53 protein-coding genes, 1 tRNA gene, 1 pseudogene and 1 CRISPR repeat array are annotated in these 55,611 nt (G+C 32.2%); of the genes and pseudogenes, 26 read left to right on the top strand and 29 right to left on the bottom strand.

The window, feature by feature from the left end; all coding sequences use genetic code 11:
* Nucleotides 1-42 precede the first annotated feature (42 nt).
* Nucleotides 43-2,230: direct repeats of the CRISPR family, unit length 28 nt; unit sequence GTGAACTGCCGCATAGGCAGCTTGGAAG.
* 368 nt (nucleotides 2,231-2,598) lie between these two features.
* The 5 genes from ACI9TV_RS04110 (at nucleotide 2,599) to ACI9TV_RS04090 (ending at nucleotide 9,158) form a co-directional block, all read left to right on the top strand.
* The gene (locus ACI9TV_RS04110) at nucleotides 2,599-3,423 is read left to right on the top strand and encodes a formate/nitrite transporter family protein (RefSeq protein ID WP_415249485.1); all 825 of its coding nucleotides are present in this window, start codon (nucleotides 2,599-2,601) and stop codon (nucleotides 3,421-3,423) included.
* A 98-nt stretch (nucleotides 3,424-3,521) separates the two neighbouring features.
* A complete protein-coding gene (gene cynS, locus ACI9TV_RS04105; RefSeq protein WP_415249484.1) occupies nucleotides 3,522-3,962 on the top strand; it encodes a cyanase in 441 nt (146 codons plus the stop codon).
* Nucleotides 3,963-3,979: 17 nt separating this feature from the next.
* Entirely contained in the window at nucleotides 3,980-5,698 is a 1,719-nt protein-coding gene (locus ACI9TV_RS04100) for a protein kinase domain-containing protein (RefSeq protein WP_415249483.1), read from the top strand.
* Between the two features lie 71 nt (nucleotides 5,699-5,769).
* Complete coding sequence (locus tag ACI9TV_RS04095) at nucleotides 5,770-7,467, top strand: EAL domain-containing protein (RefSeq protein WP_415249482.1); 1,698 nt, start codon at nucleotides 5,770-5,772, stop codon at nucleotides 7,465-7,467.
* Nucleotides 7,468-7,667: 200 nt separating this feature from the next.
* A complete protein-coding gene (locus ACI9TV_RS04090) occupies nucleotides 7,668-9,158 on the top strand; it encodes a sensor histidine kinase (protein WP_415249481.1) in 1,491 nt (496 codons plus the stop codon).
* Between the two features lie 324 nt (nucleotides 9,159-9,482).
* On the opposite strand, the gene ACI9TV_RS04085 is transcribed toward ACI9TV_RS04090, so the two are convergent.
* Both ACI9TV_RS04085 and ACI9TV_RS04080 read right to left on the bottom strand, forming a co-directional pair.
* Nucleotides 9,483-9,992: a methyl-accepting chemotaxis protein gene (locus ACI9TV_RS04085; RefSeq protein WP_415249488.1), complete on the bottom strand. Its 510-nt coding sequence runs from the start codon at nucleotides 9,990-9,992 to the stop codon at nucleotides 9,483-9,485.
* Nucleotides 9,993-10,700: 708 nt separating this feature from the next.
* Nucleotides 10,701-11,885: an EAL domain-containing protein gene (locus ACI9TV_RS04080; RefSeq protein ID WP_415249480.1), complete on the bottom strand. Its 1,185-nt coding sequence runs from the start codon at nucleotides 11,883-11,885 to the stop codon at nucleotides 10,701-10,703.
* Between the two features lie 246 nt (nucleotides 11,886-12,131).
* Here ACI9TV_RS04080 and ACI9TV_RS04075 point away from each other — a divergent pair, with 246 nt between their 5' ends.
* The 8 genes from ACI9TV_RS04075 to ACI9TV_RS04040 all read left to right on the top strand — a co-directional run bounded on the left by ACI9TV_RS04075 (nucleotide 12,132) and on the right by ACI9TV_RS04040 (nucleotide 22,339).
* On the top strand, nucleotides 12,132-13,514 hold the full coding sequence (locus tag ACI9TV_RS04075; RefSeq protein ID WP_415249479.1) for a CmpA/NrtA family ABC transporter substrate-binding protein: 1,383 nt from the start codon (nucleotides 12,132-12,134) through the stop codon (nucleotides 13,512-13,514).
* A 170-nt stretch (nucleotides 13,515-13,684) separates the two neighbouring features.
* The gene (ntrB, locus tag ACI9TV_RS04070) at nucleotides 13,685-14,500 is read left to right on the top strand and encodes a nitrate ABC transporter permease (RefSeq protein WP_415249478.1); all 816 of its coding nucleotides are present in this window, start codon (nucleotides 13,685-13,687) and stop codon (nucleotides 14,498-14,500) included.
* Nucleotides 14,500-15,294, top strand: coding sequence for an ABC transporter ATP-binding protein (locus ACI9TV_RS04065; protein WP_415249477.1), 795 nt, complete (start codon nucleotides 14,500-14,502; stop codon nucleotides 15,292-15,294). The genes ntrB and ACI9TV_RS04065 overlap by 1 nt, the downstream gene beginning before the upstream one ends.
* A gap of 48 nt (nucleotides 15,295-15,342) precedes the next feature.
* Nucleotides 15,343-16,980 (top strand): protein kinase domain-containing protein, encoded by a 1,638-nt coding sequence (locus ACI9TV_RS04060; protein WP_415249476.1) that lies wholly within the window; start codon nucleotides 15,343-15,345, stop codon nucleotides 16,978-16,980.
* Nucleotides 16,981-16,997: 17 nt separating this feature from the next.
* Nucleotides 16,998-18,314: a hypothetical protein gene (locus ACI9TV_RS04055; RefSeq protein WP_415249475.1), complete on the top strand. Its 1,317-nt coding sequence runs from the start codon at nucleotides 16,998-17,000 to the stop codon at nucleotides 18,312-18,314.
* Complete coding sequence (locus tag ACI9TV_RS04050) at nucleotides 18,315-19,406, top strand: trypsin-like peptidase domain-containing protein (protein ID WP_415249474.1); 1,092 nt, start codon at nucleotides 18,315-18,317, stop codon at nucleotides 19,404-19,406. It begins immediately after the preceding gene.
* 3 nt (nucleotides 19,407-19,409) lie between these two features.
* A complete protein-coding gene (locus ACI9TV_RS04045) occupies nucleotides 19,410-21,359 on the top strand; it encodes a M3 family metallopeptidase (RefSeq protein WP_415249473.1) in 1,950 nt (649 codons plus the stop codon).
* Nucleotides 21,359-22,339, top strand: coding sequence for an endonuclease/exonuclease/phosphatase family protein (locus tag ACI9TV_RS04040; RefSeq protein ID WP_415249472.1), 981 nt, complete (start codon nucleotides 21,359-21,361; stop codon nucleotides 22,337-22,339). The genes ACI9TV_RS04045 and ACI9TV_RS04040 overlap by 1 nt, the downstream gene beginning before the upstream one ends.
* On the opposite strand, the gene ACI9TV_RS04035 is transcribed toward ACI9TV_RS04040, so the two are convergent.
* Together ACI9TV_RS04035 and ACI9TV_RS04030 are read right to left on the bottom strand one after the other, a co-directional pair.
* Nucleotides 22,325-22,732, bottom strand: a complete 408-nt coding sequence (locus ACI9TV_RS04035) for a Fur family transcriptional regulator (protein WP_415249471.1) — start codon at nucleotides 22,730-22,732, stop codon at nucleotides 22,325-22,327. The genes ACI9TV_RS04040 and ACI9TV_RS04035 overlap by 15 nt on opposite strands.
* A gap of 111 nt (nucleotides 22,733-22,843) precedes the next feature.
* Entirely contained in the window at nucleotides 22,844-23,251 is a 408-nt protein-coding gene (locus ACI9TV_RS04030) for a Fur family transcriptional regulator (RefSeq protein ID WP_415249470.1), read from the bottom strand.
* Nucleotides 23,252-23,405: 154 nt separating this feature from the next.
* On the opposite strand from ACI9TV_RS04030, the gene ACI9TV_RS04025 reads away from it, so the two are divergent.
* Nucleotides 23,406-24,014, top strand: coding sequence for a hypothetical protein (locus tag ACI9TV_RS04025; protein WP_415249469.1), 609 nt, complete (start codon nucleotides 23,406-23,408; stop codon nucleotides 24,012-24,014).
* Here the strand turns inward: ACI9TV_RS04025 and ACI9TV_RS04020 are convergent.
* On the bottom strand, nucleotides 23,981-24,319 hold the full coding sequence (locus tag ACI9TV_RS04020) for a hypothetical protein (protein ID WP_415249468.1): 339 nt from the start codon (nucleotides 24,317-24,319) through the stop codon (nucleotides 23,981-23,983). The genes ACI9TV_RS04025 and ACI9TV_RS04020 overlap by 34 nt on opposite strands.
* A 98-nt stretch (nucleotides 24,320-24,417) precedes the next feature.
* Between ACI9TV_RS04020 and ACI9TV_RS04015 the strand changes: the two genes are divergently transcribed.
* Nucleotides 24,418-24,777 (top strand): PH domain-containing protein, encoded by a 360-nt coding sequence (locus tag ACI9TV_RS04015; protein ID WP_415249467.1) that lies wholly within the window; start codon nucleotides 24,418-24,420, stop codon nucleotides 24,775-24,777.
* On the top strand, nucleotides 24,770-25,072 hold the full coding sequence (locus tag ACI9TV_RS04010) for a hypothetical protein (RefSeq protein WP_415249466.1): 303 nt from the start codon (nucleotides 24,770-24,772) through the stop codon (nucleotides 25,070-25,072). The genes ACI9TV_RS04015 and ACI9TV_RS04010 overlap by 8 nt, the downstream gene beginning before the upstream one ends.
* Here the strand turns inward: ACI9TV_RS04010 and ACI9TV_RS04005 are convergent.
* From ACI9TV_RS04005 to ACI9TV_RS03985, 5 genes and pseudogenes are all read right to left on the bottom strand, one after another.
* Nucleotides 25,069-25,224 (bottom strand): hypothetical protein, encoded by a 156-nt coding sequence (locus ACI9TV_RS04005; protein ID WP_415249465.1) that lies wholly within the window; start codon nucleotides 25,222-25,224, stop codon nucleotides 25,069-25,071. The two genes, ACI9TV_RS04010 and ACI9TV_RS04005, sit on opposite strands and share 4 nt — an antisense overlap.
* A gap of 303 nt (nucleotides 25,225-25,527) precedes the next feature.
* Nucleotides 25,528-25,677, bottom strand: a complete 150-nt coding sequence (locus ACI9TV_RS04000) for an ATP-binding protein (RefSeq protein ID WP_415249464.1) — start codon at nucleotides 25,675-25,677, stop codon at nucleotides 25,528-25,530.
* Nucleotides 25,674-26,576: pseudogene (locus ACI9TV_RS03995) on the bottom strand (transporter substrate-binding domain-containing protein). Before ACI9TV_RS03995 ends, ACI9TV_RS04000 begins: the two are co-directional and overlap by 4 nt.
* Nucleotides 26,577-26,708: 132 nt before the next feature.
* The gene (locus ACI9TV_RS03990; RefSeq protein ID WP_415249463.1) at nucleotides 26,709-27,128 is read right to left on the bottom strand and encodes a response regulator transcription factor; all 420 of its coding nucleotides are present in this window, start codon (nucleotides 27,126-27,128) and stop codon (nucleotides 26,709-26,711) included.
* Between the two features lie 17 nt (nucleotides 27,129-27,145).
* Nucleotides 27,146-29,722, bottom strand: a complete 2,577-nt coding sequence (locus ACI9TV_RS03985; RefSeq protein WP_415249462.1) for an MASE3 domain-containing protein — start codon at nucleotides 29,720-29,722, stop codon at nucleotides 27,146-27,148.
* Nucleotides 29,723-29,893: 171 nt separating this feature from the next.
* Between ACI9TV_RS03985 and ACI9TV_RS03980 the strand changes: the two genes are divergently transcribed.
* Together ACI9TV_RS03980 and ACI9TV_RS03975 are read left to right on the top strand one after the other, a co-directional pair.
* Nucleotides 29,894-30,301, top strand: coding sequence for a hypothetical protein (locus tag ACI9TV_RS03980; protein ID WP_415249461.1), 408 nt, complete (start codon nucleotides 29,894-29,896; stop codon nucleotides 30,299-30,301).
* A 14-nt stretch (nucleotides 30,302-30,315) separates the two neighbouring features.
* Nucleotides 30,316-30,444, top strand: coding sequence for a hypothetical protein (locus ACI9TV_RS03975; protein ID WP_415249460.1), 129 nt, complete (start codon nucleotides 30,316-30,318; stop codon nucleotides 30,442-30,444).
* On the opposite strand, the gene ACI9TV_RS03970 is transcribed toward ACI9TV_RS03975, so the two are convergent.
* The 4 genes from ACI9TV_RS03970 to ACI9TV_RS03955 are packed head-to-tail and all read right to left on the bottom strand — an operon-like array spanning nucleotide 30,436 to nucleotide 33,663.
* On the bottom strand, nucleotides 30,436-32,160 hold the full coding sequence (locus ACI9TV_RS03970; protein ID WP_415249459.1) for a helix-turn-helix domain-containing protein: 1,725 nt from the start codon (nucleotides 32,158-32,160) through the stop codon (nucleotides 30,436-30,438). The genes ACI9TV_RS03975 and ACI9TV_RS03970 overlap by 9 nt on opposite strands.
* A 30-nt stretch (nucleotides 32,161-32,190) precedes the next feature.
* Nucleotides 32,191-32,388: a hypothetical protein gene (locus ACI9TV_RS03965; protein ID WP_415249458.1), complete on the bottom strand. Its 198-nt coding sequence runs from the start codon at nucleotides 32,386-32,388 to the stop codon at nucleotides 32,191-32,193.
* Nucleotides 32,389-32,413: 25 nt separating this feature from the next.
* Nucleotides 32,414-32,779, bottom strand: coding sequence for a thioredoxin family protein (locus tag ACI9TV_RS03960; protein ID WP_415249457.1), 366 nt, complete (start codon nucleotides 32,777-32,779; stop codon nucleotides 32,414-32,416).
* A gap of 5 nt (nucleotides 32,780-32,784) precedes the next feature.
* The gene (locus ACI9TV_RS03955; protein ID WP_415249456.1) at nucleotides 32,785-33,663 is read right to left on the bottom strand and encodes a hypothetical protein; all 879 of its coding nucleotides are present in this window, start codon (nucleotides 33,661-33,663) and stop codon (nucleotides 32,785-32,787) included.
* Nucleotides 33,664-33,694: 31 nt separating this feature from the next.
* Between ACI9TV_RS03955 and ACI9TV_RS03950 the strand changes: the two genes are divergently transcribed.
* The 3 genes from ACI9TV_RS03950 to ACI9TV_RS03940 all read left to right on the top strand — a co-directional run bounded on the left by ACI9TV_RS03950 (nucleotide 33,695) and on the right by ACI9TV_RS03940 (nucleotide 36,004).
* Complete coding sequence (locus ACI9TV_RS03950) at nucleotides 33,695-34,039, top strand: TraR/DksA family transcriptional regulator (RefSeq protein WP_415249455.1); 345 nt, start codon at nucleotides 33,695-33,697, stop codon at nucleotides 34,037-34,039.
* A gap of 2 nt (nucleotides 34,040-34,041) precedes the next feature.
* Nucleotides 34,042-34,359, top strand: a complete 318-nt coding sequence (locus ACI9TV_RS03945) for a cupin domain-containing protein (protein WP_415249454.1) — start codon at nucleotides 34,042-34,044, stop codon at nucleotides 34,357-34,359.
* A gap of 211 nt (nucleotides 34,360-34,570) precedes the next feature.
* Nucleotides 34,571-36,004: a diguanylate cyclase gene (locus ACI9TV_RS03940; RefSeq protein ID WP_415249453.1), complete on the top strand. Its 1,434-nt coding sequence runs from the start codon at nucleotides 34,571-34,573 to the stop codon at nucleotides 36,002-36,004.
* Nucleotides 36,005-36,034: 30 nt separating this feature from the next.
* Here ACI9TV_RS03940 and ACI9TV_RS03935 read toward each other — a convergent pair whose 3' ends face one another.
* The 6 genes from ACI9TV_RS03935 to ACI9TV_RS03910 all read right to left on the bottom strand — a co-directional run bounded on the left by ACI9TV_RS03935 (nucleotide 36,035) and on the right by ACI9TV_RS03910 (nucleotide 41,863).
* Complete coding sequence (locus tag ACI9TV_RS03935) at nucleotides 36,035-36,337, bottom strand: GGDEF domain-containing protein (RefSeq protein WP_415249452.1); 303 nt, start codon at nucleotides 36,335-36,337, stop codon at nucleotides 36,035-36,037.
* A gap of 76 nt (nucleotides 36,338-36,413) precedes the next feature.
* Nucleotides 36,414-38,015, bottom strand: a complete 1,602-nt coding sequence (locus tag ACI9TV_RS03930) for a hypothetical protein (RefSeq protein WP_415249451.1) — start codon at nucleotides 38,013-38,015, stop codon at nucleotides 36,414-36,416.
* A 13-nt stretch (nucleotides 38,016-38,028) separates the two neighbouring features.
* Nucleotides 38,029-38,586 (bottom strand): hypothetical protein, encoded by a 558-nt coding sequence (locus tag ACI9TV_RS03925; protein WP_415249450.1) that lies wholly within the window; start codon nucleotides 38,584-38,586, stop codon nucleotides 38,029-38,031.
* A gap of 351 nt (nucleotides 38,587-38,937) precedes the next feature.
* Nucleotides 38,938-40,239, bottom strand: coding sequence for a diguanylate cyclase (locus ACI9TV_RS03920; protein WP_415249449.1), 1,302 nt, complete (start codon nucleotides 40,237-40,239; stop codon nucleotides 38,938-38,940).
* Nucleotides 40,236-41,105: an ABC transporter substrate binding protein gene (locus ACI9TV_RS03915; protein WP_415249448.1), complete on the bottom strand. Its 870-nt coding sequence runs from the start codon at nucleotides 41,103-41,105 to the stop codon at nucleotides 40,236-40,238. Before ACI9TV_RS03915 ends, ACI9TV_RS03920 begins: the two co-directional genes overlap by 4 nt.
* Nucleotides 41,102-41,863, bottom strand: coding sequence for a hypothetical protein (locus tag ACI9TV_RS03910; RefSeq protein WP_415249447.1), 762 nt, complete (start codon nucleotides 41,861-41,863; stop codon nucleotides 41,102-41,104). The genes ACI9TV_RS03915 and ACI9TV_RS03910 overlap by 4 nt, the downstream gene beginning before the upstream one ends.
* A gap of 226 nt (nucleotides 41,864-42,089) precedes the next feature.
* Here ACI9TV_RS03910 and ACI9TV_RS03905 point away from each other — a divergent pair, with 226 nt between their 5' ends.
* From ACI9TV_RS03905 to ACI9TV_RS03885, 5 genes are all read left to right on the top strand, one after another.
* A complete protein-coding gene (locus ACI9TV_RS03905) occupies nucleotides 42,090-44,018 on the top strand; it encodes a TonB-dependent receptor plug domain-containing protein (protein ID WP_415249446.1) in 1,929 nt (642 codons plus the stop codon).
* Between the two features lie 118 nt (nucleotides 44,019-44,136).
* Entirely contained in the window at nucleotides 44,137-45,285 is a 1,149-nt protein-coding gene (locus tag ACI9TV_RS03900; protein WP_415249445.1) for a pepsin-like aspartic protease, read from the top strand.
* A 224-nt stretch (nucleotides 45,286-45,509) separates the two neighbouring features.
* Nucleotides 45,510-45,674, top strand: a complete 165-nt coding sequence (locus ACI9TV_RS03895; protein WP_415249487.1) for a transposase-like zinc-binding domain-containing protein — start codon at nucleotides 45,510-45,512, stop codon at nucleotides 45,672-45,674.
* Nucleotides 45,650-46,543, top strand: a complete 894-nt coding sequence (locus ACI9TV_RS03890) for an IS256 family transposase, variant Zn-binding type (protein ID WP_415249486.1) — start codon at nucleotides 45,650-45,652, stop codon at nucleotides 46,541-46,543. Before ACI9TV_RS03895 ends, ACI9TV_RS03890 begins: the two co-directional genes overlap by 25 nt.
* Nucleotides 46,544-46,578: 35 nt before the next feature.
* Nucleotides 46,579-46,887 (top strand): tyrosine-type recombinase/integrase, encoded by a 309-nt coding sequence (locus ACI9TV_RS03885; RefSeq protein WP_415249444.1) that lies wholly within the window; start codon nucleotides 46,579-46,581, stop codon nucleotides 46,885-46,887.
* 83 nt (nucleotides 46,888-46,970) lie between these two features.
* Here the strand turns inward: ACI9TV_RS03885 and ACI9TV_RS03880 are convergent.
* From ACI9TV_RS03880 to gyrA, 9 genes are all read right to left on the bottom strand, one after another.
* Nucleotides 46,971-47,045, bottom strand: a tRNA-Asn gene (locus ACI9TV_RS03880).
* 51 nt (nucleotides 47,046-47,096) lie between these two features.
* A complete protein-coding gene (locus ACI9TV_RS03875) occupies nucleotides 47,097-48,077 on the bottom strand; it encodes a radical SAM protein (protein WP_415249443.1) in 981 nt (326 codons plus the stop codon).
* Nucleotides 48,028-49,071: a uroporphyrinogen decarboxylase gene (hemE, locus tag ACI9TV_RS03870; RefSeq protein ID WP_415249442.1), complete on the bottom strand. Its 1,044-nt coding sequence runs from the start codon at nucleotides 49,069-49,071 to the stop codon at nucleotides 48,028-48,030. The genes ACI9TV_RS03875 and hemE overlap by 50 nt, the downstream gene beginning before the upstream one ends.
* The gene (locus tag ACI9TV_RS03865; protein WP_415249441.1) at nucleotides 49,071-49,583 is read right to left on the bottom strand and encodes a YqhA family protein; all 513 of its coding nucleotides are present in this window, start codon (nucleotides 49,581-49,583) and stop codon (nucleotides 49,071-49,073) included. Before ACI9TV_RS03865 ends, hemE begins: the two co-directional genes overlap by 1 nt.
* 2 nt (nucleotides 49,584-49,585) lie before the next feature.
* A complete protein-coding gene (locus tag ACI9TV_RS03860; protein ID WP_415249440.1) occupies nucleotides 49,586-50,623 on the bottom strand; it encodes an aspartate-semialdehyde dehydrogenase in 1,038 nt (345 codons plus the stop codon).
* An 11-nt stretch (nucleotides 50,624-50,634) separates the two neighbouring features.
* Nucleotides 50,635-51,783, bottom strand: coding sequence for a sigma-54-dependent transcriptional regulator (locus ACI9TV_RS03855; protein WP_415249439.1), 1,149 nt, complete (start codon nucleotides 51,781-51,783; stop codon nucleotides 50,635-50,637).
* A 22-nt stretch (nucleotides 51,784-51,805) separates the two neighbouring features.
* The gene (locus ACI9TV_RS03850) at nucleotides 51,806-52,096 is read right to left on the bottom strand and encodes a hypothetical protein (RefSeq protein ID WP_415249438.1); all 291 of its coding nucleotides are present in this window, start codon (nucleotides 52,094-52,096) and stop codon (nucleotides 51,806-51,808) included.
* A 68-nt stretch (nucleotides 52,097-52,164) separates the two neighbouring features.
* Nucleotides 52,165-52,734 carry an LPP20 family lipoprotein gene (locus ACI9TV_RS03845; protein ID WP_415249437.1) on the bottom strand — a complete coding sequence of 190 codons (570 nt, stop codon included), beginning with the start codon at nucleotides 52,732-52,734 and terminating at the stop codon, nucleotides 52,165-52,167.
* A gap of 65 nt (nucleotides 52,735-52,799) precedes the next feature.
* On the bottom strand, nucleotides 52,800-55,289 hold the full coding sequence (gene gyrA / locus ACI9TV_RS03840; protein ID WP_415249436.1) for a DNA gyrase subunit A: 2,490 nt from the start codon (nucleotides 55,287-55,289) through the stop codon (nucleotides 52,800-52,802).
* Between the last annotated feature and the right edge of the window lie 322 nt (nucleotides 55,290-55,611).

Here is a 55,611-nt window from a genome sequence, read left to right as displayed (position 1 = left end):
AGCTTGGAAGTGCGTAATTAATGTCAAGTGTATAGCTGTCAAGTGAACTGCCGCATAGGCAGCTTGGAAGTACGACAAACCAAATAACAAGGTTTTAGTAACGTGAACTGCCGCATAGGCAGCTTGGAAGTCTGGAACTCCACAGCACCAAAAGGCTACAAGGTGAACTGCCGCATAGGCAGCTTGGAAGATTTTTTATATCTTGCTTAACATCTTCTCTTGGTGAACTGCCGCATAGGCAGCTTGGAAGAGTAAGAATATATTTCTCAAAAGTATTCATCAGTGAACTGCCGCATAGGCAGCTTGGAAGTTGCCCTTCGATGCTAGAATTAGGAACTTTCGGTGAACTGCCGCATAGGCAGCTTGGAAGAATTTATCAAAAGAGGCATAGAGGGTTGAGAGGTGAACTGCCGCATAGGCAGCTTGGAAGGTCAATGTCTGTAATATCTAAAGCGTTTAATAGTGAACTGCCGCATAGGCAGCTTGGAAGACAAGATAAGTTCTTTATAGCTGAAGAGTCATGTGAACTGCCGCATAGGCAGCTTGGAAGTAAGTCCTGGTCTTTCTCCCTGTTTAAATACTGTGAACTGCCGCATAGGCAGCTTGGAAGTGTTTGATCAAAAAACGTAGTGACGATTCTATGTGAACTGCCGCATAGGCAGCTTGGAAGTAATCTTTACGACACTCCAAAAACTGCCTCACGTGAACTGCCGCATAGGCAGCTTGGAAGACTGCAACACTTTAATTCTAGCGTAGAAGATAGTGAACTGCCGCATAGGCAGCTTGGAAGAAGCGGTTAGTTTTTCTTTGTCTGCACCAACAGTGAACTGCCGCATAGGCAGCTTGGAAGGTACAGACTAAAAGAAACCAAACCAAAAGAGTGTGAACTGCCGCATAGGCAGCTTGGAAGAAAATAAAACACAGTACGGAAACCCAAATAACGTGAACTGCCGCATAGGCAGCTTGGAAGTGACTTCGAGCAAGTTGAGTCATTAACTTCTGGTGAACTGCCGCATAGGCAGCTTGGAAGGGTTAGCTTCAGCTATTGAATTATACTCCGTTGTGAACTGCCGCATAGGCAGCTTGGAAGGGTTAGCTTCAGCTATTGAATTATACTCCGTTGTGAACTGCCGCATAGGCAGCTTGGAAGTTTTGAATACTTCTTAATCATAACAACTCCTTGTGAACTGCCGCATAGGCAGCTTGGAAGTATCTCCGGCGGTAATCGCTCCACGTGCTGTAGTGAACTGCCGCATAGGCAGCTTGGAAGTAGAGAAGTAAGTATTGATGAAGTGTTACATAGTGAACTGCCGCATAGGCAGCTTGGAAGTAGATATATCGAAATCTGTATCGCCTAGCCCTGTGAACTGCCGCATAGGCAGCTTGGAAGTTTTAATTTTGAGTATAGTAACTATGAGACACGTGAACTGCCGCATAGGCAGCTTGGAAGTAAACTATGGAGACAGACTTATACAATGAAGGGTGAACTGCCGCATAGGCAGCTTGGAAGATCATTGCTGAAGTAGCGTGTCTAACCCCATCGTGAACTGCCGCATAGGCAGCTTGGAAGTTATACTCTTCAGCTAATTCAATATAATAATCGTGAACTGCCGCATAGGCAGCTTGGAAGTTGAGTAGTTATATCTTCTTCTATTGTTCCTAGTGAACTGCCGCATAGGCAGCTTGGAAGTAAAAACAGAAGAGTTTGAAGGGGAAGTTTATGTGAACTGCCGCATAGGCAGCTTGGAAGTAAAAACAGAAGAGTTTGAAGGGGAAGTTTATGTGAACTGCCGCATAGGCAGCTTGGAAGAGTTAGAGAAATCATCTCTATCGTCTTGTGTCGTGAACTGCCGCATAGGCAGCTTGGAAGATTTTTATCTTCTAAGCCTGTGAATTGCACAAGTGAACTGCCGCATAGGCAGCTTGGAAGTATCTCATACATTGTAGATTTACAAACAAATTGTGAACTGCCGCATAGGCAGCTTGGAAGAAATTTTTCCATCTGTTTAGTATCAAAAGTATGTGAACTGCCGCATAGGCAGCTTGGAAGCGTAGGTGCTTGGTAGGATTGTTGTTGTTGCAGTGAACTGCCGCATAGGCAGCTTGGAAGCGTAGGTGCTTGGTAGGATTGTTGTTGTTGCAGTGAACTGCCGCATAGGCAGCTTGGAAGAAAGGCTACTTCATGCAGAAGTTGCACAAGCAGTGAACTGCCGCATAGGCAGCTTGGAAGTTCTTTTAATATAAGCAATTATACAAACATTTAGCTTGCTAATGTAAAAGAATTACTTACAGAAACAGAAGTAACTGGAATTTCACTAAGTGATGTAAATGGATATAGTCGTCAAAAAGATTATACTGAACTTTATCGTGGATGATTACTTTATAGATGCTGTGATAGTTACTATTTATTTTTGTACCAAATAGAATCTAAAAAGCATATGACTTATTGCTTAAGAATTAGCCAATACCTTAAACTCTCATCTTATCCAAGTATGCCCTAGGAATATTTCATAATGATTAAAAATTATACAGCTTTTATGTATATAAATTAGATTAATAATATATAATATGTAATCTTATACGTACTAAGGAGAAAATATGGCCTATTTAGAGCCCTCAGAGTTTGTAACAAAAATGGTTGATTCAGGTGAATCAAAAGTATATATGTCAACACAAGACACATTAATTAGAGCATTTATGGCAGGTGCAATATTAGCACTTGCAGCAGTTTTTGCAATTACTGTTGCAATGAAATCAGGTTCATTTATATTAGCTTCAGCATTGTTCCCTGTTGGTTTCATAATGTTGTACTTAATGAAGTTTGACTTGTTGACTGGTGTATTTATGTTAGTGCCATTAGCTTGGTTAGACAAAAGACCAGGTGTAACAATTCCTCAAATTTTACGAAATTGGGGCCTAGTTGCTCTTGGTAATTTAGGTGGTGCATTAACAGTTGCATTTATGATGGCTTTTATTTTTACTTATGGTACCTTTGATAGTGAAATTGCAGGCTTTGGTGGTCAGATAGCAAAAAAGGTTGCAGGTATTGGTGAAGCTCGTACTTTAGGATACCAAGCACATGGTATTTCAGGCTGGATAACAGTCTTTATTCGTGGTATGCTTTGTAACTGGATGGTTGCAATGGGTGTTGTTGGTGCAATGGTATCTACTACAGTAAGTGGTAAAGCTATTGCAATGTGGATGCCAATTATGCTGTTCTTCTTTATGGGTTTTGAGCACTCTATTGTAAATATGTTTTTATTTCCATTTTCATTAATAATGGGTGGTGATTTTACAGTTGGAGATTATCTTTTATGGAATGAACTTCCTGTTGCTTTAGGTAACTTAGTAGGTGGTTTATTATTTACAGGGCTAACTCTTTATTATACACACGTAAAAACGGGTCCAAAAAGAAAAATATAATACGTAAGTTTTAGAGATAGTTTTATACTATTCTCTAAAATAAATATTATTTTTGAACTATCTAAGATATTTCAATAATATTATTTAAAGGTAAAGAAATGACAAAACTAGAAATGACTGAAGAGATTTTAGCTGCGAAAAAGAACTTAGGTTTAGGTTGGGAAGAGATTTCTACAAATGTATCACTAGGGTCTGTGTTTCTTACATCAGCTTGTTTAGGAAAAAATAGTTTAAAAAAAGAATATGCAGATAAACTATGTAAAATATTAAAGTTAGAAGATCAAGTTTCAATCGCTTTACAAGAATTTCCCAATAAAACTTGGGACTTTAGTATTCCTCAGGACCCTCTTGTATATCGTTTTTATGAAGTTGTTGGAGTATATGGAGATACAATTAAAGAGCTTATCGGCGAAAAATTCGGAGATGGGATTATGAGTGCTATAGATTTTTCTATGGATATTGAAAAAGAAGAAAACCCAGCCGGAGATAGAGTTAAGATAACTATGAATGGAAAATTCCTACCTTACAAATCTTGGTAAAAGGAAAGAGATAAGCTTTGCAAAACCAACTAAATATATCAGTATCTCAAGCAACATCTAAAGGTTTAAAAGAAATAAATCAAGATTTTCATGACACAAGAATCCCTATAGGCCATCAGTTTATAAATAAAGGAATAGCAATAGCTATTGCCGATGGGATTAGTAGTAGTGATGTCAGTCAAGATGCGAGTAAGTTATCTGTAAATTCATTTTTAGAAGACTACTATAGTACTCCAGAGTCATGGTCTACTCAAAAATCTGCAAAAAGAATCATCAATGCTATTAACTCATGGCTATACTCTAAAAGTCGTCAAGGTGAATACAGATACGACCGAGATAGAGGCTATGTATGTACCTTTAGTAGTATGATTTTAAAATCAAATACTGCTCATATATTTCATGTCGGAGATGTACGTATTTATAGCTTAAGGGACAATGCGCTCAAGCAACTGACAACAGACCATCGATTATGGATATCCGAAGAAAAAAGCTATTTGAGTCGGGCGTTAGGAATGGATAGTGAAGTTTTAGTTGATTATGAAAAAGTTAAAATTTCAAAAGATGATATATACCTTTTTATGAGTGATGGAGTATATGAATTTTTAGAGTCTCAACAAATAATTGATATCCTAGATGAAGAAGATATATTTGAGAATTCTGCTGATAAACTCCTTCAACTAGCTTTAGAAAATGGAAGTGATGACAATCTAACAGTACAAGTCATACGTATAGACTCCATACCAGCTAAAGATGTTACTGAAATTTATCAAGAGTTGCAAGAAAAAGAACCTGCACCTATCTTAAAGCCACGAGATACACTAGATGAGTATTTAATAATCCGTGAGTTAAGCTCAAATCATAGAAGCCATGTTTATTTAGCCCTTGACACGCAGATAAAACAAAATGTTGTCATAAAAGTTCCATCCATTGATTTAAGAGATGATAAAGTTTACCTTGAGAGATTCATGATGGAAGAATGGATAGCTAGACGTATAAATCATGTAAATGTATTAAAATCATATCAGCAGTCTAAACCGAGAAGCTGTCTATATACTGTTTTTGAATACATTGAAGGACAAACTTTAGCACAGTGGATGATAGATAATCCTAGCCCATCTATCGAAACTATTAGAGTAATGATAGAACAAATTGCAAAAGGTTTACAAGCATTTCATAGACAAGAAATGATTCACCAAGATATAAGACCTGAAAATATACTGATTGATGAAAATGGAGTAATAAAGATAATAGACTTTGGTTCTACAAGAGTTGAAGGTATTGAAGAAATCAATTCACTGATACAACAAGAGAATATGCTTGGAACATTACAATACTCAGCACCAGAGTATTTTCTACAAGAAACAGGTACTACCTCTAGCGATATATATTCTCTTGGGATTATTACTTATACAATGTTAAGTAATAAATTTCCATATGGGACTAATGTAGCAAAGGCAACGAGTAAGTCTGCACAACGAAAATTGAAGTATGACTCTTTATATACAGATGAATATGACATACCATACTGGGTAGACCAGACACTCAAAAAAGCTTTACTTCCTAATCCTTTTCACCGTTACTCACTGTTATCTGAGTTTACATATGACCTTCGTCATCCTAATCAAAAATTTATAAGTACATCTCAACCACCTATATTTGAAAGGAATCCTATTGCTTTTTGGAAAACTGTTTCTATAGTTTTAAGTTTTGTGATACTTTATTTATTATCAAAATAAAAAGATTTTATAGTTAAATTTATCTTGTTATTTTACGATATAATCTATGATAATATGAAATAGGAATAAATATGTCCATAAATCTTAAAGAACTTACTAGAATGAGTATAGGATTAAAGCTTCTTTATGTGGAAGATGATGATTCAGCTCGTGAGACGACTCTTAAGTTACTAAACAATTTTTTTAAAGATATTACTGTTGCAGTTGATGGTAAAGATGGAATCAAACAGTTTGAAGACGGTAGCTTTGATTTAATTTTAAGTGATATAAATATGCCCAATCTTAATGGTATAGAAATGCTAAAAGTCATAAGAGAAAAAAATCAGGAAATACCAATACTATTTTTGTCCGCGTACAACGACAGCCAATATATTTTACAAGCAATAGAATTAGATATTGAAGGCTATATACTAAAACCATTAGAACAATCCCAATTCTTAAAAGCAATTTTTAAAATAGTTCAAAAAATAAAACTTTTAACCTTGAACTTAAACTATAAAAATGAGCTTGAAGCGGAAGTGAAGAGTAGGAATGAAGAGATAGAATATAAACTAAATTATGACTCTTTAACAAAACTTTTTAGTCGCTACTCTTTTTTTAGAGATATTAAGAGATTGGACTCTCCCGTTATTATACTTATTGACATTGATAAGTTTAAAATAATCAATGAAGTTTATGGAAGTGATGTTGGCTCAAAAGTTTTAGAAAAATTTGCCACTTACCTGAGTCTATACGGGGAAGAAGAAACATGCTTGCTTTATAGACTCTCTGCAGATGAGTTTGCCATTCTTGACACAAGTAAATATATCGATACAGACAAATATGAATCACTCCTAGAAACATTATTTAAAGAGTTAAATAATCTCAAAATCAAGATTGGTGAATATATTATTACAGTGGATATTACCATAGGACTCTCAAGCGTAAAAGAAAATGGTTATGAGAGCGCTAAGATAGCACTCGATTACGCAAAAAAACATAAAAAACCTTTCATAATGTATTCATCTTCAATAGACCATAGAAAAGAGAGTGGATTAACTCTCAAATGTAGAGATAATATATCTTCTGCGATTGACGATAAAAGAGTTCTTGCCGTTTATCAACCTATTGTTAACAAAGAAGGTAAAACAGTTAAGCATGAGACTCTTATGAGATTACAAGAGGATAAGACTCTAGAGCTGATATCTCCATTTCACTTTTTAGATGTTGCTATTAAAACCAGACTTTATGAATATTTATCTTCTACAATTATATTTAGCGCTTTAAATAAATTAAAAGATTCAAAGCATACTCTTAGTATAAATTTTACATATAGCGATATTAATAATATTCCATTAATTACAAAAATGGATGAGTTTTATTTAGAAAATAAAGAGATAGGAAATAGATCCATTTTTGAAATTACCGAGAGTGAAACAATAGCAAACTATGACGACGTAAAAAATTTCATAAAACATTTTCGCAAGTATGGTGTAAAAATTGCCATAGATGATTTTGGATCTGGTTTTTCTAATTTTGAGTATATTTTGGCAATAGAACCTGATTACTTAAAGATAGACGGTTCTTTAATCAAAGATATAGATACAGACTCCCGTGCACATACTCTCGTAGAAGCAATAGTGCAGTTTTCTCATAAGCTTGGTATTAAAGTAATTGCGGAGTACGTTCACTCCAAGATTATCTTTGAAATGCTTAAAGAGCTTGACGTTGATGAGTATCAAGGTTATTATTTTTCTGAGCCATTAGAGGAAATAGGACATATACAATGATCAAAAAACTCAACTCATACTTGGGTAATTCAGTGGATAAGCTCAGTATTCTTATTATCACGTTGGCAACGGGCATTCTAATATGGAATGTAGTTGTTGATTATAATGGGCAATTACGGTCTTTGCAAGACCAAGCACGATATAGCAGTCAAGTTACCGCACGTGGGCTGGACTTGTTACTGAGTGAACGTCAACGCACTATGTCGGTATTTGCCGAAGGTCAGAGCGAGTTGTTAGAAGAGCTATCTAGAAATCCTAAAGAAGAGACCATTGATCTAATTAGAGAGAACTTAAAGCGTCACTTTCCGTCTTTCGTGTCGTTTGCCATAGCAAATGAAACGGGTAAGCTTATGTTTGCTGACTTTGATGATAGTATCGGCGATATATGTCGAATTGGCTTGGAAAAGTTTGTCTCCGGTAACAAACAAAGGATCAGTGAAATTCACCCAATGTCATATAACTATCACTTTGATATCCTCTCAATTTGGGAGTATCACGGACAAAAGTTAGCATTGTTCGTGAGCTTTAACCCACAAGTACTCGCAGAGTTAATGAGTGATGAACAATTATTTGGGCATCAGCTGATGATTACACATACCGGTAAACATGGACTTATTGAAGTAACCTCGCAAGGGAGCCGTGATAAACTCCATGAAGAAATTCTCCTTAGTAGAGACGATCTAAATCGACTTACACAGCATGGTTCCGCTACTCAGCTCAAGTCAAATCCCTTATGGCAGGTGGTAGACCTGCCTGAATCATCATTGCTAAAATCTTACGCTAATAAGCTAATCTTGAAGTTATTCATCATCATTATACTGTTCTTATTTGTGCTAGCTCTATCGCTACGCTGGCAGAGGCAACGTAAGGTTTTCATCGATACACAAGATACAACTAACAAGGAGATAAATAAAATCCTTGAACAAAGAGTTAAAGACGAAGTTGAGAAAAATAAAAAACAAGACCAACAACTCTTGGCACAAACAAGAATGGTCCAAATGGGAGAGATGATTAGTATGATAGCCCATCAATGGAGACAACCATTAGGAGCTATTGCCGCGACCACCATCGATTTAAAAATAAGGATGGAGTTACAAACTTATGATTTAGAAAATGCTAAAGGTAGAAAAGATTGTGAAGAGTATTTTACGAATGGACTCAATCGCATAGGAGACTTAACTCAAACTTTAACAACAACTATCGACGACTTTCGAGACTTTTACAAACCTAAAACTACTTTTCAAAGACTAGAAATAAATAATCCAATTAAAAAAGCATTAAACATTATGAAAGGCTCTCTTGTATCAAATGATATAAAAGTTATGAAACATTTCAACTCTTCAAATAAATTAGAAATTTTAGAAAGTGAATTTATGCAGGTTATATTAAACATCTTAAAAAACGCAGAAGATAACTTCGCTCAAAAAAAGATAAGTAATGGTGAAATAGTTATATCAACTCAAGATAATAAAGATGGAACTACAGTAACAATTCTAGACAATGGTGGAGGGATTCCAGAAGATCTAATAGATAAAATTTTTGACCCGTATTTTTCAACTAAACATGAAAAAAACGCTACAGGTTTAGGTTTGTATATGTCTAAGACAATTATAGAAGATCATCATAATGGTGTACTAAGCATACATAATCAAGATAATGGCGTTTGCTTTACAATAGAGTTATTTACTTAACTTTCGCACCTAAATCCAAGTAAATCTTGAGTGCTGCTTCGTAATGTGGCTATTATGCTCGTAAAATCCTTATTATTTTTTCCATAATTTCAATAATCTCTTCATCACTTATTTCTAAATCAGTAGAAGCGATAGGGATGAGTTTCTCTTTAGTTTTTGTCCACACGCATCCACTTGCGCGTATAGGCAGCTTGGAAGGAAACTGTTAAATCATGCTTCAGATTAATAGCGTGAACTGCCGCAGAAGGAGTCCTATTGCTTTTTTGAAAACTATTTCTATAGTTTTAAGTTTTGTTATAGTCTATCTATTCTAATACTCTTTCACTACAACTTAAACTTCTCGGTATTTTCTTTAAGAGAGTCAAAATACTCTATAATGAGATAAAAATTCTCTTTAAGTTCATCTGAAATATGGATGATTTCACCAGAGTTATTCATAAAATTTTCAATACTTTCTTGCATTGTTATAGAATCATCTTTAATTGATTTTATAACATTTGTAATATCTAAAGTGGACTTTTGACTTTTCTCTGCTAACTTTCTTACCTCATCAGCTACTACAGCGAAGCCACGACCATGTTCACCAGCTCGAGCTGCTTCTATAGCAGCATTTAAAGCAAGTAAATTCGTTTGTTCACTCACATCTTTAATAATGTCTACAATAGTTGTAACCTGACTTATGGACTGAGATAACTGGTTTGCATTTTCAGAAATGCCATTAAGGGTTGGAAGAAACTCTTCATTACTCCAATTTGATAAATTCTTCAATTGTTCATCTGTAACTTGTGATGTTTCCTGTGACTTTAAAATAGCTTTTTTAATTTGTGAAATCATTACTTTAAAATTTTCTATAATATGGTTTACTGGTTCTTGGTAATGTGGTAGTTGATGTTCTTGTGGTAATGTCAGAGTACTACTTATATCTCCATCAGCAATACTTTCTATCATTTTAATAATAGGAGCTGACTGATCTAACATAAATTTTTTTCGTATCTCAAATTCTGTTCTTCTATCCCTTAAAATAATATAAGTATTTATCAATTTATTATCTTCATACACAGGAACAACAAAAACAAATACAGGGATATTATCTTCTTTTTTTGTTGATATATACACAACTTCTGTAGTAAAAGTAGCCTGTTTATCAATTTTTACAACTTTATTTATAAAATCACATAAAGCACACTCTCTATTATTTTTACTTATCAATGGCAGTAAAGGCGGTTTTAAATCCAATTCTACCTCATCAATGTGCAAGAAAGATGCTAACATGCTATTTCGATTTATAATATTTAAATCTTTATCTAGTATAGCAATAGCTGTAGGAAAATTATCTACAAAATCTGCATAAAACTTTGTCTGTTTTGTCTTAAGCTTTAAAAGGTATTCTAAGGCTTTTTCATTATTTATATACTCATACGAGCTATGTAAGTATAATTCCGTTTCTATAGCTTTAATTTCATAATCTATCTTTTTTTCTATAGAGTTTAATTCTTTTTTATATTTATTTGTAAACATCAAAATTCCCTTTTTATTAAAATATTAATCTAAAATATCTAAACATACAATATAAGAACAATCACTGATACTTATCTTAGATGAATACGTTCTACACATATTTCCACTAGCTTTTGATATATATCTATTACCAAGATAATCACCACGTGAAGAATCTTTAGCAATAAAATAATAATCCCTTAGACTATGATCATGTCCTTCTTTTGTAGGCTTGTATAAATATCTCTCATTTGCATTAATATAAGTCTTGCCAACTTGAATTCCATCTTCACAGTTCATTAAATATATAGCTTCAAGTTTATCATTTTCCAAAAATATTTCATCAATAGCCACGAGATTATCGATCTTTTGTGTCTCAATAATATCAAATACTCTTTTAGATAATATTTTAGATTTATCTAATAAGAGTTGCTTTTTACTTATTTCTTCTTTTATAATTGTTTTATACGTATATCCAATATTCTTTATAGACTTAAATATATCCTCTTTTTTTTCACTGTCTATAACACTGCTAGGCCTAGCAAACCAATAGCCCTGAAATATATCTATGTCTTTTTGCATGCAGCAAAGTACTTCTGAACTATTCTCAACTCCTTCTGCTAAAACCATAGAACCTATCTGGTGGCACATATTTGCAATAGCCGTCAATATTTCAGAGTTTATAAAATTGCTGTTCACATTGTATACAATGGACCTATCCACTTTTACAATATCAGGTTTTATAAATTCAAGTCTATCAAAACTAGAATAGCCTGTACCAAAATCATCAATAGCGATGATAAATCCTCGTTTTCTATATCTAGTAATAAATCTTCTTAAAGCTTGTGTATCTTTTATCTTGTCTTCTTTTATCTCTATAACTATGTTTGATGTAGCAATATTATGTTTATACACCACAGATATAAAATCATCATCTATATCATTTTCAATGATTGATGGTTCAAAATTTAAAAAAAGTAATACACTTTTATCTTCATGGTAATAAGTATTGAACTTTTCTAATGCCAATTCTCTTACATAATTATCTAATGTACAAGACAAACGCTCTTTACGTGCCTGTTCAAACAAATATAATGGTGAAATTAAATCATTATTTTCATCATATGCTCTTGTCAATGCTTCATACGCAAAGGTTTTTTTATCTTTGATGGAGACTATGGGTTGTAAAAATATTTCTATCTTTTTATGTTCTATTAAATAATTAATCATAAATATATTATATATAACTAAAACTATAAAATAATCATATATATGTATAAATATCATACAATATTTACACATATATATACAATTATTAAAATAATATACCAGGTAATGGATATTACTCTAAATATTTAAAATAAACTTAGTAGAAAATATAAATACTATTGATTAATATTTAATCAATTAATTGGATATTTAGTATTCTTTTTTTATTACAATTCCTCATAACAAATATAACTTCAAGGATATAAGATGCTAAAAAAATTAGTAGGTTTAGGTTTAGGATTGTCATTAGTTGCTAGTTCTGTGTTAGCTGCAGAATTAGAGAAAAAGAAATTAACTATAGGTTTCATAGCACTAACGGATTGTGCACCAATCGTTATAGCTGAAGAAAAAGGTTTCTTTGACAAATACGGCTTGGATGTTCATGTTGTTAAGGAAGGTGGTGGTTGGCCAGGGATTCAACAAAAAGTTATCTCTGGTGAATATGACTTTTCTCACGCCCTTGCAGGTATGCCAATTGCAGCGACTTTAGGGATTAATGGTAAAGCTAACCTTCAAGCTGTTCTTTCACTTGACTTTAATGGTAACGGAATTACATTCGGTAATAAAATCATCAAAAAAATGGAACAATATGGTATGGATAAAACAGCTCGTCCTTTAACATCTGACGCACTTAAAAAGTATATAGATGCGAAACATAAGGCTGAGGGAGACAACTACCAACCACTTTCATTTGGTATGGTTCACCCAGTTTCTACACATAACTACGAGTTAAGATATTGGATGGCATCCTCTGGAATTGTTCCTGATCGTGACACAACTATTAAACCATTTCCACCACCAACAATGCCATCAAACTTAATCGCTGGTAACATCGAAGGTTACTGTGTTGGTGAACCTTGGAATGAAAGAATCGTTTTAAAGAAAAAAGGTTCAACTCTTGTAACTAACTACGATATCTGGAACAACAACCCGGAGAAAGTTCTTCAGACTCGTGCTGACTTTATAGATAAAAATCCTGAAACTACAAAAGCTGTAATGAAAGCAATTTTAGAAGCGCAAATGTGGCTAGATGCTTCATGGGAAAACCGTAAAGAAGCGGCAAAAATCATGAGTAAACCTAACTATGTTAAAGCTCCTGTTTCTGTACTTGAGAAGTCTATGACTGGTACATTTCAGTACTTAAAAGGTCAAGAGTCTGAGCCAAATCCTCAGTTTAATGTTTTTGCAAATTACTATGCAGCATATCCTTACTACTCACATGGTATGTGGTTTATAACTCAAATGTACAGATGGGGTCAAATTGACAAAGCGGTAGATATGAAAAAAGTTATCGAGTCTGTTTATAGACCAGACCTTTTTGCTGAAGTTGCGAATGAACTTGGTTATAGCTTACCTCCAAGCCCTTGGAAAAAAGATGGTGTTGATAAATACAACATGTTTATGGATGGAAAAGTATGGGATCCAAACAAAGCAGTTGATTATATCTTCTCTACAGGTATTGACGAAGCGAAGGTTTCTAAAGAGGAACTAATGAAAGTGAATCAATGGACTGTTAAAACTGAACAACCAAATTATGTATGTCCTTATGGACCAGCTGGATGTGCTGATCCGAAATACGTAACTAAGTAAATCTTATATAAAAAATTGAGTATCTTATCGCTAGATACTCAACAATATATATATGTAAGTACCTAGTAGATTATATAAAACTTCCTTTTTATTATATCTCCTCAAAAATACTAGGTACTTTCATATGTATATTAAAAATTTACTTATACATACAAAAAAGGAAGTTAAAAATGAATAAAGAGACGATTAAAAGAATACTTTTACCACTCTTGGTACTTATATTAGTAATCCAATTTTGGTCTGGTATAGCCCATATAGTAGAAGATTTTCCAACACCAAGTGATACTTATGTTGCTGCATTTGGAGGAATAAATGTAGATGGAGATGAGATTACAGGAGTATTATCAGATCCCTTTTATATAGAAAACCAAGATGACAAAGGTCTATTTTGGCAAATTATGGAATCTTTAAAAAGAGTATTTGCAGGGTTTTCTTTAGCAATCTTAGTAGGTGTACCATTTGGTTTGATGCTTGGAATGAGTAAAAATGCACAATATGCGTTTGATCCATTTATACAAATATTTAAGCCAATTTCACCACTTGCATGGTTACCATTACTGTTATTTATATTTCAAGATATAAATATAACAGCGATTTCAACCATTTTCATTACATCAATTTGGCCTATTATTATAAATACGGCTCTTGGCGTAAGAAGTGTAAGTGAAGATTATATGAATGTTGCCAAGGTATTAAGATTTACAGCTTTTGAAAAAATTATTCAAATTATATTACCGGTTTCTGTTCCATTTATATTTGCAGGAATGCGTTTATCTCTTGGTATTGCTTGGTTAGTTATTGTTGCTGCTGAGATGTTAACTGGTGGTATTGGTATCGGTTTTTGGATTTGGGATGAGTATAACAACTTGAATTACCACAATATTATTATTGGTATTATCATTGTTGGTCTGGTTGGGTACTTCTTAGACCTAATCATGGGGAAAATTTCAGATTATTTTGATTATACAAAAAAAGGTAGAGCGTAATGAGTGAAGAATTTTTAAGTTTAAAAAATATTGAAAAGAGATTTCCAATACCTGGGAAAGATGATTATGTAGCTGTTACAGATGTTAACCTAGAGATACAAGAAAACGAAATCATTGCTATCATCGGTCATAGTGGTTGTGGTAAAAGTACACTTCTTAATATGATATCTGGTCTTGATGCACAAACAGAGGGGTCTATCACACTCGAGGGCAAAGAGATAAAAGGTCCTGGACCTGACCGTGCTGTTGTTTTTCAAAACCATTCACTTTTACCTTGGTTGAGTGTATATGAAAATATTGAGATGGCTGTCAAAAAAGTTATGCCAGAACTTGCACCTTTTGAACTTAGAGAGAGAGTTGAGAGATATATCAGTATGGTAAATCTTGACCATGCAAAAGACAAAGCACCAGGTGAAATAAGTGGTGGTATGAAACAACGTGTTGGTATTGCAAGAGCATTATCTATTACTCCAAAAGTTCTTCTTATGGATGAACCGTTTGGAGCACTTGACTCACTTACTCGTGCAAACTTGCAAGAACATTTAATGAGGATTCAGCAAAAAGTAAAAAATACAGTAGTCATCATTACACACGACATCGATGAAGCAGTTTTACTGAGTGATAGAGTTATTATGATGACCAATGGTCCTGATGCAACTATTGGTGAAATACTAGAAGTCAATTTAGATAGACCTAGAAATAGAGTTGAGTTACAACACGACCCTGAATACATTCGATGTCGTGAAGCGATTCTTAGCTTTTTATATGAAAAGTTTGCTAAGGATGACGAGTAGGCTACAAGCTTACTTTTGATATTATATATTTTATAAAAAAGGTTTACCATGGCATCTAGTAACATAAAAAGTTCAGGTTTTTCTTTAGCTAAAAGAAAAGAATTAACAGGTGATGATTTCTACGATGTAAAATCTATTGGTAATTTAACAGTTGCCATAGTATGTGATGGGGTAGGAAGTGCAGCCGAAGGTGCAGAGGCTGCTAAAAGAACCACTAACTACCTTATAAATAATCTCAAAATTCGTCCAAAAACATGGAGTATTGAAAAATCTATTATTAGTTTTATAAAATCTATTAACGCCATTCTTTACCAAGAATCACAAGTCAACTACCAAAGTACCGAACTTGTTACTACCTTAACCATTGTCATCATAGAAGGAAATCAACTCTACGGAGCAAATGTTGGAGATAGTCGCGTTTATCTTTATAGAGATAAGAATATTAACCAACTCTCTTTGGACCACTCAATGGACGAAGCAGGATATGAAAATGTTTTAACGCAAGCCATTGGTATTGACAAAGATGTAGAACCGTTTTATTTTGAAAATATCATACAAAAAGATGACAAGATTTTACTTTGTAGTGATGGTCTGTATAACTTAATGAGTGAAGACCGTTTAGAAAAAGGTATCCTCTTGGGTGCTCATTCTCTTGTAAAAAAAGCAAGTACACTTATGGAAGATAATCTTCCAGATGATACAACAGCCATTGTACTTGATATACTAAAAGCTGATGAATTTGTAACACTTAAACAACAAAAACTCCCTATTCCCGAGTCCTTAAAAATTGGACAAATTATCGATGGCTACACTTTAGAAAAATCACTTATTCAAAATGAAAGAACATGGCTTTGTTCTAAAAAAACCAAGAACTATGTCATTAAATTTGCACCTTTTGAGTGTATAGAAAACGATACTTCTCTTGATTTATTTGTAAAAGAAGCATGGAATGCTAAACGACTTAAAGCGCACTTCTTTCCAAAAGCAGTCATCCCAAAAAACCGTACACAGAGATACTATGTCATGCAACTCTTTGATGGTGAAGATTTAGATTCGTACCTTACTCATAAACAATTGACTATAGATGATTCGGTGAAGCTCGCTTCAACACTCCTAGAGATGTGTCAATTTTTACTCAAATATGACCTTGTTCATGGAGATATAAAACCAAACAATGTAATGATTGCTAAGGATGATAATGAAAATCTAGAATATAAAATCATTGATTTTGGAAGTATTACAGAGATTTTTTCGCTCAATTCAATAGCCGGAACACCTTCATATCTTTCGCCAGAGAGATTTAAAGGCGAATCTATTAGTGAATCAAGTGAAATATTTTCACTTGGAGTTACTCTGTACCTATCATTAACTGGAAAATATCCCTTTGGTGAAGTTGAACCTTTTCAAACACCTGTCTTCAAAGAAGCCAAAAAACCAAGTATTTACAACAAAAATATTCCTGGTTGGCTCGATAGTGTTATCCTTCGTTCAATAGCTATCGACAAAGAACGTAGATATGAGCATTATTCAGAAATGACATATGAGATACAGTACCCTCAAAAAGTAAAACCTTTTTTTAACAAGCATGCAAGCTTGATAGAACGTTCACCATTAAGCTTTTATAAGGCTGGTTTCATTATAATGACGCTATTAAATTTCTTCCTTATTATTTGGATGAATGCTTAAAACTATAAAGTGAGTGAATGAACTGGCTAAATTTTTTCGATAACAAAACTACACCTCTAAAACATCCTTTTGGAAGAGGTATTAACGCGAAACTCTCTGAGAATGAAGAAGAACTTTTCAATAAATCTTATGAAGCTTTTGAGAGTAAAGATATTTTAAAGGCATATGAGTACTTTTTTAAATCTTTAGAAAACTTCACCAATGAAGATTCAAACCAAAATATCACAACAAGACTTGAAAATGAAAAGTTGTATTTTGAAATCTTTCAAGGTACTGCAAAAGTCACAGGTTATATTACGCAGGAACATTTGTATGCAGAAGCTATCATTACAAAAACTTCATCTGCAAGTGTCGCTGTTAAAAGACATATCCTTGATAGAAATTATCAACTTACTTATGCGTATTACTTCACCGATGATGAGTATATAAAACTAAAACTCTACCATGATAACATTACAATGAATCCACACAAAATATTTTTCCCACTTCGTGAGATAACTTTAAATGCAGATTTTGATAAAGAATATATGAAGAGTGAATTTGAGGGTATAGTACTTGAAGATATTTCTCATTTAGAAAAACTCGATTCTAATGAAGTACAAATAAAATATGACTTTATGCAAAACACAATAACTGAAGTAGAACAAAAAATAAAAACTCTTCCATCCAATGACAATGCAGGGATGCAAGCATTTCTTCTTTTGAATACACTATATATGCTTGATTATCTTCTTGTAGCAAAATACAATATTTATCAGAAATCAAGTAAGAAAATTCAAGAGTATTTTACTGAAGAAAACTCCACAATGGAGTCTAAAAATAATGAGCTTAGAATATATATAGATAAACTTCAGGCAATGAGCTTTGAAGAGTTTTCATCTAATTTTTATAATGCAAAATATACATTCAACCAAACCGATAAAACACCTAAAGAAGAGATGGATAATTTTATAAGTGAATCACTTTTAAAAATTCGTTGGTATAAAAATAATCGCTACACACAAGTTATCTCTACAATTTATAAATATATTTCGTTCTATGTACTTTACAATTATGGTCTAAACCTTGTTGTTAAAGAGCTACTTCATACACTTGTAGAGATTCAAAACCCTATCTTTTTTAAAGACCTCGGATACACTGAGCTATATAATGAAAAAGAAGAGAGTTTCTCTAAAAAAACTATTATAAAAAGAATAGAAGATATTATCCAGCCACATCAAGATCGTTACAAGCTTTTAGAAGCTTTTGGTGAAGAGTTAAACTTTAGTTCCTTAAATGAGTTTAGTAACAGCTTTTACCTTCAAATCCAAAACTTGAATTTTGAGGAAATATAGATGAATACGCAAATTATCCTTGAAAAATATATAGACAGTATCATCCAAATAATGACTCCTCATGGAACGGGAACTGGTTTTATTATAGGTAATCTTATCATCACAAATTCTCATGTTGTTGCTGGGCTTAAAGAAGTTGTTGTAAGTGCAAAAAAGATTAAAAGAATTATTGCGCCTGTTGTGTATGATGATCCTTATTTTGACTTAGCATTTATAGAACTTGAATCGTTAGAGATTCCAAAAACCCCACTTTTACTTTCTAAAGAAACTGTTTCAGATGGAGATACAACTATAGCTGTTGGGCATCCTTATGGTTTAAACTATTCTGCGACTGAAGGAATTGTATCTCGTGCTTCAAGACTTCAAGATGACCTAGAATATATCCAAATAGATGCAGCGATTAACCCAGGAAATAGTGGTGGACCTCTTTTAAATGTAAAGGGTGATGTGATTGGTGTGAACACTTTCATTATCCAAAATGCAAATAACCTTGGGTTTGCCCTCCCCTACTTTTATGTGCAAGAAGCTTTAGATGCATTTTTAGCTTCAAAGAAAAAAAACCTTATAAAATGTACTTCTTGTAAGAACCTCATAGAAGAGAAAGATATTCAAAATGATTACTGCTCTCTTTGTGGTGTAAAAATGCAAACTGCAAAACTAAGAAGAAAAGGGTACAAACCTACAGGTCCAACAAAACTTATGGAAGATATTTTAACTTCACTTGATGTTGATGTAAACTTAGCACGAAGAAGTCAATCTACATGGAGAATAGACCATGGAACTGCTCGTATAGAGATAAACTACTACGAAAATGGAATTATTATAGGAGATGCCAAACTTTGTGGAATTCCATCTGAAAATATTGAAGCGGTATATGACTACCTTTTGAAAGAGAATTCAAAACTATCATACTTACAACTTTCAATCAACGAAAATAGTATCTATCTCTCTTATCTTATTATTGATTCTTCTTTAACTCTAGATGAAGGAAAGACTGCACTTCAAAGACTGATGGAATACTCTAATAAATATGATGATATATTGATACATAAATACAAAGCAATAAAACAAAAACGAGATGAGGAAGATTAAAAAATGAAAGAATTTTTAGAGTTTACAATAGATTTAGACACGTTTATAGAAGAACTACAAAACAGATTAACAGCAAATGAGACAAAAGTACAAGAACTTTTAGCTCAAACAAATAAGTCATATGCAAACTTTGTAAAACCATTACAAATCATGGATGAATACTTGGGACAGTTTTTTACTCCGCTCTCACACATCAATTCTGTAAGCAACACAGATAAAACGCAGAAAGTATATAGTGATGCCCTTCCAATCATTACTGAGTATTCAACAAAACTTTCTCAAAATCTAGAGATTTATAAAGTCTATAAAGAAATTGAAGAGAAGGAGAAAGGTACCCTGAACTTCACGCAAAATAGAGTGATCGAATTAAATATTGAACATTTTGAACATAGTGGTGCACACCTAGATGACACAACTAAAGAAAGACTACAAGAGATAAATATTCGTAAAAGCGAGCTCTCTAACAACTTCTCTCAAAACTTACTTGATGCAACAAATGCATACGAATATATCATTAGCGATAAAAAAGATGTTGAAGGCTTGCCGGAGAGTGATATTGCAAATGCCGAATTTGATGACGAGGGTGTAGTAAAGTATAAATTCACGCTACAGATGCCATCATATATTGCATATATGACCTATGGTAAGAATGCTCAAATACGTGAGACTTTATATAAAGCTTATGTAACTCGTTGCCCTGAAAATGCAGCAATCATTGATGAGATTTTAGCACTTAAAAATGAGATGAGTCAACTTCTTGGATTTGATAGCTATGCGGCATATTCTCTTGCTGGGAAAATGGCTGAAGATGAAGGCACTGTTCTAGGCTTTTTAGAAGATTTAATTAAAAACTCTAAAGCACAAGCTAAAGTAGAATTAGCAGAAGTGCAGTCTATCGCTCCAAAAGCATTACAAAGTTTTGATAGTGGATTTTACTCAGAAATTTTGAAAAAAGAAAAGTATGACATAGATGAAGAAGAATACAGACCTTACTTTGAACAGCAAAGTGTCGTTAAAGGAACATTTGAGTTTTTACATTCACTCTTTGGAATCCGATTTGAAAAACTTGATGAAAAATTATGGGATGAAAAAGCAACTTCTTATAACTTATATGTAGAGAATAAGTTGACTGCTAGACTTTATATGGACTTAGAAGCTAGAAAAGCAAAGAGTGGCGGAGCTTGGATGCATAATTGGCAAGCACATTGTACAGATGAAGACGGTAAAGAACAACTTGCATCTGCTTTTGTAGTATGTAATTTTCCTGCTTCAAGTGCAACTACTCCATCACTTCTACGTCATGATGATGTCGTAACTCTTTTTCATGAAATGGGACATGCAATTCACCATATGTTAAGTAGTGTAGATGAAAATGAAGTAAGTGGTGTAAATGGTGTCGAGTGGGATGCAGTTGAATTTCCATCTCAGTTCTTAGAAAACTTTGCTTATGAACCAAAAGTTCTAAAACTCTTTGCACTTCACCATGAAAGCAAAGAGATTATTCCTGATACTATGATAGAAAAGCTAGTAAAAAGTAAAAACTTTTTATCTGCTTCTGGAATGCTTAGACAATTAGAGTTTTCCATCTTTGATTTTAGACTTCATATGAAAGTTCATAGTGGTGATGAAGTGCAAAATTTACTTAACAGTATAAGAAAAGATACTGCACTCATTCAAACACCTTCGTACAATAAATTCCAAAACGGGTTTGCACATATCTTTGCTGGTGGGTACGCGGCTGGGTACTACTCATACAAATGGGCAGAAGTTTTAAGTGCCGATGCCTTTTTCTCTGTTGTTGATGAAGGAATATTTGATTCAAAAACTGCTAAAAAATATCTTGATATTGTTCTTCGAGGTGGAGGATCTAAAAGTATGAGTTCCTTATTTAAGGAGCTAATGGGACGAGAGCCAAATCCATCTAACTTGCTGAGACTCAATGGCATCTCTTAATGAAAATATTTGCTCTTTTGCTCTTTATTCTGAGTTCCTTACTTGGAGATAGAGTTTTGAAGATTGCAACATATAATGTCGAAAACCTTTTTGACTTATCTAACACAAAGTACAGATACAAAGAGTACAAACCAAATACAAAATCTCTTTGGAATAAAAAAAACTATAGAATCAAGTTAAAAAATATTGCCAAGGTAATTAAAGATATTGATGCTGATATAATAGCCCTGCAAGAAATTGGTTCTATACAAGCACTCAAAGACTTGAAACTTGAGATAAAGAAACAGGGTTTGTACTACAAATACTTAGATATAGCCGACAGAAAAAATACCTCAATCAAAGTTGCTATTCTTTCAAAAGTTCCTTTTCGTTATTCAAAAGATTTGCAAGTAAGGGCTGGCTATAAATATAGAAATATTCTTGAGACTAAATTTACCATAGACTCTCATAATTTTTATATCTTTACGAACCATTGGAAAGCAAAGTCAGGACCAGAGAGTATGCGAGTAGTTTCAGCTAAAAAACTACGTCAAAGAATCTTAGAAATTGGGGAAGATAAAAACATTGTTCTGGTAGGAGACTTCAACTCTGACTATGAAGAGTACATCAAATTTAAGAGAAAAAGAAAACATAACGATACCTATGGTAAAACTGGTATAAATCATGTCCTAAAAACATTAGAAATAGGTAATAACAATTTTTACAACCTTTGGTATGATACACAAGAGGAAAATCGCTATTCTTATATATTTAGAGGAAAAAAAGAAGCACTTGATAACATTATAGTATCTCCTAGTCTACGTAACACGAAGGATGTCTCTTATATAAATGGTTCTATACGCAACTTTGATGAAAAGTATTTATTTAAAAAGAAAAAGATTTATAGATGGCAAATGACTAGAGGAAAGATTAAAAAGCATAAGGGTAAAGGTTATTCTGACCATCTCCCTGTAGTTGCTAAGTTCTTATTTAAGAGTTAAGCATCTCGGACAAACTCCATTAAAAATCAATGAGTTAGAACTTAGGTGGTAATTGCTCACATTTTGAGCTTTGTTAAGAATCTCTTGCACGTCTAGGTCTATATCCATGACCGTACTGCACTTCGTGCAAGTAACGTGAGAATGTTCATTTTTTTCTAACTCAAAAACATTTTTTTGATCTGGCAACTTTACTTCTAATAGAAATCCCTTTTCAAGCATTATATTTACATTTTTATATATTGTTGCCAAGGAGATTGAAGGAAATTTCATTTGTAAATTTATGTATAAATCATTAATGTTCATGTGACCATTGTGAGATAAAACATCTACAATCTCTAATCTTTGTGGAGTTGCTTTGAGATTATGTTTTTGTAATAGTGTAGTATTTATCATATGCTATTCCATTTATTTTCGTTAAATAAATTGTACCTTAGAATAGCTTAATACTAGGATAAATTTTATTATCCAAGAAACATATTTTATAGGTTGAGAAAAATAGAAGAGTTAAGACTTAGTACAAGAAGCGCATGTTCCACAAAATATAAGACTCGATGTATCTATGCTAAAACCGCTTTGCAATTCTGCTGCTTCAAGGAGTTCGCTAGTATTTATTGTAAGATCTAAGATTTCATTGCACTCCAAACATACAACATGAGAATGTTCTGCTTTCATAATTTCATATACATTTTTTTTATTTGGAATTTGCACTTCGCTGAGGAGTAACTTTTTTAGCATTATATTAATATTTTTATATACTGTGGCAAGTGAAACTGAAGGAAAGCTAGCATAAAGTAAAGCATATAGTTCGTCTACATTAATATGCTGATGAGTAGATAAAAGAGTAACTATTTCTACCCTTTGAGGAGTAACAGTTAAGCTTTTTTCTTTTAATAATGCAACAACATTTAGCATACATATTCCTATTGTGATTTCTATAACATTATACATCGACTTTCTTTATTATTTCTAAATAATCATTATCTTTTACTATTTTTCTCTCACTTACTTACTATATTATCCGTAATTCGGATAATATAGTAATCCCAATTCATGTAAGGATGGCATAATGACGATGAAGGAGATAAAATCACTTTTAGATATTCCAACAAGTACTATGAGTGACTGGGATAAAAGTGTAAAAAGAGCGAAGCTTGCAAAATTATTGAAGAACATTGATATAGATACTGTTAATCGTTTACTAAGAATAGAAGACAATTCACCAAAGTACAGCCAAAAAACACAAAAAATAAGACTCAATAAAAAATTATTTACAAAAGATATTTTATGGGCAAAAGAAGATGGTTCTGAAGTCTCCATAAAACACTTAGTATCTGCCTTGTTTAATATTCCCAACCAAGAAGATACTACTAAACTTTTAGAGCTTTTTGGTGAAGTAAGAGTTAGAAATATTCTTAAAAAACAGAAATTTATTATGCGCCTTGATGATTATAATGAGATGGATGAGCAGATACAATATGTACTTTCACCAAATACCTACCATGAAACACATGAGCTTCCCCCAATAGATACTATTTTACATCATCCTAAACAAAGACATATTGATAGATTGAGGCAAATATACTCTGAAGATGTACTTTTAGATATTGCCAAAGAAAGTCAGGTTAACCTAACGACACTCCTTCAAATTAAAAAGTTTCTACTTATCTCAGCTTGAAGAATCTTTTTTACATAGATAATTTCTTCTTGTCTCTTTTTAGCATAACTATCATATGTAACTTTTATCTTTGTATCCTGAGAAGAATTCAACAACTTTATTTCTTCTATAAATAGCAGTAATTCATCTCGTCTTTGCCTAACAAGTTCATTGTCTAAATACAGAACCTGCTTTAGCTTTACTCTTTCTTTTACAACACTCTTTTCTTTTTTCTTATAGTTTATTTTACTTTTGAGAACTGGTTCTTCCCATTCACCAAAATGATCTACCATTTTTTCTAAAATTATCTCTGAATGTTGATTCATTTTATACCCCGTATTATATTCAAAAGGTAAAGCACATAGAGTTCCAAAGCTTCCTAAACATCCCTTATGCTATAATTTCAACAAAATTAAGGATTATAATGAGTAATGTACTAATAGAGGCAAGACCGTCAATGATGAGGAACTCGCCTATATCTGCAATCATATTTGGAATTTTAACATTGGGTCTTGTTCCATTTTTCTGGAGAGGTGGTCAAATTCTAACCATCTATGAAAATGGCGATATCACATACCAAAAAGGGATAGCTTCAAGAGAAAAAATTGAGCTTCAAGCATCTGAAATTAGAACTGTAAAAGTAAAGCAATCATTGTTTGCTAGAATGATGAACGCAGGAAACTTAGAGATATATACAACAGGTGATGCTCCAGAAGTTTCTATCTCAGGGATTAGTAAACCTGATGAAATTAGAGAAACTCTTAAAAAACTACAAAATGTCTAATACAAACACTAATAATACACTCGTAATATTTGCCTATATAGTTGGTGCTATTGCTATGGGACTTTTTATATACTTTCTGGTAATTCCATATAGTATAGAGTTTGTAAATGTCTATTTTGAAGAAGGTATCGGCCTTAAATCTGCTGCTGTCATCTCATTTTTTGTGAGCATTGCTACTGTCGTACTTTTTGCAGTAGTAGGCGGAGATGGACTCATCGGTGAAGTACAGTATATGTTTGCTGCATTTTTCACTTACTTTTTTATTATATGGCTTTTAGTCGCTTGGATATTTTAATCAAAACAGCTTTTTTCATCTTCTTCATATTGAGGTGGAGGTGATTGTTTTTCAGAATCATACTCATAATCGTATTCTTCTTCACCGCCATAATCATAACCATAGTTGTTATCTAATTCTTCGTCTTCCCTGTCATCAATATAAACTAACATGATAAATCCTTTTATCTATTAAATCCCTATAGTGGATACCTTTTATATTTTTATTCACTATCAATATGAAATAATGTATAAACACATCCTTGTATACAATAAATCGTCATAAACTATAAATAATTAAATATTATTTATTTATAAAGATTTTCTAAGAGATATGCATAAGGTACATAAAGAAGAATTTAGGCATTATTTAAGAATGTCTAAAACTATAGATATAACGAAAGAATATCTTTTGCAAGTTCTTTAATTTATACTATAAAAATAATTTTAGAACTATATAAGAAGAGCTGCTTACATTCAATATTGTAATATATCGGTAATAATTTTGCTTATATAAAGTCCTAATCCTGTAGCATTTTTTTCTTTTTTAGTTGAGAAATAAGGTTCAAATATTTTTGTATAAATATTTTCATTAATACCACCACCATTATCGCAGATTCTGATCATAATATTTTCAGTATCTTTTCATTATTTAAAATATTTAAAGCATCTTCCACCCGATTCTCAAGATTTCTGTTTACAAGGTCAAGCGCTTTTGTTTTTTCATGCACTTTTGTTTGAAGGAATCTATTCCAGGAGTAAATGAATATTATTGATATAAGCGTTATCAGAAGAATGACTATCAAAATCTCAATTATTACCTCATAGTTGTTGTTTTCAAGGTCAAAATTGTAAAACCACTTCTCATAGAGTTTAGTATAAGTTCCATTCGCTACAACTATAGAAAGACCTTCGTTGAGTAGTGAAAGGAGTTCTTTATCCCCATCCTTGACTGCAAAGGTAAAGTTTTGTTGAAAATCACTTAAAATAAATTTTGATACTTTTATATTTTTTATATTAAGGTTTTTTTTAAGTTGGATCCCTACAAGTTTTTGAATAATTAAAGCATCGTATTTCCCACTTGAGAGAGCATTAAATCCTTCTTCATAACTAGTAAAAGTGATTATGTTTTTTGTCACTTTTGTAGAAAGAAGATACTCATGAGCATTATCTCCATCCATTACAACAAGTTCTTTACCAGCTAAATGGGATTCTTTCTTTATCTGAGTATCATTTTCTCTTGTAAAAACTGCGCCATGCATACTAAGGTAAGGTACTGTGAAGTCATAATCATTTTCTCTCTCTTGTGTCCGGCCAACAACGGGAAGCACATCTATTTTTTCATTTTTTTAATCTTCTTTTACTTTATTCCATTCATCTACATAAAATGTCACATCCCCACCCATAACCTTCAACGAGGCTTTGAGCAACTCAACGGAAAAACCATCCGCTTTCCCTTCTTTTGTCATGGTAGAAAATGGAGGATAGTCTAATTCACTAGCAGATTTAAAGACTTTGTTATGTATTTTATTTTCATCGCCAAAAGAAAATAGTTGAACAAAAAAGCATGATTAAAACAGTTAATAATTTAAACATTTTCTATCCTCTTGGCTTTAAGTATACCTTGATAATGTATGTCGATAAAATTTAATACAATGCTATTCTTTTAATTTATTAATAGACTTATTTAATACTTCTAACATTTGATTTATATTTACTGGTTTATAAATATAACCTGTTACGTTAGCTCTATTAATTTGATCTGTATATTCTGATTCTGTATAGGCTGACATTATTATAATTTCTTGATCTGGATCATTTTTACGAATACTATTTATCAATTCTAAACCATTCATATTTGGCATTAAAATATCTGTTATTACAATGTCATATTTATTATGAAAGTATTTATCTAATCCATCTTTCCCATCAACAGCAAGGTCCACATTTTGGAACAGTTTATTTAACATGTATTGAGTCTTATTACGCAGAGACTCTTCATCTTCAACATAAAGTACAGACATCTTTTTTGCTTTTTCTTTTAACAGTCCTATATTTAATTCTATGTTCTTTGCCATAATACTTTATTCCTGTCTTATTGTTCTTTTAATAATTTAATAGTAAAACAAGCACCTTCATCGTTGTTATACACATCAATTATACCATTAAGATGTTCTTGAATAATCATTTTACTCATATACAAGCCGATACCTGTTCCAGTCTTCTCATCTTTTGTTGAAAAATATGGATCAAATACCTTTGGTAATATATTTGCATCTATACCACCGCCATTGTCGCATATCTCTGTATTTATATATTTCTCATCTTCATATACTCTAATACTTATTCGAGCATCTTCTTTCTTATAAGATGTTAACACATCCTTAGAGTTAGTGATGATATTAACAAATACTTGCATCAACTCTCTTGGATAGGCTTTAACTTTCTTATCTGTCTCAAAAGACCTTGTAAGTTCTATATTGTTGTTTTTAAGAGAATCTTTTACAATAGATAAGGTAGTATCTATTGTTTCTTTTATATCAACTTCGGAAATAACTTTATCAGGTTTAAAGAAGTTTCTAAAATCATCTATCGTCTTAGATAAATCTTGAGTTTGATTTAGAATACTATTCGAATACTCTTTGGCATTATCCACATTAAAATCATTAAGGGATATATCAAGTAGCATATTATTTGCATCCATGGCTATTGCTGATATTGGTTGCCTCCATTGATGGGCTATCATACCTATCATCTCTCCCATAGCTGCATGACGGGATTGATCTATTAGCATCTCATCCTTATGTTTTAGCTCAGTAATATCCATTGCGGATGATATTACTGTACGTTTACCATCTATTAAGCCTAGTGGTGCTGAACTAAATTGCCAAGTGATAGTATCTCCATTTTTTGTATGAATAGGATATTCACCTTCATCAACTTTTTTCTTTAATGCATATAAATTGTCAATATATTCTTTTACAACAGGCATTCTTTCACCATAAGCCAGATATGTCCATTTTTCTATTGTATCGATATCTTTATGCTTGTACCCAGTTAACATTTCCCAACTCTTGTTTACCATAAGAACTGTTCCATCTTCATTATGCAGCATAATTGGGTTTGGTGCTTCTTGAATTATTGTCTCTAATTCTTCTTTTTTTTGTTTTAATAGTTCAATAGCGTACTTCTTTTCTGTAATATCAGTATGAGATCCCATCATTCTAATAGCTTTGCCACTTTCATCAAATATAGTCTGCCCACGTGTTTCAATCCAGACCCAATGTTTATCTTTATGTTTTAGTCTGTGTATATTTTTGTAAAATTTACTTTTTCCTTCTTGTGAACTCATGACATCTATATATACTTGTTCTTTATCATCTGGGTGAATAAGGTTCTTCCATGTTTCAGGTCGATTTTCTAATTCATTATCCATGTAGCCAAGTAATTCCTTCCATCTCGGTGAATAATAAACTTGATTGGTCAATAAATTCCAATCCCATATACCATCAGTACTTGATTCTACAATTAATTTCAGCCTCTCTTGAGTCTCGGCTTTATCCTGCTCTAGTTGAAGTTGTTGAGATATATCTATACATACCTGAACCGACCCAAGTGTCATGTCTTTCATACTTATGGGATTGACAGTAAAGCTGTAAGTAGAGGTCGTCTCTTTTTCAAGTGAATGAGAAATAAGTCTCTTCCCACGCTTAATAACTTTACATACATCACATTCACTTTCTTCGGTGTTTTGGTTATGAAACAACATATGATTGTTTTGATTTATAATTTTGTCTGCTTCTAAATTTAAAAAAGTTTTTGTAGAATCATTAATCTGGCGGATAATTCCTTCTGAATCTACCAAGATTGAAGAAAAAGGGATGCTATTATAAGTGCTACTCTCATGTGCCAAAAATGTAAAAGGCTTTTCCAGAGATATTTTAATAATTGATAAAAATATCATCCAGTAAGATAAAAATTTAAACAGATGAGCTAACATAGTAAAAGAATCATCAACTTTAGCATAAAATGTCAATGTAAATTCAGTAAAAATTGTTAATATAATAGAAGCAATAATATAATAATATATAGACTTATCAAAGTTTTTTCTTTTCTTTGTATAAGTAAATAGAGCAAGTATTAAGATAAAAATAATACTGTATTCGAGATTTATTTTTAAAGAAGTTAATCCATTTTCTTGTTCGTAGAGAATTGGAAGATATTTTGAAAATGCCAATATATTAACAATTGCAGTGCCTAAGCCAAATAGAATAAATACTTTTACTTTTGAAATAGTATGAAAATTTACAAAAATAGCACTAAAAAGTATAAATGCCTCTAGAAAACGTGCTGCTATCCAAAATGTTAACATAATATTTGGATTTTCAATTTCGATAATTGACACTTCCGGATATGTCAACATATGCATAACATCCAACATTGATACCCAAAAATATCCAAGTCCTAAATATAATATAAAATTATTTTTTGTAAATTGGTAAGTATGAAAGACTATTACAATCATCATAAAACCAAATAAGATGGAAAACATTTCAGCCAAACTATGAAAAAGAACATGCCCTCCATAGTAGCGTGCAAGCAAGATAGTAAGTATAAATATAAATGGGATTAAGGAAGTTGTATAAAGTTTATAATTGGATACTTCTTGCATATATCAACCTTTTTCATTGGTTTTAACATTAATAAATAATCTTGATTATATCGTACTTTAAAGATAATTTAGGAATTCATTTTTTTCATTACGTCTATATTTTTCATTAATTATGTAATCGTATATAAATATATGCTAAAATCTTTTCACTAACAAACAAGGAATATTTTAATGCAAAACGCTCTTGATAAAGTAGATTTAGAAAAATATACACTCTTTAGTATAAAGATAAATGTAGTAGATACTTACGATTTTCCAAACCTAAAAGAAGGCGCAAAAACTGAGGATGAGTATGGACAATCTCTAGACCTTACCTCAGATGTAAGAAGAACAATCAAATATTCATTTCCTTGTGAGAATAAAAAAATTATATCTGCAATCAAGATCGATGAAGAAAGAGAAGATGAATACGGTGATTTATGTCGAAATATCGAATTGGACTACTCTTTACTAGTTGAAACAGAAAGTATGGATGATTTTTCTCTTGAAGAACTCCATGATGAGATAGAAGAAGTATGGAGAAATGGAAGTGACCGTTGTGACATTACCATTAGTCCAGAGACTAAGCAAGTTAGTTAAGGGAAGTAATAAATATGAGTGAGAAAATTGTTAAGTATTTCTTCATACTACTAGCAGCCAGTTTTGTTTTTGCTCTTATCTATAAAGCGACTAAACCAAATGACTATAGACACCCTCGAGATAGAAGTATAAAGTTACATTAAAATACTGTAAAGAAGTGCAATCCTAATCTCATCGTATTGCACTTGCCCATCTAAAGCCTCGAATATAGGTTTTAAGCGAGGTTTACCATCTTCACTGAAATCATCTTGATTATTTTTTTCTTTTATTTTTATAAGTGCTTCTTTTACAAGCGTCATAATCTTTCTATCTGGCATAAATTTGTCTAAGTTTATTTCTGGGTCTTGTTCTTTTAAAATACGAAGATGATTTATTATAGTCCCTTTACTTATACTTCTACTTAGAGCTAAATCATCAATTGAAATAGAACTTTCGATAAGCTCTTTTGTTTGAATGTGGGTAGGAGTTACACTGTTTTTTACAATCTTCTTCTCAGACTTTAGAACTATTTCTTGTGCTTTAATTTCGTTTATATCTATTAGACCGTCTATACTCAAGATGTAAATCTCAAATATTTTCTCAAGGTTCTCTAATGAAATAGCTTCTATCTCATCACTGGCCTTTTTCGAAGCTGCTTTAATTCTATCATCTATATGTAAGATAAGAGGATCTACAGTTAAAGCTTTATCATTAAGACCCATAAGGCGTAATCCATCTATATTTTTAATACGAGAGAGTGCAACATAACCCTGCCCGACTTCAAAGGTTTTAGATAAATCTATCTCAGCAGAATCAAGTGTCATACCTTGGGATTTATGTATAGTTATTGCCCAGGCGAGTTTAAGTGGAACTTGCGAGACTTTCGCAACTATATTTCCACTGTCATTTTCTATTGTCCAATCTTCTAACCCAAGTTTAATTAAGGCTCCATACGACGTTTTTACAATGGGAAGATCTGTTTCCTTGTCAAAGTCTGTTATGACACCTGTAGTACCATTAACGAAGCCTAGTTCATGATTATTTTTTATAAACATTACTACTGCATCTTTTTTTAATGTTATCTCTTCTAAGACAAGAGAAGATTTAAATATCTTCTCAATATTTTTTGCTGTTCCTTCTGACTTATATTTAAATACATAAGAGGGCTGATTTACTTTGTTTAACTCATCACTATTGATTCTATCAACATCTATATTATGTGTGTAGAGTTTCGTTGGTGTAAAATCTATATCAAGATCTTTGTGGTGTCTTGAGTTTAAAATATCATAAGAGTTACTTGAAACACTACCACTTCTAATCTCGTCTAAGATACTAATGAGAACATTATCATCTTGTCTAAATTTTTCTTGTAAATAACATGTTTTTAGTTCTAACTCTTTCCACGAAGGAGACTGCCAAGCAAAGCGTTTGTCTTTAGGAATTTTTGAGATAGGTGGAAGTTGAAAGAAATCTCCAGAGAGTATGGTTTGTACACCACCAAATGGGATGTTATTCTTTTTAAAAGCTCTCAGTATTTTATCCATGGCTGAAAACATCTCAGGAGATACCATTGAGATCTCATCAATGATAAGAACCTTTAATTTAGAAAATCTTGTTTGGAGGTACTTCTTCTCTAGTAAAGATTCAATATAATAATCATCTATAGTATCCCGTATCCCAAGACTAAAAAATGAGTGTATAGTTTGGCCTTGTAAATGTGACGCTGCTATACCGGTAGGTGCTACAATGGTTGGAATTATTTTTCTAGACTTTAAATAGAATGTAAATTTATTTAAGAGATACGTTTTACCAGTTCCAGCCGAGCCTGTAATAAAAACATTATTACCAGTTTTCAATATATTTAGCGCAGTGTTTTGCAAATTGCATATCCTTAATTTTTGCAATTATAACTAAAGAAACTCAATACATTTATATAAACTAGGTCGAGAGGAAAGTTCTATTTCATTTAAAATAGATGGAATGGGATCTAGAGAGTTTTCAATATCATCAACGTATAACATCTCTGCAAATTCATTCTCAATATAAAGATAAATAGTATTACCAATTAGGTGCGCATAACAGTTAGTACTTATGTCTATTAGTTTCATATTTACTCCATTACAATTTTATTACTCATCCAAATAATTTAGAAAATAAACCCTTCCCTTTTTCTAGTTCTTTATCTATCATCTTAAAGTATTTATCTATTGCTAACAAACCTACTTCAGCTTTCTTAACCATTTTATCTTTACCTATGACAACAGTTAAAGGTACACTTCTTACCATGAACTTATTTGAGAGCTTTGGGTTGTACGATGAGTTCACTTTTGCTATGACCACATTATCATTTTTATAGTGCTCTGATAGATTTGGAAGATAACCTAACAGTGTTTGGCACGGTCCACATGTATCACTATAGAAATCAATAAAGACCACAGCCTCTGTCTCTTCCATAAATGAAGTATAGTTAGAATCTGTAAGTTCTAGTATATTTGACATATAAACTAAGCCTGGAGTAAAGTAACTAAAGGATCAGCAGTAGTTACTTCTCTATCTTTATAGTTTGCTACTAAATCATTAATACGCAGTTTATCTTCTAGCTCATTAGCTTTAGTATCTTTAACACTTTGGTACTCACTTTTTAAAGTCTGAGTAAAAGCTTGTATATTTTCTCTCAATGTAAAAGATGTTGATTCACTCGACTCAGGGTTTAAAACATTATCTAGTTGTGTCATGATAGTATCAAAAGTTATTTGCTTTTGCTCGTAAGGGTCTTTAAGTTGTGTCTGTACAAATAGATCTATATCTAATGAAGTATTCTCTCTAAGATAATCTTTTTGAGAAGCTGGCATATTATTTATATGTTGGGCTAAATCATTCTTTACTTTATTTATATCAAGTGTTAGAACTAGTATAGAGAGGGTATTGTCTTCATCTGAATTATTGAGTGCATTTACAAATGCTTCTTTTAAATCATTATCAATATCCTGAGGAATAAGTGAAATAGTTTTCACTTCACCATCTTCCGTAAAACCATCATTATCAAAATCATATTTTTCATAAAAATGCATTAACAAATTATATGCACCTTCATCTGAGAGTTCATTTACTTCCACTGCATCTGCTAGTTGTGTATAGTTTTGTAGTGTCTCTAATTCTTCTACTGTTAGGTCTGCAACAAATTCTTTAGCGTTTGATACGTTAACCTCCGCGTCTATAGCTTGCTCATATATTTTCTCAAAATCTTCTTTATATGTTTCTCTCGCTTTAGCAAAGTCGCTATGAAGATTGAGACCTTTCATAATCGAAGTGTGTTCTTGGTATTTGGTTGATGTTTCCATATTTAAACCTTTATGATAAATAGCAAGATATATTCCAGACATTTATTGTTCCTTTTAAAGGATATAATTTTGTATGAATTTGACACAACGACAAAAAATCAAAGATAAAATATACCAATACCTTGAAGCAACTAAAATAGAGATAGAGTCATTAAAAGAAAAGACTAAGCCTATTACACCGGACTGTTCACTTGGAAGATTAACCCGTCAAGAGATGATACAAGAACAACAAGTAAATGAGCATGCTTTACATGAAGCAGAAATACGATTCAATAAACTCAAATATGCCTCTGGAAAAATTGACAAAAAAGACTATGGTATTTGTATGGAATGTGAAGAAGATATTTTATTCGAAAGATTAATCCTTGTTCCTGAATCATCCCACTGTGTGAGCTGTAAACAAGAGTTAGGTTTATAATTGTGCAAGTAAATAATATCTTTAAAAATATCCCTACTAATCTAGCAGACGAATCGTTTGAAGATATCATCTCAAAAGATGGACTGAAGATTGAGAAAATAATTTCCTATGGTCACATAACAGAAGAATTTCAATGGTATGATCAAGATCATGATGAATGGGTAATTCTATTAAAAGGTGAAGCTACTTTATCCTTTGAGAATGAAAATGCTATAGAACTGAGTCTAGGAGAGTATATCAATATCCCCGCACATAAAAAGCATAGAGTATCTTGGACCTTACCAAATAAAGAGACTATTTGGTTAGCAGTGCACTATTAAACTATATTGATACTATTAATTAGTATTTAATTTTATCTTTGCATCTTGTATCAATCCATCTCTTATTGTTGTATGGCATGTTCTACAATCTGATTTAATCCCATAATCTACTTATATTAAAATCATATATATTCTACACTAATAAAAATAGAGCATTAGCAAATAATGATATAATCTCATATATACTTAATTTAAAAACTCAGGGTCTTATATGAAAGCGAACTATAAAATAGTATTTTTTATACCACTACTAATGGTCATACTTTCCCTTTCAATAACTGTAATCAATCATATTATTTCTCTAAACAATGCTGAGCATCAATTAAAAACCCAATCTCTTCCACTTTCTATTGATAATATATATACCGATATTCAAAAACATATCATAGAACCATACTTAGTGTCGTCAATGATGGCTAATGATACATTTGTTAAAGATTGGCTTATTAATGGTGAAGAAGATAGTTTAAAAATCCAAAAATACTTACATAGCATAAAAAATAAATATGAAATGTTTAGTACGTTCTTAGTTTCTGAAAAATTAAAAAACTACTATACTCAAAATGGATTTGTTGAAAAAATATCTAAAAGTAACCCTCATAATTCATGGTATTTCGACTTTAAAGACAGTCAAAAATCACACGAAATCAATTTAGACTTCAATGAAAATTTGACCAATACAATGATGATGTTTGTTAATTATAAAATATACGATCATGAATATCAACTAATAGGAGCAACTGGCATTGCACTGAGAATTTCATATATTAATGATATGCTAAAAAGATTTAGACAAAAGCATAATTTGAAAGTTACTTTTTATGATGAAAATGGAAATGTTGTTTTAGCAGAAAAAGCTTTTAATGGAAATGCAAATCTAGTTGATAACAAAAATTTAAAAAAACTAAAAGATAAAATTATTTCAAAAAGCAGTAACCTCATTGAGTATAAAGATCAGGGAGAAAGTTATCTTATTAAAACAAAGTTTATACCTGAGCTAAATTTATACCTGAGTGTTGAAGCAAAAATTAGTAATTTAACAAAAGACCTACAAAAAGTTTTTTATTTCAATCTCTTCTTCTCTTTGTTAATAACCCTAGTAATTACCTCATTCATACTCTTTATAGTAAGAGTTAACAATAAAAAGATTCTTTATTTAGCGGAGTTTGACACTTTAACAGAGATTATGAACCGAAGAGTATTTAAAGAGAAGTGTGAATACTTTCTACTGCTTTTAAAAAGAGATGAAAAAAAATTGTCATTTATCTTTTTAGACATTGATGACTTCAAAAATATAAATGATAAGTTTGGACATAGTACGGGGGATGAAGTTCTCAAACTTTTTGCTTCAATTATAAAAACGCATTTAAGAGGAACTGACTTAGTAGGAAGATGGGGTGGCGAAGAATTTACAATTTTACTTATAGATTGTAACTTAGAAGAAGCAAAAATAAGAACAGAAAAATTAAAGCAAACTATTGAAAACAATAGGGGTTTACAATATTTAGCTAAATCCAATATAACCGCAAGTTTTGGAGTAACAGAAGTCACGATAAATGATAATATTGATACCATAATTCAAAGAGCTGATAACGCTATGTATATTTCAAAAGAAGAAGGAAAAAATAAAGTTACAATAATTTAATATAATAATAAAGAAAATTGTCAATGCTCTTTATTTTTCATAAACACAGATACAATTACGACCACTTCCTTTAGCTTTGTAGAGTGCAGTATCTGCATTAGAAACCAAAATTGAAACTTCCTTGGCATCTTTTGGAAAGCTAGAGATACCGATACTTACCGTTACTGAGATACTTTCTCCATCTTCTATATCAAATGATGTTGTTTCTAGCATATGACGTAGCTTTTTAACAATTTTTCTGGCTGTTTCAAAGATAAGTACAGTTATCTCTTCCCCTCCATAACGAAAAATATAACTTAAAATAATTTTAATTGCAACGAAGAAAAGGGACACTTTTAGTTTTTTTATTCCTATTCATATACAATAAGAAGTTGTTAACTAAACTAATATCAAGCGATTATGCTTGATATTAATCATTTTCAAAAAGATTTATATCTTTTGGGTATTCATAATAAATTTCAATTTTTGCACCTTCTACTGGAAGTGTACCAAAGAAAGCTATTGAATTTGTTCCCTCAATATATATATACCCATTTTTTATACTAGGGCTAGATTCTACTCCGTCTACGATTACTTTGAGACTATTTGGTTTCACGTATCTGTTGCTAAGTTTATATGCTCCGGCAGCTTGAAGTACAATATTTTGCATCACAGCATTAAAATCTGGAGTATCTCCACCATTACAAATATTACCAACAAGTCCACCTGTTTCATTTGCTAAGTCATCATACTGTCCATTTGTATCAACTCCTTCTTCATAAAATGAGTTTGTACCACAAAGACCAGTATCTACAATGGAATTAACCAAAATATTGTCTCTCACAAAAAGGTTGTCAGTCACATCAAATGCACCAGCGGCTCTATAAGTATATTGACTGACTTCATCACTTAAGATTATAACACTTAGCTGTGTATTATCTCTTGGAAAACCAAGTGGTAGCAACAAACCATCTGTAGAATCTCCGTTGTTTGTACTTTGAAGTGCCTGTTCACTATTGTAAATACCTGTTTCCGTAGGGTTTCCAGATGTATTAATATCATCTACCTCTGATTTAAACATAGTTATATTATTATCTATAATTCCGACACTGTTAACACTTCTATCGTAACAGTTTTCTGTACATGGTACTCCATCTGCTCCATCACTTGTAGTTAGAATTGCTATATTGTAATTCATACCAGCAAGATTTATTGATCGCTCAAAATCATTAGCTGCTGCAGTAAGGGCTATCTGTTGATCACCCATAGAACCAGAATCATCAATCATAAATAAAAAGTCTGCTTGATTACCATTATTTGCTAATCCAGAAAAAGTATCCGTTGTAGAAACAAGTCTCTCATTCAATCCAGTAAAGTTTGTCCCACTTGATAATGCTTTCATAAGTGATAGGTTTTCTACAAAGATATCTGTTTCATTTGTATCAGGAGATATGGAAAGAGTATAGTAGTAATTATCATTAAAATCTGTAACTGTTACAAACATTCTAAATGCAGTTGCACTAACACCTGAACCAGCTGTTAATGTTAACGTTGTTGAAGCTAATGTGTTCAACATATTATTACTTAAATCTAGTGCAGTAGTAGCTTGGGGAGTTGAAAACTTATAATCACCTACGCTAAATTCAGAGTATTTTGTAAAAAATTGTTCATTAATCGTTGAAAAATCATCATTTACATAGTCTTCAGCTTTAATTACTTCAACAATAGCTCTTAATTCTTCGGTTGTAACATACCCACCAGCCGCATCAGCTAAAAGCCTTACATCATTTTTTTCTATTGCAAATCCTGCTACAGATTCTGTTCCACCGACAGTAGTAGCCTTCATAACAATGCCTTTTACATCAGTTACTGCCTCAAATGTAGTAGCTCCATTAATAATATAGTTACTACTTCCTACAATGCTTTTTTCACTATCAGTAGGGAGGTCTGCTTGTGGCTTATCTCCACAACCAAAAAACAAACTTGCTACGAATATGTATATAGTGAATATAATTGATTTTTTCTTATTCATTATTTATTCCTAACTAAAATTTATAATTTATACCAACATAAGCAACTGTTAGTTGTTCCAAATCATTGTTCTTATCAATAAAACGACTAGATGAATAACGGTATCCAAATTCTAAATTTATAGGACTTTTTGATGTTGTCATAACACCGGCTTGTAAGCCATACAATAGTGCACTTTTATGTGAAGTACCAAAAGTTGAGTCAACATTGAGATTAACACCTCCAATATGTGCACCAAAGAAAAAAGAAACTGGATAGTTTTCTGTAATGTTAAACATTTGTGTATAAGCTTCTGTATTTATAGTAAGTGTTTGAAATCCACCCTCTCTGTTTGAAGAGTCCTCAAATGCATCTAAATAATTATATGATAAATACACTCTTGAGTTTTCATCTATTACACCGACTTTTATTCCATATGTTGAAATCTCTTCATTTTCATAATTTCCATTTGATCCTTTCAAATCTACCCAACTTAAAGCTGCCTCAGCACCTATAAATATCTCATATTTAGAAGCATTCGCGTTTGTAATAAAAGTTAAAAACACCAATAGACCATAAAATATTTTTTTCATTTTAATTCCCTTTTTTTGTTTGTTTTTGTATAATATCATTATATAAATTAAATTCCTATTTTCTACTAGCAAGTTTTCATATTTTTTTAATTTAAAGTTAATTATTTCAAATAGGTAAAAGAAGAGGGATATTGATGTGTCAACCCTATATCAAATCTAAGGAGTTTAGTCTCTGCTCTTAGCCTTTTATTTTATTGTTCTAAACTCTCTTTAGCTAATTTAACTACTGTATTAGTTAGATCTCTAAACTCACTTGTATATTGACTCTTTTTCATTTTTCTACCTTCTTCATACTTTTATTTTAACTCAGATTTATTTAATTCTTAAGTATGAATTAGTGTAGCCACATCACTATTTAATCCTAACACAATTTCTACCTCCATTTTTAGCCTCATAAAGTGCATTATCAGCTCTTTGCAAAGCTAATTCAATATTTACTTCGTTTTCTAAATCAACACAAGAGACACCTAAACTGATTGTACACTTTACGCTCTTATTATTCTTAAGAGCTATGGAGAAATTTTCAGTTTTTGTTCTTAATTTTTGAGCAACTTTTGTTGCAGCCTCAATATCTGTTGTGGGAAGTAAAATAACAAACTCCTCTCCGCCAAATCGGCATGTAATGTCACTTTTTCTTTGAGTATTTTTTAAGATATTTGCAAATTCCATAAGAACATCATCACCGATTTTGTGTCCATAAGTATCATTGATGTTTTTAAATTTATCTATATCGATCATTATTAAGGACAGGTTTTCTTGTTTTCTCTTGGCTATAGAAAGTACATCATTAGAAGCACTTGTGAAGTATCTTCTATTATATAGTTGGGTTAAGGGATCAGTAACAGCTAATAGTTGTAGCTCATGTGTTCTCTCTTGAACTTTTTTTTCAAGAGTCTCATTGAGAGTTTTTAACTCATTATAAGATTTTTGCAATTTCTGAGACATCTGCATAAAAGATTTTGTTAAGAGACCTACTTCGTCATTACTATTGATGTGGAGAATCTCTTTAGTATCTTCAAGTTTTCCATTGGCTATTTGATCTGCTCTTTTTGTTAAAAGCAAAATAGGGGTAGTAATCTTTATAGCCAATGTATAACTTAATGCTCCAAATAATATAGAAAATAATACAGCAGAGAAAAAAGCATCTCTGATCCGTTCATCTATAAAATTTTGTATATCTTTTTGTGCATTCTCTATCTCATCATTTAACTCTTTTAAAGAGTAGAGTATATTTAAATTTCCCCATTTTGAGGAGAGCGTAATAGGGGAAGAGACTATGATATGTGTTTGAGTTTCCTCAAATGAGAGCTTGTTTACATCTTTTTTAGAAGCTATTCCTTCAAAAATATGTACAGATTGTAAATTATTACTTAAAGAGATACCGTCTATGTTTTCTCTTTTTACAAGTTGGGTAAATAATATTTGTATATGAGATATATTCATCGAAGCAAGATCATTTTCAATCTCATTTTTGTAGTACGCCATTGTATAGGTGGCATTTTGAATGAGATTGTTTTGCATAAGTTTTACTCTTTTTTCAAGCTCGAAGTTCAATATCCTTTTTTGCTCCTTGATACTGCTGTAAGTAAAGAGCCCAACAACTAAAAATACTATACTTAAAATAGCTAGAATAAACTTATACTTTATGCTCATCGAATTACCTTGTTGACAACTGAAAGTGCATGTACATCGTAATGTATTCCTAGACTCTCTACCATCTTTTTATTAAAGATTACATTCGTTCCCATAGGAATTTGTATTTTGATAAACTCTTTTTTATCGTTAAAGAGTTGCATCATATGTGCTATTTGTCTTCCTATAGTTGGGTTATCAGCAGAGATCACTAAAGAAGCACCAAATTTTATATAAAGATCGTGGTAGGCGAAAATAGGTTTTTTTATTTTTTTCATATGCTCAAAAAGCTTTATAACTCTTTGTTCATCTTTTAAAAGGAGTGGGTCTGCTATTAAGATAAGTCCATCAGTTTGCTGCATATTTTGCATCTCTAGAGAACCATCGCTTGTGATCTTCTCCCCAATGATTTTTATTCCTATTTTTGAAGCATTACTTTTAAAATTCTCAAAAAGATCTTTTGTGTAGTCACTATAAATAAGGCTAAGCGTTTGTGTCTCATGAAATAAAGACTTAATAAGAGTTAAGTGCATCCCACTATGAAGCTCATTTGAAACACCATACCTGTTTTCACTTATATCGAGTCTGTTGTGGTTTATAATAGAACTAAAGAATATAGTTTTTTCAGGGATATATGCATTTGCGTATCTATATGCTTTTGAACCTATAGTATAAACTATATCTGGGTATTCATCATAAATATACTCTTTGATCTCTTTTTGTGAGAGTTTTGCTATATCTAAGAGTTCATAAGGTTTTTTAGTGTTTTTGATAAATTCTTCTTGCACAGATTTATATTTTTCTATATTGGCATTTGAGTTAAGTATCAGAATTTTATCTGCGTAAAGACTTAGGATAAAAAGTGCTAGTGTCAATAGTATTTTCATTTCACACCTCCTAATTCTTGTAGATCATTCTTTGTTAGGATTACGATTTTATCTATTCCTAACATATCAAGCACTTTTTTACCTTCATCTCTTGAGTCCATAGTTGTAAAAACCTCTATGAATTCTTTGTCGTGATGCTTTTTTATCTTTGAAGCTACTAACATTCTTAATGTTGGAGTTGATTCAGCAAATATCTTCATTTGTGATGCTAAGAAACTGTTGGCTTTTTTAAGTAACTCAAAACTATCTTTTGAAACCAATGCAAATTGACTCATACCAAAACCAACTGACATTAAGGCATCAATCTCTTTTGGTACTTTAAGTATGTCTAGGGAGCTATTTAAAGTGAGTTTATTTATATGAGCAGTTGTATATTCATGAGGGAAAGGAGTTGTTAGTGTGCCGGTATAAGAAGAACCCTTTTTCCCAATTAATACTTTTGTATCTGTAATACTCTCTTTTTTAAGAGCAACCAGTCGCACTTGAAGGTTATACTTCTTTGCTATTTGTTTATAGTGCCAACTTGAGAGAATAACAACAATATTTTCATCTTTAAGGTACTCTTCAAAAGTCTCTTTATTGTTAAAAGCTTGAAAATTATAATCTCCAAAGTATTGGAGATACTGATCAAAATTGATTTTCAATAATTTAAAATCTTTGATATTTATCTCAGTAGTGTAAAAGTATACTTTCTTTTCCTCTGCGTAAACAGAACTTAATAAAAGAAGTATCAGTATCAGCTGCTTTAGTTGTATCATGAACTACCTATAATTTTTGTAAACAAACATTCCAGTATGTTAGCACAAATTTTTGAATAATTAAGAGTAAAATCAACAGAATTATAGATTTGTTTATTAAAAATACTTATTTATACTTTTCCCTTAGCATTTTATTGGAATTTCTTGTATATAAGACTAAAAAAAAGATATATCTGGTATATTTCTGATAGTAAAACTATAAGATAGTTTCAATAAAAGGTTAATCATGAAAAAATCATGTATAAGTTTATGTTTTTTAAGTTCGCTATTATTTTCAAATAATTTAACTAGTATAGAAGAACAATTTACTAAGGAACAAAACTGGTTAGAAGCAGAAACATTTGTTATATCTGCATCACGTATAAAAGAAAATATTAAAAAAACACCCGCTAGTGTTACTGTTATACAAGAAGAACAAATAGAAGCTATGGGAGCTGAGAATATATACGATATATTAAAAACAGTTCCGGGTATAGATGCATCAGGAGGTAATGTATATACTGATAGGGTTTCTGTCTCCGGGATTCAAACATGGTTTAGTGAAAAAGTTCTTTTCTTGTTAGACGGACACTCATTAAATGTAGATTATTTAAACGGCGGTGCTACAAGCGCATATAAAGATATCCCGATAGAGTTAATAAAAAGAGTAGAGGTCGTGACTGGACCATCTTCTGCACTTTACGGTGAAAATGCATTTATGGGATTGGTAAACATCATTACCAAAAAAGCTGAAGATATAGATGGAACTATAGTGACTATTAAAGGGGGGAGTAACGAAGCTGCAGCAGTAAATCTTCATTATGGAAAAAAATATAATGAATTTGCTGTAACGGCGAATATTAACTCTAAACAAGAGAATGAAAAAATATTTGTAGAATCACAAAATAAAGAAACTAACCCAGAGATAAATTCGTTTAATTCACACCTCTCTTTAGTGCATGATTATGGTTTTTACTTTATGGGAAATTTTAATAAGACAAATGATAAATCGAAGTATGGGTTAATGAATGTTTTAAATGATATTGATTACTCAAAAAAGGAAACAATCCTTTTAGAAACAGGATATAAAAGCTCTTTAAATAAAAACTTAGATATTCATGCAAGAGTATATTATGATAATTTCGATGTAGAAAATATATGGTATATGCCTTATTCATCTCCCTCTGTTTTAGAGTATTTATATACTACAAGAAAAATAGGTTCAGAGATACTTTTAACTTACTCTGGGGAGAATTTTAGTTTAGTCTCTGGTATATCTTATGAAAAACAAAGCATAAAAGACCCTTATCAAGGGGAGTTAAACGGAGTGGAAGAACCAAACTTTATAGATGAAGTAGACAGAGAGGTTAAATCATTATTTTCTGAACTTTTGTATGATGTAAATGATGATTTTAGGGTTAATGTCGGTGTAAGATATGACTACTATAGCGACTTTGGCTCAACAATAAATCCAAGAATCGGTTCAACTTATTCTATAAATAAGACAAATACTTTAAAGCTGATGTATGGTGAAGCATTTAGAGCCCCAACATTTGCAGAACTTTATAATAAAAACAATCCAGCATTTGTAGGTAACCAAAATCTAAAGCCTGAAACGATAAAAACTACAGAAATCACTATTATAAATAACGATATAGATAATACTCAACTCTCATTTACACTTTTTAAAAGTGACATAGATGATCTGATTTTAGTTGATGCATCTAGTGGAAATAAATATATGAATATTGGTAAAATAATAACAAAAGGTGGAAAAATAGAGTTAAAATATGAGTTATCTAGAGGCTCTTATGTTTTAGCAAACTATTCATATCAGGATGCACAAAACAAAACGACAAATGAGGATATGCCAGATGTCTCAAAACATTTGGGGTATGCAGCACTTAATTATAGAGCGGGTAGCGATTATAATTTATACATAGATGCAAAGTATAAGGGTGAGCAAACAAGAGGTACTAGTAGTTTCGGTGCGGCTATTAAAAGTGCTACAATCGTAAATGCTACATTAAATATAAAAGATATTTTTGTAGATGACATGAAAATGAAATTAAGTATTAATAATTTATTTAATAAAACTACTTACGACTCAGATACATGGATTGATTACCAAGTAGCTGAGAGATCGTTTCTTGCACAACTAAGTTACAAATTTTAGTGATTAGGGTTTAACAGTGGGAATAAATATAGTATATTTGAGAAAATATTTCCTTTTTCTTTTGCTTTTAGTAGTTGTTTTATTTCTCACAGCTTGTGCTAAACCTATAGCGCTTGATATGAAAAAAGGCTTAATGGCTGATTATGGTGCATCACCTTGGTACACGGAAGATATTAAATTAGGAACTAGCAAGGTAAAACTTTCTCCTGACACGGGAGCAAATTTTATTTGGGTAACTTCAAATTTATGCAAAACAAAAGCTTGTAAAAATCATGAAAGTGTTGATTCTAATCAGCTTGGGTTTAACTGGATAGATACAAATTCCACTGAACGCTCTTTTGGTCCATGGGGATCTATGATAACACAAACTGCTCAGATAGGTTTTAGTGCAGATAATATACCTTATACGGTTGAAGATTTTTATGCCTCCACATATTATAAAGGAAATCAGTTTGAATATTTAGCCTGGGATGGAGGTATCGGTTTTCCACCGTCTAGCGATGGGATGTCAGCAGGTTCAAGCTTCTTTTTTGCTTCTTTATACAATAGTGGAAAAATTACAGAACCTATTTTTTCTATGGTTACTTATGAATCTACTAAAGAGGGGAAGCTTTATTTAGGTGGTGAAAATCCAGATGAATTTAAAGAGGAAAGTGCAATTGTTTTACAGCCTAGTCCTACAGGTGCCAATAATTGGATCTGGGGGACTGATCTCTATAAATTTATGGTTGGTGAACAAAGTATCTCTTCTTTAAAAGGTGCAGTGTTCTTTTTAGACAGTGGTTCTTCTTTGTTTAAAGGTGATGATAAATATGTAACTCCTATTTTAAAGCAATTATTTTCTATAAAAGATACTAAAGGGGATGATATCTTTAGTAAAGTATTTGATAATGACGGTAACTGGATTAGTTTGGAGTATGCAAATCAAAAAGGTCCTTATGATTATGTAGGTATTTTACCAAATATCTCTCTTAATATAGGGCAAAGTTGTTCTAGTGAAGATAATATGTCAGCACATATAACACTTAGCCCATCACAATATTCATACTATGTGCAAGAGGGAGACCGAAAAGGAAAATATGTTCCTGCTTTTAGTGTATTAAACGGTATTGGAGGTTTACTTGTAGGTTCTACATTTATGGATCTTTTTTATACCACTTTTAATTATAAAGATATTGGCAATGGGAAACTTAATCAAGGAGATATGATTATTTATAAAAAAGAGTCAGGCACTACGCCTTATAGTGTTGAGTGTATTAAAATATAAGGTATGAAGATATAATAGTGAAACAATAAAAATATTTTAGCTACTAATGAGCTACTATAAGATTTCAAAGCTTTGCAATATCGTGTTTTTGGGCACAGTTTCGGAACACTATGCCGAGAAATTTAATTAAAAGTAAAATTCTTTAGGCTAGAAAGTACTTAAAACTACTGTATAGTAGTGCTTAAAAAGGATTTATTTACAATGAGCTGTAAAAAAACGCAAAGATATGTCCAAACTGTAGTTCAAAAGAAACAAAAAAGAATGGAAAACTAGGTGGAATACAAAGGTATAAATGTTCAAGCTGTAGTACTTGTTTTTCATCTAAAAAAAGACCAGATAAACTCCAAGAAATCATCTTCAAAAAATACATTTATTACGACAAACCTTAAGTGATTTAGCAGAGGGTTACAAGAAGAGTACTCGCTGGATTCAGAAGCAAGTATTTGAGTATGAACCAGAGATAAAAGTTCATAATCCAAGAGAGATAGTTCTTGTTTGCGATGCTACATTTTATGGAAAGAGGAAAGACAAGTTAAGTACTTTAGTTTTTAAAAACAATATCACAAAAGAAATACTTTTAACAAAACATATTGAAAGTGAACTCTGCGCAGATTATAAACAACTCCTTAAGCAACTGCTGGAATTAGGCTACACAATATATTCAGTTACATTTGATGGTAAAAGAGGTCTATACAAGGTATTTAAAGACTTTCCTGTACAAATGTGTCACTTTCATCAAGCAAAGACTGCAAGAAGATATATCACAAAAAAACCTAGACTTCAGGCGGGTAAAGATCTTAAGAGAATTATGTATCCTCTTACAGAGACAAATGAGAAAAACTTTACAAAAAAACTAGATGAGTGGCATGACATTTACAAAGATTTTATTGAAGAGAAAAGTGTAAACCTAGAAACTGGTAAATCTTATTACACTCATCAAAAAGTCAGGTCTGCATATCGAAGTTTGAGAGCTAACTTACCTCACTTATTTATCAGAAAAAAGCACAAATATTTCGAGATTTCAAATACGACTAATACTCTTGATGGTGGAACTTTTTCTCCATTAAAAATACTCATTAAAATTCATAGAGGATTAGGTAAAAGTTTGAAGTTGAAAATAGTTGATGACTATCTTTTAAATTATAAGAAAAAACGATTACTTAGCCTAAAATATTTTACTTTAACTCTATTTTTCTATGAGTTTTTATCATATAACGCCAATTCAAGTTTAAAGAGCAACACTCTTAAAATTCAATAGGCGGGTAAATATAGAAGCGCCAATTCTAATATCAAGTGCAATATGCACTTACTTCTAAGAAGAAAAGCTATGTGTTTTTAAATAAAGATGATGAACATTATTATGACATCAAACGTATTAGAGATTCTAAGTGGAAGAACTTACTTAAAGAGTGTGATATTGAGTATAGAACTATCTATCAGATGAGACATACTTTTGCAACTGTGATGATAGAAAACAATGAAGATATACTTTGGGTTAGTAATATGCTTGGTCATACTGATGCTTCAATGACATTACAAATGTATGCTAAATATAGAAAGAGAGATGATGTTAAAAGAGCTTCGTTTCTCGGTGCTATTTAGGTGCTAATATGTTTGGACACAAAAGGGCACAGTAAGTAAATAATTTAGTTGGGAATACAGTGTTTATGAGGTTTAAATAAAAGTGGCTCCGGATGCTGGATTCGAACCAGCGACCAAGTGATTAACAGTCACCTACTCTACCGCTGAGCTAATCCGGAATGTGTTAGGGCGGAATTATACTCAATCAAAGTGGGAAAAGTCAAGAGTTTTTAGGACTTTTTCAACTTTCTTTTTTCATTTTCCATTGGTACTAAAAACTCGAGGTTTCCAACTATCTTTTTTACTACTTTATGTTTCTCAATTAAGAGTGTTAATCTATCTATTGAGTCATTATCAAGCAGTAAATTGATATCATCTTGAGTTAATGGTCTTTTATCTAAAGTGTTTAAAATATCTTCATCACTGTAGTATGCGTTATTTGGCTCGGCATGAATTCTTGAAGCTATGTGTATAGGCAAAGACTTATCAAACTCATGAGATGCTTCAAAAAGTTCTTTATAACTAATTCCCATTACGGGATAAGCTGGTGGTCTATCTATTGTTCCTAAGTCTATTCGCTCAGCATCAATCTCAAGTAGTACTTCGTTGAGTTTTTGCATCTCTTCTTTTGTATCATTAAGTCCATGTACAAAAAGTATCTCTATAAAAAGCTTGCCTTTGTAAATTTTAGAAAATTCTTTTACCCTACTCACTACTTCAGCAATCTTAATGCTTTCATGAGGTCTATCTATCTTTTTAAATATATCAGGACTGATTGCATCAAGAGACAACTTTACCTGATCTAATTTTAGTAATGAATTGAATACAGACTCTTCTACTAAAGTTGCACTATTTGTAAGTATCAAAGTTTCAGTTTTACCTTTGATTTTATCTATTTCATCTATTAGTTCTGAGAGATTTGGATAAAGTGTTGGTTCACCATTCGCAGTTAAAGTTATAACGTCTATCTTTTCATCTAAATGCTTTTGTAATTCTCTAATAATTTCTTGAGTACTTATGACAATAGACTGAGAATCAACTGTTACCATAGGAGCTAGTTCACAGTAAAGACAATCAAAGTTACACTGTTTTGCAGATGGTGAAAGATCGACACCTAAACTCATGCCAAAACGGCGTGAGTTTATTGGTCCAAATATTATATTATTTTTTGCCGCTGACACGTTGGCATTCACTAACAAAGTGTTTAGCATTTTCTACAGGCACATCAGGAAGAATTCCATGTCCCAGATTAAAGATATGACGTTTGCCACCCATAACACTATAAATCTTCTCTACAGACTTAGTTGTCATCTCTTGTGAGTACAAACGACATGGTTCCATGTTTCCTTGTAGAACATATTTATCTCCAAGCTTTTCTTTTGCAAGTGACATTGGAGTAGCCCAATCAACACCGAAAACATCAAAGTTTCCATACACTTTATCGTAAAATGCAGGGATACCTTTTGGAAACATAATAATAGGGATATTAGGATATTTTGACTTTAAATAATTAGCGATTTCAACCATATACTTCCATGAAAATTCATCATACATATCTATCTCAATTGCCGCTGCCCAGCTATCAAAGATTTGAACTACATCTATTCCTGATTCTATTTGTTTTTCCATGTAGTATTTTACAACTTGTGTTACTTCATGAAGAATATTGTGAAGAAGCTCAGGGTTTGAGTACATCATCTTTTTGCAAATGTTGTATGTTTTAGTCCCTTGACCTTCAATCATGTATGTTGCAAGTGTCCAAGGAGCACCAGTAAAACCGATAAGTGCTATCTCATCTCCACGTTCATCAAGCTGTGTCCGAAGAAGTTTAATCGTGTCATAAACATAAGTAAGTTTATCTGCCGCTTCTTTTCCAGTAGTAAGTCTATCAAGGTCAGCTTGTGATTTTATAGGATCAGAAAACTTAGGACCTTCACCTGTAAAAAATCCTAAATCCATTCCCATCTCATCAGGGATTACCAAGATATCAGAAAATAAAATTGCTGCATCTACACCAACAATATCTAAAGGTTGAATAGTTACTTCTGCCGCTTTTTTAGGGTCATGACATAAGTTTAAAAAGTTTCCAGCCTCTGCACGTACTGCCTTATATTCAGGAAGATAACGCCCTGCTTGTCTCATCATCCAAACTGGAGTGTATGGAGTTTCTTTACCTAAACATGCATCTACAAATATTTTACTCATTATTTTTTACCTACTTTTCCTAAATAATATAATCCAACCGCGACTGCAGTAATTGAAAGTGCGAAATAAAGCATATCTAATGCTCCAGTATATGTTGTATGTCCAACTTTTTGAAAGAATCCAACTACAAGAACCATAACAATAACTTTAGATATTTTGTCTTTAAGTTGATCAAGTGAATGAATAGCTAAAATCTTATTATCTTCACCACTTTCATCTTTTGCTACATCTATTTCTGATATGAAAAGTTCATATAAACCAAATGAGAAAAGCAACATCACTACACCAATAAGATATAAATCAACAGCACCAATAATACCACCAACTACATTTTCATGAAAATTCTCTGGATGAGCACTTGTTATATATGTTGTTAGTACATATTTTGCTGTTTCATATATATCAAATGACGCAACAACAAAAAGTACTACTGCTCCAATAAGACCAAATACAACAGCAAGGATAACCATAAATCTTGATGCCCATAAAGAGCCTTCGAACATCTTTTCCATGTTTACTTTTCTCCTTCCATTTCTACCCATTTTTGAGCAATTCTAACGGCATTTGTAGCAGCTCCAACTCTAAGATTATCTGCAACAACAAAGAGGTGAAGCATATTTTTTGCATACACATCATTTCGTATTCGCCCTACAAATGTTTCATTCTTATCTACACATGTTGCAGGCATAGGGTAAAGTGCTTCGTCTGGATTATCTAAGATAACAAGATTAGGAGCTTTACTTAGTATTTCTCTTGCTTCGTCTGCTAGCACGTCATTTTTAAACGTAAGAGTAAGTGATTCTGCATGACCACGAAGTGTTGGAACACGAACACAGGTAGCACTTAAAGGAATCTCTTTATGCATAATCTTAGTCGTTTCATTAACCATTTTCATTTCTTCTTTTGTGTATCCATTCTCAGTAAATACGTCTATCTGAGGAATTACGTTTAAAGCAATCTGTTGGTTAAAAGCTTTATGTTCTGATTCACTTAACTTAAATGCGAAAAAGTCTTGCATTTGAGTTACTAACTCTTCCATTGCAGTTTTTCCAGCACCTGATGTTGCTTGGTACGTTGACACATCAACTCTTGTTAAACCGTATGCTTCATCAAGTGGTTTAAGTGTTTGAACCATTTGGATTGTTGAACAATTTGGATTTGCAATTACTCCAGTTATTTTCCACTTTGCGATGTCCTCAGGATTTACTTCAGGAACTACCAACGGTACATCTTTATCCATTCTAAAGTGTGAAGTGTTGTCAATTACCACAGCTCCAGCTTTTACTGCGTCAGGTGCGAACTCAGCAGTGACACTTCCTCCAGCTGAGAATAGCGCTATTTCTATCTCCTCTTCTTTGAAGATATCATTAGTAAGCTCTTGAATCGGTAAAGTTTGACCATTAAACTCAACTGTTTTACCAAGACTTCTAGCAGAGGCCAAAGGTACAAGTTTATTTAAGGGAAAATCGATCTCTTGAAGTATAGTGAGTATCTCTTCACCAACTGCGCCATTTGCACCAACTACCGCTACATTATATTTTTTTTCTGCCATGTTTGTTATCCTTAATTAATTCTATTTTGTAAAAAAAGTTCTTCTGATGATATTTCTAAGCCTTCACTTAAAATTACAGCTCTCTCAACCACAGAAATGAGTTCACGTATATTTCCTGGCCAGTCGTAAGACAATAAAGTTTCCTTGGCATCTTCAGTGAAACTTTTCAATGTAAAATCATACTTTTTACAATTTATTTCGCACATAGATTCTGCAATTTGAAGTATCTCGTCTTTACGCTCTTTGAGAGGTGGAATGTGTAAAGGAATAGTATTTAAACGATAGTATAAATCTTCTCTGAACTCACCATTTTTAATTTTCTCTATTAAATTTGCATTTGTTGCAGAAACTACACGTATATCTATCTTTATAGACTTAGAAGAGCCTAAGCGGCGAACTTCTTTTTCTTGTAAGGCACGTAAAAGTTTTGCCTGAACACCGTATGGCATTTCACCAATCTCATCCAAAAAGAGTGTCCCACCTTGTGCGAGTTCAAACTGTCCTGCTTTTGCTTCACTTGCGTCAGTGAAAGCACCTTTTTCGAATCCAAAGAGTTCACTCTCTATCAAATTTTCAGGAATTGCTGCCATGTTTATAGCTATAAATGGCTTTTTGATTCTTGGTGAATTTTCATGAATATAGTTAGCAAAAACTTCTTTCCCAACGCCACTTTGACCCAAAAGTAAGATACTTGCATCTGTCTTGGCAGCTTTAGTCGCAATATTTAAAACGCCTTCTAGTACTTTTGAAGTACCTAAGAATCCACTATTTTTCTTTTTAGTAGTTTTTCCTACTACTTTTTTCTTTGCACTTTGAACTTCACTTTCTCTTTTAATAGCCGCGACCAAAGTCTCTACATCAAAAGGTTTAAGTAAGAAGTCTTTTACCCCAAGGTGGATCGATTCTATTGCACGTTGCAGTGTTGCATTTCCTGTCATAATAATTACTTCAAATTTTCCATTTAAAGTTTTAACAAATTCAATACCATCCATACCAGGCATATTAATATCTGTAATAACAAGATCATATGTATCATCTAAAGATTTTAAAGCATCTTTGGCATTTTTAAATGTTTTAATTTCAAACTCTTTGTAATCACTCATGGCAATTTCAAGAGATTTTCTCATATTTATATCATCTTCAACGATTGCAATCTTCACAAAGAATTCCTAAGTTTGGAGTCTATTTTAAGTGAATGATTCTAGCGAAATTATCATTAAAATCGACTTTGAAACATGTTGTTTTGAGTGTGAGTATGGTTGTGGAGGTATTTTGAGCATTTGTTGTTGTTTCTTTATGATCAACATCTAAGCCAATTTTATGAATAAAATTCATAAATTCTATAGAGTTATTTTTTATAACTTCATTTAAATCATTACTGTGTTTATCAGGAAGTTCTATAGAGCTTTGCGCTTTACCAATACAGTGTTTCATTGCATGAGAAACTTTCAATGAGTCATCATAGAGTAGCATATCCTTCACTACATAACGATAGGATATAAGGTATTCACTCGCTCCTAGAGAGAGTGAATTAAAAAATATTATTGAGCAAATTGCGAGTAAGCGAGTTTTATTTCCATCTCTACTTCGCATAGGCCTTCTTTAAATGTTGTTTCAACTACGCTAGCATTTCTAATCATTGCATTAACAGATGTACGAATAGTGGATTTCTTTACCATCATATTTTGAATAGTATCTTGACCATCAACTTTAACACCTTTAACTTTTTCAGCTATTAATCTATATGCATCTGCAATAGCTGCACGCTTAGCTAAAGCATATGCTTGCGCTGGAGAAGATGTATTCATTGGTGCTACACCTTGACCAATAACAGCAATAAGCATAGTTGATTTTTTTTCTAAAGTAGTTGCTTGATCATCAACAACTTTAGCTTCTTCTTTTACAAGAACTGTCTCAGTTAAAGGCACTGTAGCTCTTTGTATAGGTGGTGTTTCTTTCATGCATTGTTGCTTAACACATTTTGCAGGCTGAGCTACTGATTCATAACCTGGACAACATTCATCTTTTTTTACTGTGCCCATCTCTGGAAGTATACTACAACCTATAAATGTTGTAGCCAATAATACACTTAGAACAGAAGAGATTTTCATCTTTATTTCCTTGAGAGACATATTTATATGTCTAAATTTTCAATATAACTTCAATAAAGCAAAAGTTATTCCAACTCTAAAGTTGTTTGTCCTATTTCTGCATCCTCGCCATCATCTTCATCATCTTCTTTTTTTGGACAACGAGAAATACTTGCTACTTCATCACCTTTTACTATATATACACCAGATGTATTTCGACTTGATTTAGAGATAGTTTGCATATCAACGCGTATCATTTTTCCAGCTTTTGTAAGAGCCATCATGTCCATGTCTTCATCAACCATCAGACAACCAACAATATTTTTACCAGTCTTAGCTGTCATTTTCATAGCAATCACACCTGATCCACCACGGTTAGTTAAGCGGTACTCTTCAGCTTTTGTACGCTTACCGATACCTTTTTCAGCAACAATAAGTATCTCTTGTTCATCGTTTGCAATAATGTTTGCATCAACTACTTCATCACCTTCATGTTTGAATTTGATACCTCTAACACCACGTGTACTTCTACCTTGTTCACGAGTCTTCTCAATCTCAAACTTAATACATTGTGCAAATTTTGTAACAATAAAAAGATACTTAGTATCTAAACAAGCTATTTGTGCGGTGATTAAGGCATCATCTTCATCGAGAACAATAGCACGAACACCATTACTTCTTATGTTTGAGAATTCACTTAGATTCGTACGTTTTACTACACCATTTTGAGTGAAGAAAACTAAACCTTTCTCATCACTAAAATCTGTAGTAGGAATGATTGAACGGATTTTTTCATCAGGCATGAGATTTACAAGATTTACAACTGCCTTACCTTTAGCAATTCTACTGGCTTCTGGAATTTTATACACTTTTAACCAGTGAAGTTGACCACGGTCTGTTACAAAAAGAAGTGTATCGTGTGTGTTACATGTAAAGAAACTTTCTATAAAGTCATCATCATACGTAGTAACAGCAATTTTACCTTTACCACCACGTTTTTGTTTTTCATAGTTTACTAATGGTACACGCTTAATATAACCACGGTGTGTAATCGTTACAACCATAGGCTCATTTGGAATTAAATCCTCTATATCAATGTCATCATAGTCATCTTCTATCTCTGTACGTCTTTTATCTGTATAAACAGCGGAAACTTCATCAAATTCTTCTGAAATGATTCCATGTAATACTTCTTCACTTTTAAGAATAGATTCTAAATATTCTATTAGTTCCGTAAGTTCAGCTAACTCAGCTAAGATTTTATCTATCTCTAAACCAGTTAATCGTCCAAGTCTCATAGCAACGATACTTGCAGCTTGAATTTCACTAAAGTCATATTCGGACACTAAATTATTTTTAGCCTCTTCTTCATTAGATGAAGCACGAATAGTTTTGATAACTTTTTCAATAATATCAATAGCTTTTTTCAGACCCTCTAAGATATGTGCACGTGCTTTTGCTTTTTCAAGATCAAAAATTGTACGACGAATGATTACAGTTTTACGATGGTTTATAAAATGTTTTAAAATATCTATAATTCCAAATATTCTTGGTTCTTGGTTTAGTATAGAAAGCATGATAATACCAAATGTATTTTGCATACTTGTTTGCTTGAAAAGGTTGTTAAGAACAATCTCACTCATTGCATCACGCTTGAGTTCAATTACAACACGCATACCATCACGATCTGACTCATCACGAATAAGTGAAACACCATCAATCATCTTATCTTTTACAAGATTAGCTATGTTTTCAATTAAACGGGCTTTATTTACTTGATAAGGAAGCTCATCAATAACGATAACTTCTTTTTTAGCTGTTTGCTCTATGTGTGTCTTAGCACGAACCTTAATACGACCACGACCTGTCTCATAAGCATCCATAATTCCTTTTTTACCAAAGATAATTCCACCGGTTGGAAAATCAGGAGCTTTAATATGTTCCATAATATCTACTAAAGAGATATTTGGATCTGCTAAAAGGGCTTTAAGTCCATTCATGATTTCAGTCGGATTATGAGGAGGAATATTTGTAGCCATACCAACTGCGATTCCTGAAGAACCATTGATAAGTAAGTTTGGAACACGAGTAGGCATTACATCTGGTTCTTTTGTAGTACCATCGTAATTATCTGTCATATTTACTGTGTTTTTTTCTAGGTCTTTAAGTAGTTCACCCGCATACTTAGTCATACGTGCTTCCGTATATCTCATAGCAGCAGCACTATCCCCATCAACAGAACCAAAATTTCCTTGGCCATCAACAAGTTCCATGCGCATAGAGAAGTCTTGAGCCATTCTTACAAGAGCATCATAAACTGAGTTGTCACCATGTGGATGGTACTGACCAATCACATCACCAACGATACGGGCAGACTTTTTAAACTTCGCACCATGAGAAAGATTAAGTTTATCCATTGCATAAAGAATTCTACGGTGAACTGGCTTAAGTCCATCTCTAACATCTGGTAAAGCACGTCCCACTATGACACTCATTGAGTAATCTAGATAGCTATTTTGAAGAGTTGTTTCAATGTTTATTTGTTGTATATCGTCGTTGTTTAGCAAGTCGCTCATAAAAGTCCTTAGGTAGCATGTAAGTCTTAAAATTTAATTCACTTATAATATCTAAAATTCCCTTAATACAATACAAATTAGCCTAAAGTTGAGAAATTTATCTAGCCATATAAAGAAAAATTACGTATGATTAAAAAATAGGCACTTTTTTGGTGATTAGTCTAAAAAATAGAGTTATAATTTGCCTTGAAATAACTCACAAGAGAACAAAAGGAATTAAAATGAAGAAATGGTTACTAATCGCATTAGCGCTTTTACCAACTTTAGCCTTCGCTGAAGATACACCTACACTTGATACTGGTGATACTGCATGGATGATGAT

It is taken from the genome of Sulfurimonas sp. (assembly GCF_047622445.1).
Taxonomy (GTDB): Bacteria; Campylobacterota; Campylobacteria; order Campylobacterales; family Sulfurimonadaceae; genus Sulfurimonas.
The sequence above is the reverse complement of the archived record's forward strand: the minus strand, read 5'-3'. Positions and strand labels throughout refer to the sequence as shown.

What these genes read in the sequence shown, in the direction of transcription:
- ACI9TV_RS03980 (WP_415249461.1), top strand. Translation starts at nt 29,894, where the DNA reads ATGCAAAACGCTCTTGATAAAGTAGATTTAGAAAAATATACACTCTTT.
- ACI9TV_RS03925 (WP_415249450.1), bottom strand. Translation starts at nt 38,586, where the DNA reads ATGAAAAAAATATTTTATGGTCTATTGGTGTTTTTAACTTTTATTACA.
- ACI9TV_RS04045 (WP_415249473.1), top strand. Translation starts at nt 19,410, where the DNA reads ATGAAAGAATTTTTAGAGTTTACAATAGATTTAGACACGTTTATAGAA.
- ACI9TV_RS04020 (WP_415249468.1), bottom strand. Translation starts at nt 24,319, where the DNA reads ATGAATCAACATTCAGAGATAATTTTAGAAAAAATGGTAGATCATTTT.
- ACI9TV_RS04050 (WP_415249474.1), top strand. Translation starts at nt 18,315, where the DNA reads ATGAATACGCAAATTATCCTTGAAAAATATATAGACAGTATCATCCAA.
- ACI9TV_RS04075 (WP_415249479.1), top strand. Translation starts at nt 12,132, where the DNA reads ATGCTAAAAAAATTAGTAGGTTTAGGTTTAGGATTGTCATTAGTTGCT.
- hemE (WP_415249442.1), bottom strand. Translation starts at nt 49,071, where the DNA reads ATGAGTAAAATATTTGTAGATGCATGTTTAGGTAAAGAAACTCCATAC.
- ACI9TV_RS03985 (WP_415249462.1), bottom strand. Translation starts at nt 29,722, where the DNA reads ATGCAAGAAGTATCCAATTATAAACTTTATACAACTTCCTTAATCCCA.
- ACI9TV_RS03875 (WP_415249443.1), bottom strand. Translation starts at nt 48,077, where the DNA reads ATGCTAAACACTTTGTTAGTGAATGCCAACGTGTCAGCGGCAAAAAAT.
- ACI9TV_RS03860 (WP_415249440.1), bottom strand. Translation starts at nt 50,623, where the DNA reads ATGGCAGAAAAAAAATATAATGTAGCGGTAGTTGGTGCAAATGGCGCA.
- ACI9TV_RS03850 (WP_415249438.1), bottom strand. Translation starts at nt 52,096, where the DNA reads ATGCTACTCTATGATGACTCATTGAAAGTTTCTCATGCAATGAAACAC.
- ACI9TV_RS04110 (WP_415249485.1), top strand. Translation starts at nt 2,599, where the DNA reads ATGGCCTATTTAGAGCCCTCAGAGTTTGTAACAAAAATGGTTGATTCA.
- ACI9TV_RS03955 (WP_415249456.1), bottom strand. Translation starts at nt 33,663, where the DNA reads ATGTCTGGAATATATCTTGCTATTTATCATAAAGGTTTAAATATGGAA.
- ACI9TV_RS04010 (WP_415249466.1), top strand. Translation starts at nt 24,770, where the DNA reads ATGTCTAATACAAACACTAATAATACACTCGTAATATTTGCCTATATA.
- ACI9TV_RS04080 (WP_415249480.1), bottom strand. Translation starts at nt 11,885, where the DNA reads ATGATTAATTATTTAATAGAACATAAAAAGATAGAAATATTTTTACAA.
- cynS (WP_415249484.1), top strand. Translation starts at nt 3,522, where the DNA reads ATGACAAAACTAGAAATGACTGAAGAGATTTTAGCTGCGAAAAAGAAC.
- ACI9TV_RS03960 (WP_415249457.1), bottom strand. Translation starts at nt 32,779, where the DNA reads ATGTCAAATATACTAGAACTTACAGATTCTAACTATACTTCATTTATG.
- ACI9TV_RS03950 (WP_415249455.1), top strand. Translation starts at nt 33,695, where the DNA reads ATGAATTTGACACAACGACAAAAAATCAAAGATAAAATATACCAATAC.
- ACI9TV_RS04000 (WP_415249464.1), bottom strand. Translation starts at nt 25,677, where the DNA reads ATGATCAGAATCTGCGATAATGGTGGTGGTATTAATGAAAATATTTAT.
- ACI9TV_RS03845 (WP_415249437.1), bottom strand. Translation starts at nt 52,734, where the DNA reads ATGAAAATCTCTTCTGTTCTAAGTGTATTATTGGCTACAACATTTATA.
- ntrB (WP_415249478.1), top strand. Translation starts at nt 13,685, where the DNA reads ATGAATAAAGAGACGATTAAAAGAATACTTTTACCACTCTTGGTACTT.
- ACI9TV_RS03905 (WP_415249446.1), top strand. Translation starts at nt 42,090, where the DNA reads ATGAAAAAATCATGTATAAGTTTATGTTTTTTAAGTTCGCTATTATTT.
- ACI9TV_RS04005 (WP_415249465.1), bottom strand. Translation starts at nt 25,224, where the DNA reads ATGTTAGTTTATATTGATGACAGGGAAGACGAAGAATTAGATAACAAC.
- ACI9TV_RS03915 (WP_415249448.1), bottom strand. Translation starts at nt 41,105, where the DNA reads ATGAAAATACTATTGACACTAGCACTTTTTATCCTAAGTCTTTACGCA.
- ACI9TV_RS03920 (WP_415249449.1), bottom strand. Translation starts at nt 40,239, where the DNA reads ATGAGCATAAAGTATAAGTTTATTCTAGCTATTTTAAGTATAGTATTT.
- ACI9TV_RS04040 (WP_415249472.1), top strand. Translation starts at nt 21,359, where the DNA reads ATGAAAATATTTGCTCTTTTGCTCTTTATTCTGAGTTCCTTACTTGGA.
- ACI9TV_RS04015 (WP_415249467.1), top strand. Translation starts at nt 24,418, where the DNA reads ATGAGTAATGTACTAATAGAGGCAAGACCGTCAATGATGAGGAACTCG.
- ACI9TV_RS03900 (WP_415249445.1), top strand. Translation starts at nt 44,137, where the DNA reads ATGAAAAAAGGCTTAATGGCTGATTATGGTGCATCACCTTGGTACACG.
- ACI9TV_RS03940 (WP_415249453.1), top strand. Translation starts at nt 34,571, where the DNA reads ATGAAAGCGAACTATAAAATAGTATTTTTTATACCACTACTAATGGTC.
- ACI9TV_RS04030 (WP_415249470.1), bottom strand. Translation starts at nt 23,251, where the DNA reads ATGCTAAATGTTGTTGCATTATTAAAAGAAAAAAGCTTAACTGTTACT.
- ACI9TV_RS04065 (WP_415249477.1), top strand. Translation starts at nt 14,500, where the DNA reads ATGAGTGAAGAATTTTTAAGTTTAAAAAATATTGAAAAGAGATTTCCA.
- ACI9TV_RS03965 (WP_415249458.1), bottom strand. Translation starts at nt 32,388, where the DNA reads ATGAAACTAATAGACATAAGTACTAACTGTTATGCGCACCTAATTGGT.
- ACI9TV_RS03930 (WP_415249451.1), bottom strand. Translation starts at nt 38,015, where the DNA reads ATGAATAAGAAAAAATCAATTATATTCACTATATACATATTCGTAGCA.
- ACI9TV_RS04085 (WP_415249488.1), bottom strand. Translation starts at nt 9,992, where the DNA reads ATGATTTCACAAATTAAAAAAGCTATTTTAAAGTCACAGGAAACATCA.
- gyrA (WP_415249436.1), bottom strand. Translation starts at nt 55,289, where the DNA reads ATGAGCGACTTGCTAAACAACGACGATATACAACAAATAAACATTGAA.
- ACI9TV_RS04060 (WP_415249476.1), top strand. Translation starts at nt 15,343, where the DNA reads ATGGCATCTAGTAACATAAAAAGTTCAGGTTTTTCTTTAGCTAAAAGA.
- ACI9TV_RS04090 (WP_415249481.1), top strand. Translation starts at nt 7,668, where the DNA reads ATGTCGGTATTTGCCGAAGGTCAGAGCGAGTTGTTAGAAGAGCTATCT.
- ACI9TV_RS03910 (WP_415249447.1), bottom strand. Translation starts at nt 41,863, where the DNA reads ATGATACAACTAAAGCAGCTGATACTGATACTTCTTTTATTAAGTTCT.
- ACI9TV_RS04095 (WP_415249482.1), top strand. Translation starts at nt 5,770, where the DNA reads ATGTCCATAAATCTTAAAGAACTTACTAGAATGAGTATAGGATTAAAG.
- ACI9TV_RS03990 (WP_415249463.1), bottom strand. Translation starts at nt 27,128, where the DNA reads ATGGCAAAGAACATAGAATTAAATATAGGACTGTTAAAAGAAAAAGCA.
- ACI9TV_RS04055 (WP_415249475.1), top strand. Translation starts at nt 16,998, where the DNA reads ATGAACTGGCTAAATTTTTTCGATAACAAAACTACACCTCTAAAACAT.
- ACI9TV_RS04025 (WP_415249469.1), top strand. Translation starts at nt 23,406, where the DNA reads ATGACGATGAAGGAGATAAAATCACTTTTAGATATTCCAACAAGTACT.
- ACI9TV_RS04035 (WP_415249471.1), bottom strand. Translation starts at nt 22,732, where the DNA reads ATGATAAATACTACACTATTACAAAAACATAATCTCAAAGCAACTCCA.
- ACI9TV_RS03865 (WP_415249441.1), bottom strand. Translation starts at nt 49,583, where the DNA reads ATGGAAAAGATGTTCGAAGGCTCTTTATGGGCATCAAGATTTATGGTT.
- ACI9TV_RS03975 (WP_415249460.1), top strand. Translation starts at nt 30,316, where the DNA reads ATGAGTGAGAAAATTGTTAAGTATTTCTTCATACTACTAGCAGCCAGT.